We start from the raw sequence: 55,358 nt of genomic DNA, 5'->3' as shown, positions 1-55,358 counted from the left end.
TGAACACCCGGTACCGGGACTCGGCAGGCGCGTAGAACGCGCGGTCGCGCAGTTCACGGGTGTCGTCGACGCCACCGTGGCTGGCCGCGTCGAGTTCGGTGACGTCGAGGTTGCCCGACCCGCCGGGGCCGAGCGCCACGCACGAGGGGCACTGGCCGCACGGCGTCGAGGTCGGGCCCTCCACGCAGTTCAGCGATCGGGCCAGGATGCGGGCAGACGACGTCTTGCCACAGCCGCGGGGACCGGAGAACAGATACGCGTGGTTGATCCGTCCGGCGTCGAGAGCGGTGCTCAGTGGTTCGGTGACGTGCTCCTGCCCCACCACTTCGGCGAAGGATGCGGGTCGGTACTTCCGGTACAGGGCCACGCGGAAAGACTACCGGCGGTCCCCGACAGTCCGGCCCGGGTGGTCGAAGCGCCTGTTCGGCACCCGCTCGGGGCCCTACTCACAAGCAGAAATCCGGACCTGACCGGATTGCGTAACACGTTCGCAACGCATCGGCATCACCGTTGAAACGGCCCGCGGCCATCGTGAATTTCCGCACCTGGTTTCGTCCGGGTGTGTGAGGAGAATGTCGTGCCTGCAATCGACGCCGGAGCAACCGCCTGGCTTCTGATCAGTACCGCGCTGGTCCTGCTGATGACCCCGGGGCTCGCCCTGTTCTACGGCGGGATGGTCCGCTCCACCGGCGTACTGAACATGATCATGATGAGCTTCGTGTCGATCGCACTCGTCACGGTCGCCTGGCTGGTGGCCGGGTACTCCCTCATCTTCGGCGACGACATCGGCGGCGGACTGATCGGCGGGCTCGAGCACCTGGGGATGGCGGGCATCGACCCGACCACCGTCCACGGGCAGGTCCCCGAGATCCTGTTCGCCACGTTCCAGCTGACATTCGCGATCATCACCGCCGCGCTGATCAGCGGTGCGATCGCCGACCGGGCCAAGTTCTCGGCCTGGATGATCTTCGTGCCCGTCTGGGCCCTCGTCGTCTACGCGCCCGTCGCGCACTGGGTGTGGAACCCGCAGGGCTGGATCGCGCAGTTCGGCGCCCTCGACTACGCGGGCGGACTGGTCGTCGAGATCGTGTCCGGCGCGTCGGGCCTGGCGTTGGCCCTGGTCCTGGGCCCGCGGCTCGGATTCAAGTCCGAGTCGATGCGGCCCCACAACCTTCCGCTGGTGCTGCTCGGTGTCGGCCTGCTCTGGTTCGGCTGGTTCGGTTTCAACGCGGGTTCCGCTCTCGCCGCCGACGGCACGGCCGCCGCGATCTTCCTGAACACCCTCGTCGCCGGGTGCACCGGCCTGCTCGGCTGGCTCCTCGTCGAGCAGAAGCGCGACGGTCACCCCACGACGTTCGGTGCGGCGTCCGGCGTCGTCGCCGGGCTGGTCGCGATCACCCCGTCCTGCGGCACGGTGAGCATGGTCGGCGCGGTGATCGTCGGCGCAGTGGCCGGTGTGGTCTGCTCGTTCGCCGTCGGCTGGAAGTTCCGCCTCGGATACGACGACTCGCTCGACGTCGTCGGTGTCCACCTGATGGGCGGCATCGTCGGCACGATCCTGATCGGACTGCTGGCCACCGAGGTGATGACGGGCGGAGCCGAAGGCCTCCTGTACGGGGGCGGGTTCGCGCAACTCGGCAAGCAGGTGCTGGCCGTGGTGGTCGTCGCCCTGTACGCGTTCGGTGTGACGTACGGGCTGGGCAAGCTGATCGACCGGATCTTCGGGTTCCGGGTGAGCGCCGAGGACGAGTCCTCCGGCATCGACCTCGCGCTGCACGCCGAATCGGCGTACGAACACGGTGTGCTCGGCCACGGACCCCTCGGCGGCGGCCAGGGCAACAGCGTCTTTCCGTGGATGCACGAGGCCGAACGCAGGCGGCAACTCGACGCGGAACGGAAGCAGGACCGAGACGACACGGAGTAGCGGCGGCTACTTTTTGACGACACGGAGTAGCGGCGGCTACATCTTCTTCGCTGCCGCCGCCTTCTTCGCGTCTGCCTTCGCGGCCTTCTTGAACTCGCGGACCTCGTGGAGACTCTTGTCGTCGACGACGTCCGCGATCGAACGCCGGGACCCCTCGGTGCCGTAGTCGCCTGCTGCTTCGCGCCAGCCCTTCGGCTCGACTCCGATCTGCTTGCCGAGCAGCGCCAGGAAGATGCGGGCCTTCTGGTCGCCGTACCCCGGGAGCGCCTTCAACCGTTTCAGCACTTCTTTGCCGTCGGGGTCGCCGCTCGTCCACAGCGCCTCGACGCTGCCGTCGTAGTTCTCGACGAGGAACGCGCACAACGACTGGATGCGGGTGGCCATCGATCCGGGGAACCGGTGGACGGCGGGGGTCTGTGAGCAGACGGCCGCGAACGCTTCCGGATCCATCTCCGCGATGCGGTGCACTTCGAGGCCGCCGATCCGGTCGTCGAGTTTCTTGGGGCCCGCGAACGCCGTCTCCATCGGAACCTGCTGATCGAGCAGCATCCCGATGAGCAACGCCAGCGGATCACTCGCGAGGAGTGCGTCGGCGTCCGGATCCCCTACTAGGTTCAGCGTGCGTGCCATGGTTCGATCCTGCCATCCCGCGGTGGGGCGGGTGCGCCCTTCACCGCGACGCGCGGTTTATTCACAGAGTTATCCACATCACTGCATTACCGGTGCGTAACCCAGCATCGAGGCGACGCCGGCGACGAGTCCGTCACGCCAGTGCAGCGCGTCGTGACCCCCGCAGAACTCGCGGTAGCGCACGTCGTGGCCGGCGCCGGCCAGCAGGTCGCGGACTTCGCGGTTGGGTTCGACGAGCATCCATTCGAGTGTCCCGACCTCCAGGCTGAACCGACTGCGCGACGGGGCGACGGCGCGGATACGGTCCTGGAACGGGACTCCCGGCCCCGATCCGGGCCACCAGAACGACCCGGACAGGCTGACGGCGCACCCGAACACGTGCGGCACCGCCAGCGCGAGGTGGCAGGCCGTCAATCCGCCCAGGCTGCAGCCGGCCACGATCGTCGACGCCGGGTCGTCGGTGACGGCCCGGTCCCGCCGCAGCCACGGGAGCAGTTCGCCGGTGAGACCCGCGGCGAACGCGGGGCTGCAGCCCAGTTCCTCGGATCGCAGTCCGGGTCCGACGCTGTCGACCATCACGACGAGCGGAACCCGGTGACCGGCAGGTCCGAGCGCGTCGACGGCACCTGCGATCGGCAGGTCGACCGCCCACGTCCGGCCGTCGAGCAGCACCACCACCGGACGAGATCCGGCGGCGAGTCCGGGCGGTTCGTAGACCCACACCGACCGTGGTGTGCCCGATAGCGTGAACGTCGTCTCGTGGAGTTCGCCGCGGCCGGGCCGGTCCGTCCACCAGCGCTGCGCGGGCGCCGCGGGCATCACCGCCTCGGAGCAGTCGCCGGCCTGCACCGCTCGGGTGGGCAGCGGGTTGAACGGGTCGGGTCGTGCGCCGGCGAGTATGTTCCGCCACCACTGCCAGCCCGGGGTGCCGTCGCCGGGACGGGTCAGCGGTTCCGTCCGGGGAATGAAACGGTAGGCGCCACGCCAGTTCTCGGGCACCTCGATCGACAGCGACCACAGGTCGGTGCCGGGGAGCCGCGACAGCGCGGCCCGTTCCGGCCGGGATCGGTCGGTGATTCCGTTGGCGTCGAGGTAGACGTGCCGCGTGTGTGACACGCGTTCGTCGCCCTCGGGGTCCCGCCAGCAGAACGTCGCGATCACGCAGCCGCGGTCGGCCCCGTCGCGTTCGACGAGGGGGCTGCCCGCTGCGGCGAGGCGGTCCCAGAACGCGGGGACGCCGTCGGGTGCCAGGTCGTCGATCGCCCGCGTGCGCACGACGCGGCGCTCCGGTCCGGGCACCCGTTTCAGCATCCACTTCCCCATTCGAATATAGGTAACGCTACCCTAAGTCAAATTCCTTACCCGCGCGAAAGAGAGTCCCGCCGTGAAACTTCGTCGCTCACTGGCAGCCCTCGCTGTCCTCGCCGTCGGGATCGGCGCGGCCGCGTGCTCGTCCGATCCCGCTACCGAGTCCGCGACCACCGGCAACCCCGCAGCGCCCGACCAGAGCTGGCCGCGCACCGTCACCGACGAGACGGGCAGCGTCACGATCGAACACAAGCCCGAGCGGATCGTGTCGACCAGCGTCACACTCACCGGCTCGCTGCTCGCCCTCGACGCACCCCTGATCGGCACCGGCGCGCAGCGACCGAGCGACGTGACCGACGAGAACGGCCTGTTCACGCAGTGGGCGGACATCGCCGCCGAGCGTGGCGTCGACACGCTCTACCAGGGCGAACCCAACGTCGAGAAGATCACCGCCGCCGATCCGGACCTCATCTTCGTGTCCGCCACGGGCGGCGACTCGGCAGTCGATCAGGTGGACACGCTGAGGCAGATCGCGCCCGTCGTGGTGCTGCGGTACGACGACAAGTCGTGGCAGGACCTCAGCGGTCGGATCGCGGCGGCCATCGGGGCCGAGGAGCAGGCCGAAGCCCTCGTCGCGAAGTTCGACCGGCAACTCGACGACGCCAAGTCGGCACTCGGCGACAAGGTCGCCGCCGCGAACCCGGTGAACGTGCCCGCCTACAACTCGCCCGAGGAGTCGCGGATGTTCACCGCCGAATCGGCGCAGGGCATTCTGCTGGAACGCCTCGGATTCTCGCTCGCCGAGCTGCCCGCCGACATCAGCGCAGCCGACAAGAGCATCATGTCCGGCCGCAAGGACGTCGTGCCGGTCGGGCAGGAGAACCTGCCGCGGGCCGTGCCCGGCAACACCACGTTCATCGTGATCGGTGACGCGGCGGACGCCGAGCGGTTCCTCGCCGATCCGACGTTGCAGCAGACCCCGTCCGTGGAGAAGAAGCAGGTGATCGGTCTCGGGAAGGACAGCTTCCGGCTCGACTACTACAGCGCCACCAACCTGATCGACCGGGTCACGAACGCAGTGCGATAGCGCTCGGTCCGTGTCGGCGCGGCCCGTACCGGGTACCTCTACGTCAAGGGACTCCGGTCCATACACACGACACCGAAGGACATCCGATGGCCCAGGACGGAACGAATCGAGCCAGCGGGATGAGCCGTGCCGTGGACAGGGCAACCGACAGCACCACTTTCGAACGGGTCGCGCGGGCGGGCCACGTGATGAGCGGCTTCGTGCACCTGCTGATCGCGTACATCATCGTTCAGCTGGCGTTCGGCAGCGGCGGCAACGCCGATCAGTCCGGGGCCCTCGGCACGCTGGCCGCCGAGCCCGGCGGCCGGTTCGCGCTGTGGGTGGCGATGGTCGCGTTCATCGCGATGGCGCTGTGGCGGCTCGCCGAGACCGTTCTCGGCCCGCACGCCACCGAGAAGTCCGACGACGACACGTCGCTGCTCGACCGTGCGAAGGCGTTCGGTCTGGCCGTCGTCTACTTCGCGTTCGCCTTCTCGGCCTACCAGTTCGCGAGTGGCGGCGGGAAATCGAGCGGACAGCAGAACGCCGGAATGAGTGCACGCCTCATGGAGTCCGGGGGCGGCAAGTTCCTGCTCGTGGTGGTGGGTCTCGTCGCCATCGCGATCGGCGGGTACCACGTCTACAAGGGCGCGTCGAAGAACTTCCTGGACGACCTGAAGGGCACCCCGTCGAAGCTCGTCGAGCCCCTCGGAGTGATCGGCTACGTGGCCAAGGGCCTCGTCATCGCGGGCGCGGGCCTGCTGGTGATCGTGGCGGTCTTCAACGCCGATCCATCCAAGGCCACCGGCCTCGACGGCGCGGTGAAAACCCTCGGTTCGGCGCCGTTCGGGCAGTTCCTGCTGATCCTCGCCGCACTGGGTATCGCCGCGTACGGGCTGTACAGCTTCGTGATGGCGCGCTACGCCAGGATGTAGAGACACCTCCGGCCGCGCACCCGGAACAGGTGAGCGGCCGGAGGTCTGCTGCTAGGACTTCGGCAGGTCCAGGCGTGATTCGGTGGCCGCGAGCAGCACGCACGTCGCGACGCCGTTCATCGACTTGTCCAGATCGTCCATCGAGGGGAAGCTCGGCGCGAGCCGGATGTTCTTGTCTTCCGGGTCGATTCCGTACGGGAACGCCGATCCCGCGGCGGTGAGCGCGATCCCCGCGTCCTTCGCCAGGGCGATGACGCGCTTCGCGGTGCCCTCGACGACGTCCAGGCTGATGAAGTATCCGCCCTTCGGCTCCGTCCACGACGCCACCTTCGACGCCCCGAGACGGTCCTCGAGGATCTTCAGGACGAGCGCGAACTTCGGCGCCAGGATCTCGCGGTGCTTCTCCATGTGGGCGCGAACCCCGTCCGCGTCACCGAAGAACCGCAGGTGCCGCAGGTGGTTCAGCTTGTCCGGGCCGATGCTCTTCTTGCCGAGGAACTTCTGGTACCAGGCCAGGTTCGCGGTCGAGGAACCGAAGAAGCTGACGCCCGCACCGGCGAACGTGATCTTCGACGTCGACGCGAACACCAGCGGCCGGTTGGGGTGACCCGCCTCCGCTGCCATCCCGAGGATGTCCAGCGACGGCGCCGTCTCGCCGACCAGCGGATGCACCGCGTAGGCGTTGTCCCAGAACAGCCGGAAGTCGGGGGCGGCGGCCGGCACCGACGCCAGCGCCCGCGTGACCTCTTCCGAGTACACCGCGCCCGTGGGGTTGGAGTAGTTGGGAACGGCCCACAGACCCTTGATCTGCGGATCGTTCGCGACGAGCTCGGAGATGACACCGACGTCGGGGCCGTCCGGGCGCATCGGCACCGGGATCATCTCGATGCCGTAGGTCTCGGTGATCCCGAAGTGACGGTCGTAGCCGGGTGCCGGGCACAGGAACTTGACCTTCTCCTCCTGCGACCACGGGCGCGGGGAGTCGGGGGTGCCGTGCAGCAGAGCGAACACGACGTTGTCGTGCATGATCTCGAGGCTGGCGTTGTTGCCGGCGAGCAGGTTCTCGACGGGGATGCCGAGCAGTTCACCGAAGATCGCGCGCAGTTCCGGCAGACCGGTGAGCCCGCCGTAGTTGCGGGTGTCGGTGCCGTTGCCGTCGCGGAAGTCGCCGTCACCGGGCAGCGCCAGCAGCGCCGCCGACAGATCCAGTTGCTCGGGCGAAGGCTTACCGCGGGTGAGGTCGAGCGTGAGCTTCTCCGTCTTCAGCTGCGCATAGCTCGCAGTCTGGCGCTCATGCTCCGAAAGTAGTTCCTCATGGCTCATCAACCCGATCTGGGTCTGGTTGGTCATCAGGAGCGGCCTCTCACCGACATCGCGGGTCGGGTATGCGAAAGATAGGGGACCCCGCGCACCCGGCAGAGCCCGTTGACCCTTGCTGCCTTCCGGCCCTGGGGGAGTTCACAGGATGCGCGCCGCGCGGGATCCACCACAGAGTGTAGACGGCCCCGAGCCGCTACCGGGATCCACCCCGGCCCGCGCCCGACGCCGCACGTCAGACCACGTCCAGTGCTACGGTCGCCCCCGCATTCGGCCACCGTCGGCAAAGGATCGGGATGAAACTCAGAAGGACAGCACACGCAGCGGCCCTCGCCGTCGTCGTCGCAGCACTGTCGGCGTGCGGCGGGAGCAGCGAAGACGCAGCCACGTCCGATGCGGTCAGCTGGGACGCGGCCGAGCCGTGCTCGCTCGCGGACGACGCGACGCTCGCACCGCTCCTGACGGCAGGCGCCGGCGAGGGCACCGCCACCGACAGTCCGGAACGTCGCGCGTGCACGTGGGGCAAACCGGAGGCGCTGAACACTGTGACCGTCACCACCACGAGCGCGCCGGAACCGGTCGACGCCCTGCGCACGATCGACGTCGGCGGACTCGAGGGCCGGGCGCTCGCCGAGAGCAAGTACCAGTGCATCCTCGAGGTCACCACCGACGCGGGCACGCTGTCGATCGAGTCGAAATTCGGCCTGGACGCGACCGCGAACCCGGACACGTCCTGCGACCGGTCCGTGTCCCTCGCCGAGCACGCCCTCAGCCAGCTGAAGTGGGCGTAGAACCGGCAGCCACCTGGTCGTTTAACGGTGAGCCGTCGTCGTTGGGTATGCTCCTCCACGGAGGATTCGCCTAGTGGCCTATGGCGCTCGCCTGGAACGCGGGTTGGGTTAACGCCCTCAGGGGTTCAAATCCCCTATCCTCCGCCACAGGAACCCCTGTGAACCGCTGAAACGTGGTTCGCAGGGGTTTCTTGCATCTCCGGGCAAACCAGGCGGCGCCGCCCTCGGACCGCCGTTTGCAGACCCGTCCGCGCCGACAATCCCAGGCCACGACAGGCACAACCCGTTATCTCCCTGTTATCGTCTCCGGTGCAGCGTTCGCTGTGCAGTGTCTGTTACGAGATAAAAGGACATTCGGATGGCGATACGTCGCACCCGCGCGCTGATCGTGGGCCTGGTCGCAGTGTTGGCATCGGGCCTCGTGTCCGTACTGGCCGGAACCGGCATCGCGCATGCCGACTCGGCCCTGATCTCGGTGTACTCACCGTCGATGGACAAGGACATTCCCGTCAAGGTGCTCAAGGCCGCGGGTGGCGGTCCCGCGCCGACGCTGTACCTGCTCGACGGTCTGCGCGCGCCGGACGACAACAACGGCTGGCTGATCGAGACCGACGTGGAGAATTTCTTCGCCGGCAAGCACGTCAACGTGGTCATCCCGTTCGGCGGCGGCGGCACCTTCTACTCCGACTGGCTGCGTGACGACCCGAAGCTGGGCCGCGTGAAGTGGGAGACCTTCCTGACCAACGAACTGCCCCCGGTGATGGCTTCGCAGTTCGGCAGCGACGGCGTGAACAACGCGGTCGCGGGTCTGTCGATGAGCGGTACCTCCGCGTTGAACCTCGCCATTCACYGCCCCGACTTCTACAAGGCGGTCGCGTCCTACAGCGGGTACCCGACGGCCAGCTCGCCCGGCTTCGCGCAGGGCATCCAGGTTTCGGTCGCCCAGATGGGCGGCAACGCGCAGAACATGTGGGGCTTCTGGCCGTCCGCAGCCTGGATCCGCAACGATCCGCTGCTCAACGTCGGCGCACTGCGCGGCAAGTCCGTCTACATCTCGTCCGGTGCGGGTTCGGCGGCAGGCGATCCCACCGTCGACCCGGACAGCAAGTCGTTCGACCCGGTGAAGTTCTCGCAGACGGTTCCCCTCGAGACCGCCTCGGGCCTCAGCAGCAAGGTCTTCGTCCCCGCGGCGCAGCGCGCAGGCGCCAAGCTGCAGACGCACATCGCCGACGAGGGCCTGCACACGTGGAACTACTGGCAGGACCGCCTGCACGAGTCCTGGGCCAACACGCTCGCGCCCGCACTCGGCACGTCCTAGTCGAGGCGTTCGCACCTCCTGAACTCCGCCACAGCGGCCCCCGATCTCCGGATCGGGGGCCGCTGTCGTTCGCCGCGGTGTTTGATGTGTGATGTGCCGATCGACGACAGCAGGCAGATGCTCGTGCTGGCGGTGGTGCTGTCCGCGCTGGCCGGCTACGTCGACGCGCTCGGATTCATCACGCTCGGCGGGTTCTTCGTCGCGTTCATGAGCGGCAATCTCACCCGGTTCAGTGTCGGGTTCGCGGACGGGTCGTGGGCGCATGCGCTGACGGCCGCCGCGGTGATCGGCACGTTCGTCCTCGGCTGCGCCCTGGGCGCCGTGGTCGTGCACCTGTCCGATCGCAGGCGGCTGCCCGTCCGGACGACGGTGCTCGCCGTCGTGTCCGGACTTCTGATCGCAGGCGCCGTCGCCGCGACCGTCGGGGCGAGCACCGTGGCCGTCGGCGCGATGCTGCTCGCCATGGGCGCGGAGAACTCCTTCTTCCAGAAGGACGGCGAGGTCACCATCGGCCTCACCTACATGACGGGCGCCCTCGTGAAGATGGGCCACCGGCTTGCCGCGGCGCTGTTCGGCGGGCCGCGGTGGGCGTGGCTACGACATTTCGCGCTGTGGGCAGGCCTGGTGGCAGGAGCTGTGACGGGCGCTCTCTCGCACCACTGGATCGGGTTGGACGCCCTGTGGTTCGCCGCCGGACTGTCGGCGGCGCTGACCGTCACCGTCCATCTGCGGATCGACCGCGCTACTCGCCGCCCGCAGTTGTCGTGACCGGGTTGCCTGCGGAGTCGAGGGTCCACCACACGCTGCCGACCGCCTGCCCGTATGCGTCACCGGGTTCGTTGTCATCCTTGTACCGGTACACGGGTCGCCCGTTCACGGTGAGCTGATGGGTGCCGTCCGCCGCGGGGATGGTGTCGATGACGACTTCCTGCAGCCCCTGCACCGTCGGGTTCTCGGTGACGGAGGTGACCGGCGGCCACGACTGCAGGCACGTGTCGCGGCACGAACTGGCACCGGAGCCGACCTCGTCCTTGTCGTACACGTAGACCGTCATCCCGCCTTCGTCGACCATCACCTCGCCGAGCGTCGTCGGTCCCATCTTCAGGACGGGTGTTCCGGGCAAGGCCGGTGGGGACGTCGGCGTCGGGGACACCGGGGCGTTGCCGCCCGTGTCACCGGAATCCGTGCGGTCGTAGGCGCAACTCGAGAAGGTCAGGCTGACGGCGACGATCGCTGCCAGCGCCCATGTTCGTCTCATGGAGTCCTCGTTCTCTGTGACGGCGAAGTGGCGGGCCTCCTGGGGAACCTCTGCGGACCCGTACATACAGTTCACCTCGAGTTGCGTGCCGGTGCGGGCACTTCGGGCGATGTGACGGGCCCGCACGTGTCGGTATCCGTCATTAGGCTCCTGTGCATGGGCTGGTACACGCCGACCTCGCCGGCACCCGACCTCGCCGGCACGCTCGTGTGCGGGTGGTCCGCGCGCACGCAGGGCGAGCATCTGCTGGTGCCGGACGCGTGCATGGACATCCTGTGGATCCGGGGTGTGGGGATCCGGGTGTGCGGTCCCGAGACCACGGCCTGGTCGTTCACGCTGCCGCCGGGCACCGAATCCGTCGGTGTCCGTTTCCGTCCCGGCGCCGGCTCGCATCTGCTGCGGACGTCGGCGGCCGAGGTCCGCAACATCCGGGTCGGCCTCGGCGACGTACTCGGGTCCACGTGGGAACGGACACTGACCGACCGGCTCGACAACGCGTCCGGCCACGCGGAACGAATCGCCCTGTTCGAGAACGCCGTGCGCGCGTGGCGGAGCCGCGGGCCGGAGGCCGACCCGCTGATCGGCACCGTGCGGCGGGCCCTGGCCCGGCAGTCGTGGAACGTGGGCGCGCTCGCCGACGCCGCCTCCGTCACGGAGCGGCAACTGCAGCGGCGATGCAACGACGCGTTCGGATACGGTCCCGCGACGCTCCGCGGAATCCTGCGGCTGCAACGGTTCATGGCGCTCGCGCAGTCGGGGACCCGGACGGGTCTCGCCGCACTCGCCGCCACCGCCGGCTACAGCGACCAGGCGCACCTGTCGCGGGAATGCCGGCGGATCTCCTCGCTCACCCCGTCCGAGCTCCTCGCCAGCGAGGCCCCCGACTGGCACGGAAACGAATCCGTCGTCGATGTCGGAAATGTTCAAGCCGTCGGGCCCCGGACGGGGGAAGAATCGGCAGCATGACCTCGACAACCGAAACCCCCGCAGCCCACTACCGCGACCTCGCCGCGAAGTTCACGAAGCGCGTCGAATCCGTGCCCGCCGCACGCTGGGACGACGCGTCTCCGTGTGACGGCTGGACGGCCCGCGACGTCGTGCGGCACGTGATCGACACACAGCGCTACATCGTCACCGTCGTCGATCTGGAACTGCCGGAGCCGCCGTCCGTCGACGAAGACCCGGTTGCCGCGTGGGCGGCAACGCGCGACGGCATGCAGGAGATCCTGGACGATCCGGCCAAGGCGGGCCGCGAGTACGACGGGCATTTCGGCCGCACCGAACTCGGCAAGACCGTCGACAGCTTCTACTGCTTCGACCTGGTGGTGCACGGCTGGGACCTCGCGCGGGCCACCGGCCTCGACGAGACCATCCCTGCCGACGACCTGGCCTGGGTGGGTGGCGTCGCGGAGCAGCTGGGCGACAACATCCGCACGGCCGGAGTGTGCGGCCCGGCCGTGGATGTCCCCGCGGACTCCGACGAGCAGACCCGGGTCCTGGCCTTCCTCGGCCGCAAGGCCTGACGGTCCTTCCACCTCACCCCTGCCCGGCCGCGCTTGTAACCTCGAGTCATGAGCGTGCCGGGCAGGATCGCCGCGCTGACGGCGGTGTCACTGGCCGCGGCGCTGCTCGGCGGTGACGTGGTCGCGGTGGCCGATCCCGAACCCCGGGGTGCGTCCGGACTGCCCGCCCGCGGCCTGGTCACGTCGGCGCCGCTCACGTCGGCGCTGATGTTCGCCGGGACCTCCGGCGAGGCCACCCCGTCGCAGCGGGTTCCGGGTGCGGAGTCGGACGGGATGTCGGCCACCGGTCACGACTTCGGCGAATACCCGTACATGCGGTACGAGGTCCGGTTCGGTCCGGACACCGCGGGCTCGGACGTGACGTGGCATGGACGTTCGGTGAATCTCGACGACCTCGCGATGCACGTGTGGGACGAGGAAACGCAGAGTTGGGGTGAGCCGGTCGCGACAGCGCAGCCGTCCGAGCCTGGCGGCCCGGTCACGCTGACCACCCGGATCGAGGGCGAGGACGCCGCGCAGATCCTCGTCATCGACAGCCCGCGACGGGACCGGAGTTTCCGCGAGGCCAACGCGACCGCCGACCAGCAGTTCGCCGACCCGGACACGTACGACTTCGCGTTGCAGCACATCACCGACACCCAGTACGTGTCCCGGGACCGGCCCGAGGTGTATTTCGACATGACCCGCTGGACCGCGGAGAACGCCGCCGAACGCAAGATCGCGTATTCGATGCACACCGGCGACCTCGTCCAGAGCTGGATACGTCCGGGGGCGCCCGAGTCCCGCGCGCGCCCCGAGTTCGAGGTGGCGGACCGCGCGATGGCGACGCTCGAGGACGCCGGAGTCCCGTACGGGGTCCTGCCCGGCAACCACGACAACCTGTGGAACGTGGGCGGACGGCTCATTCCCGGCGAGCACGAGAAGAACCACGCCCTCTACAACGAGTTCTTCGGTCCGTGGCGGTTCCGCGACCGGCCGTACTGGGGTGAATCCGTCACGGACACGGACAATTCGGCGCACTACGACCTGCTCGACATCGCCGGCGCGAAATTCCTGATGCTCTACATCGGCTACAACCCGCCCGAGCACGTCCTGCAGTGGGCCGAGGACGTGCTGGCCGCCCACCCGGACCGCAACGTGGTGATCGGCAGCCACTATTACCTGGACGAGGACGGCTCGCTGCGGATGAGCGGGTTCGGCGACATCGGTACCAGTGCCGGACAGCAGATCTGGAATCGGCTCGTCGTCCCGTTCGACACGGTGTTCCTGGTCCTCGCGGGGCACGTCGACGGGCAGACGACGGTCACCGACCGGAAGGTGGGCGACACCGACCGGAAGGTCGTGGAGTTGCTGGCCGACTACCAGTACTTCACGGTGAACGGTCTCCGCGAGACCGGCTTCCAGCGACTGCTGCAGTTCGACGTCGACGGTGGAGCCCTCGCGGTCACGACGCACTCCCCGACCCTGGACAGCTTCCGGGTGGAGGACTTCGATCCGCAGCGCCGCTACGCGGCCGGTGACGGCGACTTCCTCACCGACGTGGAGTTGCGGGCCGACCTGCCGCGCGCCGTCATCCCCGCGCCCTGAGATGGAGTCGATCAGCTGCGCGACAACCGGCACGTCGTCCGGGCCGCGACGGACGAACTGATGCACGCCCTCATGACGCTGTCGGGCCAGGAGTACGTGGACGACTACGCGCTCAGGCGACCGGCGTAGCGACGGCGCGCGTCACCAGATCGGCGATGAGCCGCTCGGTGTCGACGCCCTCGAGCACCCCGGGCAGCGTCAGGTGCTCGACGATGAGCGCATTCATCGCGAGGTAGAGCATCAGCACGGTGCTGCGGTCGCCGGGCAGTCCCGAGCCGAGGTGAAACCCGATGTCGCGCTCCAGGTTGCCGGAGATGGTGCGCGTCAACGTGGTGCGTAACTCGGGTCGACGGACCGCTTCGAGCCGCAACTCCTGCAACGCGAGGTAGCCCGTCCGGTCGCCGGTGATCCGGCCGAACAGTCCCTGCATGTACTCGATCACGAGGTCGAGATTCTGCGGCTTACGACCGCTTTCCTCTATGACCGCGGGGTCGGGGCCCATCCGCTCGTGAATACGCTTGCCGACCTGGTCGAACAGGTCGTCGCGGCTGGCGAAGTAGTTGGAGGCCGTCCCCTTGGGCACGTTCGCCTCGACGTCGACGGCACGGAAGGTGAGGCCGCGCGCACCCTCTCGCGCAAGCACTTCGATCGCTGCGTTCACGAGTGCGGCACGTCGTTCCGGATTCTGCGCCATCGACACTCCTCGAAAAAGGACTTGCAACCACTGCAGTCATAGTACTACAACTGGAGTAATTACCGACTGCGGGAGGACTCACATGCGAAAACTCGTCTACTACGTCGCCACCACCATCGACGGATTCATCGCCGGGGCCGACGGTTCGGACCCCAGCGGCACCGTCTTCGAGCTCGAGGGTGATCACATGCCCGCGATGATCGCCGAGTACCCCGAAACGGTCCCCACCCATGTGCGGGCAGCGATGGGAATCGATGCCCCCAACCGGCATTTCGACACACTGCTCATGGGCCGCGCCAGCTACCAGCCCGGCCTCGACCTCGGCGTGACCAGCCCGTACGCGCATCTGCGACAGTACGTGTTCTCGACGACGATCACCGAGTCGCCCGACCCGGACGTTCAGATCGTCTCGGGCGATCCGATCGAGAAGGTGCGCGAACTCAAGAAGGAGGACGGCAAGGACATCTGGCTGTGCGGCGGCGGGAAGCTGGCCGCCGCGGTGCAACCCGAGGTCGACGAACTCCGGATCAAGCTCAACCCCGTGGCGATCGGCACCGGCATTCCGCTGTTCGACGGCGAATTCGACCCCCAGCGGTTCCGGCTGACCTCGACCCGCGCATTCGAGAGCGGGATGATTTTCCTGACGTACGTTCGCCGATAACCGGAGTCACACCCGCCACTTGCGGCGACACGGGCACCTGACGCATGTATTGATTCAATACGTAAGTAATGTTCGAGGCATGCGCGAACGCCGGTACTCGTCCACCAGCCCCGAACACCTGGCTGCGGCCCTGTTCGACGTCGCGGCCGAGTCGGGCCTCGAGGGCGCCAGCGTGCGCGAGGTCGCCAAGAGGGCGGGTGTGTCCATCGGCGCCGTGCAGCACCACTTCTCCACGAAGGACGAGATGTTCGCGTTCGCGCTGCGCACCCTCGTCGACACACTGCTCACCCGCCTGGCGGATATCGACCGCGGCGGCGACCCCGCCGAGGACCTGTTCGCCGCGATGTCGCAGTTGCTCCCCCTCGACGAGTCACGGTCGCGGGAAGCGCACGTCAGGGCGGCATTCGCCGTCCGGGCGGCCACCTCCCCGTCGCTCGCCGAGATCCGGCGCACCACCCTGTTCACCATCCGCACCGGACTGTCCGCGGTGCTCATCGCGATCGGCACCCCGGAAGCGGAAACCCGTGCGGCGCTTCTCCTCGCCACCGTCGACGGCCTCGCCCTCGAGGCGATCGGCAGTCCGGACCTGTACCCGGCCGAGTACCTCGAGCACGCCCTGAACGTCCAGATCGGCATGATTCTGCAGGGCGCCGACGTCGTGCCGTCGTCGTCGATCGAACTGGCCAGCTGATCCCTCGACCCAATGTCACATCCGTCTCGTCAGAGTGAACCGCTGCCCCGTCACGCGGAGGGCGCGGGACGGTTCGCGCCCAGCCCCTCCGGCGACCTGCACCTCGGCAACCTGCGGACGGCCGTGCTGGCATGGCTGTTCGCCCGGTCCACCGGCCGTCGATTCCTCCTGCGCGTCGAAGACCTGGACCGCGTCCGCGACGGCGCCCGGGACCGGCAACTGGCCGACCTCGCGGAACTCGGTCTCGACTGGGACGGCGACGTCGTGTCGCAGTCGCACCGACTGCCGCGGTACGACGCCGCCATCGCCGAACTCCACGCCGCCGGCCTCACGTACGAGTGCTTCTGCACGAGAAGAGAAATCCTGAAGGCGGCGTCGGCCCCGCACGCACCCCAGGGCGCCTACCCGGGGACCTGCCGCAACCTGACACCGGACGAGCGTGCCGACCGGCTCGCCGGCGAGCGACCACCGGCCCTGCGTCTGCGCGCCGACGTCACGTCGTTCACCATCGACGACGTCCTGCACGGAAGCTACTCCGGAATGGTGGACGACCTCGTGCTGCGCCGCGGCGACGGAACACCCGCCTACAACCTCGCGGTGGTCGTCGACGACGCCGCCCAGGGGATCGATCAGGTGGTGCGCGGCGACGACCTGCTCTCGTCGGCGCCCCGCCAGGCATACCTCGCGGGACTGCTCGGGCTCACCGCCCCCGCGTACGCACACGTCGCGCTCGCCCTCAATGAGGACGGCAAACGGCTCGCGAAACGTGACGGCGCCGTCACCCTCACCGACCTGAAAGCGTTGGGACGCACACCGAGCGACGTCCTCGGGGTGCTCGCGGCGTCGCTCGGGCTCGCGGAACCGGGCGAGGCCGTGGATCTCGGGACCCTCCTCGTCCGATTCGACCCTGCCCGCCTGCACCGCGAACCGTGGGTGGTCAGGCCCCCGACGCCGCCGCGATCAGCATGATCACGAAGAACAGGATCCACCCGACGACGTAGGCGCCGCCGATGGCGATCCCGGCGATCGCGAGCCCACGGCCTTCCTGACCGGACTGCTTGATCTGGCCCAGCGCCACGATGCCGAGGATGATGCCGACAATGGAGCCGACACCGTAGAAGCAACCTCCGACGATCGACGTGATCAGCGACGCGATCGCGAGACCGTTCGTCCCGCGCGACTGCGGGTAGGGCGCGCCGTATGGGTTCGGGGCGCCGTACTGCGGGGCGGGGCCACCGTATTGGCCCGCCGCCCCGTACTGATTGGGGGCGCCGTACTGATTCGGGGTGCCGTACTGATTCGGGGCGGCGTACGGGTTGGGCGTCCCGTACTGCTGCTGGCTGGGGACCCCGTACTGGTCGCCGCCGTATTGATTCGGCGCGGCATACGGATTCGGAGACGTCCCGTACGCGCCCGGCTGCTGATAGTCGGGGTACTTCTCGGTGGGCGCCGAATACGTGGGATAACCGGATTCGTCGACCCCGTAGCCGTCGCGCGGCAAGGGCGGAACCTCGCCGTAAGTGGGTGGTGTCTGCCCGTTGTACGGATTCGAATCGTCCGATCCCCCAGAATTAGTCACGATAACCAGCGTAAAGCATCAAAACCGCAGGAGAAGAAGCAGACCAAAGGGAGGCGGGTAAAGGATTGTCCACGTAGTGTTTATTCGCACTGTCACGCGCGAGCACTCAACTCTTGCTGAGGGGATCACATGACGACTGGTGGATACGACCCTAACGACAAACCCGAAGGTGGTGACCAGGGCGGATACCCTCCGCGGGGCAATCCTCCACCGCCGCCCGGCGGATATCCGCCGCCCCCGGGGAATTACCCACCGCCGCCGCAGGGACCGCCGCCCGGCGGATATCCGCCACCGCCTCCCGGCGGAAACTATCCCCCTCCGCCCGGTGGAAACTACCCGCCGCCCCCCGGTAATTACCCACCGCCGCCGCAAGGACCCCCGCCCGGCGGTAATTACCCGCCGCCGCAGGGAAATTACCCGCCCCCTCCGCAGGGACCGCCCGGCGGATATCCGCCGCCCCCGCCGATGTCGGATTACGGCGCCCCGGGGCAGACGCCGGGACAGTTCTCGGTGGGTGACGCGATCGGCTACGGCTGGAACAAGTTCAAGGACAACGCGCTCATCTGGATCGGCATCCTGCTGATCGCCGCCGTCATCCAGGTGGTGCTGAACCTCATCTTCGGCGGCTTCAGCACGTCGTCCGACATGAGTTCGGCGTTCTCGGTGTGGCGCATCATCGGTTCGATCGTCACCACCATCGTCGGATACCTGATCAACGCGGCGCTCGTGCGGGGCGCGCTGCACGAGGTGGACGGCAACAAGCCGGCGTTCGGGTCGTTCTTCCAGTTCACCAACGTCGGGGCGATCATCATCGCCAGCGTCATCATCGGTGTCGCCTCCATCATCGGTTTCTTCCTGCTCGTCATCCCGGGTCTGATCGTTATCTTCCTGACCTGGTGGACGCTGCAGTTCGTCATCGATCAGAACGAGGATGCGATCACCGGCATCAAGTCGAGTTTCCGCACGATCTCGCAGAACGTCGGACCGGTACTGCTGCTGGCCCTGGCCCTCGTCGGCATCAACATCGTCGGTGCAATCCTCTGCGGCGTCGGACTTCTCGTCTCGATCCCGATCACGATCATCGCGTCGACCTACGCGTACCGCGTGCTCACCGGCCGTTACGTCGCGGCCTGACCGTTCGCTCCCCACGGGTGAGCGCGCTCCCGCCCCTCGGGCAGGAAGCGCGCTCACCCGTTTTGCTACTCCCGTCACTCGAGTCACTCCCACCCCTTGCGTAAGGTGCTCAGGCGTCATCCGAGACGATTCGAGGGGGAACACATGACTACTGGCGGATTCGATCCCAACCAGGGACAGCAACCGTTCGGCGGGCAGCAGTACGGGCAACCGCACTACAACGGGGCGGGGCAGCAGTACGGGCAGCAACAGTTCGGCGCACCACCGCAGTTCGATTCGGCGCAGCAAGCCGGCACCCAGCCGTTCGCGCAGCCCGACTTCGGATTCACCCCGTCCCGGCCGGGCGAACTCCTTCCCCGCCTGGGCGCGCGGGTGATCGACGGCCTGATCGTCGGCATTCCGACGGCCGTGGTCACCATCGTCATCTCGCTGGTGCTGGGCACCTTCCTGGGCAGTGCCCTGGGCGCGATCCTCACCGCCGCCGCCGCCGTGGGCTACTTCGTGTTCTTCGAGACGACGCGGGGCCAGACCGTCGGCAAGCAGGTTCTGGGTCTGCGCGTCGAGGGCCCGGACGGCGGACTGCCCACCCAGCAGCAGTCGCTGACCAGGAACGGCTTCTACGTCCTCGCCGCGCTCGGCGGGTTCCCGTTCCTCGGGTTCCTGTTCGGACTGGTCGGGTTCGTCACGGCGATCGTCATCGCCGTGACGATCAACGGCAGCCCCACCAAGCAGGGCAAGCACGACGAACTGGCAGGCGGCACGCGCGTCGTCCAGGGTTAGCCCGGCACGGCCATCGCGCGGGTGAACGTACCTTTCAACGCCTCAGATCGGACAAAAGGTACGTTCACCCGTTCCTGATTCGCGCCTCTCCCCGTGCAAGTGCTTGGATTGCGGCGTGACAGCCTCAGATCAGCAGACCAAGCCAGACCACGCGACGTTCGCGCACGTCAGCCGGGGGTACTACCCCACGTTCGTTGCCCTCTTCACGGCGACGCTGCTGATCTCGAATATCTGCGCGACGAAAGGCGTCGCATTCTTCGCCGACTCGTCGCTCACCATCGGCCCGCTGCAGATCCTGCCGGTCATCACCGATGGCGGCTTCTTCCTGTTCCCGCTGGCCTACATCCTCGGCGACGTGCTCAGCGAGGTGTACGGGTTCAAAGCGACGCGACGCGCGATCTACCTGGGCTTCGGTGCCCTGATCCTGGCCGCGTTCTGCTTCTGGCTCCTCATCGAACTGCCGTCCGCCGACTTCTACGAGAACCAGGAGGCGCTGCGGTCCGTCGTCGGCGTCTACCCGCGACTGCTGCTCGCCGGGCTGGCCGGGTACTTCGTCGGGCAGATGCTGAACTCGGTGACGCTGGTCCTGATCAAGGAGCGGACCAAGGAGAAGCACCTGTGGGCGCGGCTCATCGGCTCCACCATCGTCGGTGAGTTCGCCGACACCCTGATCTTCTGCTCCATCGCCGCCGGCGCGATCGGCATCAGCACGTGGAGCGATTTCGTCAACTACGTGATCGTCGGATTCCTGTGGAAGACCCTGGTGGAGGTGCTGGTCATGCCGATCACGTACCGCGTCATCGCGTACGTGAAGAAGCGCGAACCCACCTACCAGCTCTGACCCGCACGTGAGTGGGAAAGCGTCCCCGGGGACGCTTTCCCACTCACGTGCGGTAGAAGCGGCCCAGCGTCTCGGCCTTGAACTCCTCGAAGTAGCCGCCCTCGATGCTGGCGCGGATCTGATCGACCAACCGCACCGTGAAGCGTTCGTTGTGGATCGTGCACAACGTGGACGCCAGCATTTCCTTCGCCTTGAACAGGTGGTGGATGTAGGCGCTGGTGTAGTTCGCGCACGTGTAGCAGTCGCAGTTCTCGTCGATCGGGGTGAAATCACGCCGGAAGCGGCTGGTGTTGATGTTGAACCGGCCGTCCGGGTGGTAGATCGCGGCGTTGCGCGCGACCCGCGACGGGTTCACACAGTCGAACGTGTCGGCGCCGTTCTCGATGGCCACGAAGACGTCGTCCGGCTCGCTGATGCCGAGCATGTGCCGCGGCTTGTGCTCGGGCAGCTCCTCGTTGCACCAGCGGACGATGGTGCCCAGGTTCTGCTTCTCGAGCGCCCCGCCGATGCCGTACCCGTCGAAGCCGCGTCCGCTCTCCCCGGTGATCGACTCCAGCCCCCGGCACGCCTGCCGCCGCAGGTCCTCGTACTGCGCGCCCTGGACGACCCCGAACAACGCCTGGTACGGGCGGTGGGCGCGTTCGGCGGTGAGCTTCTCGTGCTCGGCGATGCAGCGCACCGCCCACGCCTGCGTCCGCTCCACCGACTGCTCCTGGTAGCCGCGGGTGTTCAGCAGCGTCGTGAGCTCGTCGAACGCGAACATGATGTCGGCGCCGAGCTGATGCTGGATCTGCATCGACACCTCGGGGGTGAACCGGTGCCGCGACCCGTCCAGGTGCGATTTGAACGTGACGCCGTCGTCGTCGACGGTCGCGAGGCGTTCCTTGCCCTTCGCGATGACGTCGTCGGAGCGCACCCCAACCGCTTCCATCGCGAGGACCTTCTTGAATCCGACGCCCAGCGACATCACCTGGAATCCGCCGCTGTCGGTGAACGTCGGGCCGTCCCAGTTCATGAACTTGCCGAGCCCGCCGGCCTCGTCCACGATGTCCGGTCCCGGCTGCAGGTACAGGTGGTACGCGTTGGCGAGCAGCGACTGCGCGCCCAGGTCCTTCATGCTCTCCGGCAGCACCGCCTTGACGGTGGCCTTGGTGCCGACGGCCACGAACGACGGCGTCGCGATGTCGCCGTGCGGGGTGTGAATGGTTCCGGTTCGGCCGAGCTGTCCGTCGAGTCGGGTGCCGACGGTGAAGAACGGATCGGGCGGGGTCGGGACTACGGCATTCACGGGTGTATCCAATCACGCGCGACATTTCCGGCGACACATCACTACTTCGTTCGAAAGTGGGTACAGAGAGTGTGACGATCCCATCCCCTCGACCGGAGGAACCGCCATGAGCGACGAGAAGACCGGCCATCGGATCGACAGGCGAACGTTTCTCTCGGGTGCCGCGGTCGCGGGCGGGGTGACCGTGATGTCGGGTCTCTTCGACCGTCGAGCGGACGCGTCGGAGCAACCGCTGCGCCGCCAGCCGAACAACTACGTGCAGCCCAACATCGTGTTCATCGTCGTCGACGAGATGCGGTTTCCCCAGGTCTTTCCGGCCGGTATCACCACTCCCGATCAGTTCCTGCAACGGTTCATGCCCAACCTCTACAAGTTGTGGGCGCCCGGGGTGAAGTTCACGCAGCACTACACGGCCGGGGTGGCGTGCAGCCCCGGCCGCGCATGTTTCGTCACCGGGCTCTACCCGCTGCAGAACTGGATGCTGCAGACCCGGACCGGCAATCGGGCGTCGCCGGTTCCGTCCCCGGCCATGGGGCGGGAGTTCCCGACGTACGGCAAGCTGCTGCGGCAGGCGGGGTACGTCACACCGTACGTCGGGAAGTGGCATCTGTCGCCGTCGCCGGACGAGGATTCGGGACTCGCCCCCGGCTACCTCGAGGAGTACGGGTTCGACGGACTGACGATGCCCGACATCATCGGATTGAACGGTGAGGGCTTCGAATTCGACGGGCACATCGCCGACCAGGCCGCGGCGTGGTTGTCGACGCGCAAACCCTCCGACGGCCCGTTCTGCCTCACGGCGAGCTTCGTGAACCCGCACGACCAGCAGTTCTTCTGGGCCGGAACGGAAGCGGAACGCTACCAGTCGCTGTACGCGAACAACGTTCCCCCGCTCAGCCCCGCCCGGACGTGGTCGGTGACCACCGGTGAGAGCGACCCGCCGCGGCTGGGCTACCCGTCCGTGCCGCCCAACTGGGAACCCGAGAAGGCGCTGCAGTCGAAACCGAGCACCCAGGTGTTCGCGCGGGAGTTCCAGGCGCTGGTGTGGGGCGGCGTCACCGACGACGTCCAGAACCTGTCGAACTACTACCTCCAGCCATACGGCCAGGGCACCGATCCCGACCGGCACATCGCGTTCGCGCCGTACACGTACTGGGAACGGGCACTGGACAGTTACACCAACGTGCTGTCGATGGTCGATCACCACATCGGCACCGTGATCGATTCGCTGCCGGAAGACGTCGCGGCGAACACCGTCTTCGTCATGACGTCCGATCACGGCGAATACGCCGGGGCGCACGGCTTCGTCGCGGGCAAGCTGTCCACCGCCTACGACGAGGCGTTCCACATCCCGCTGATCGTTGCTGACCCGACCGGGCGGTTCACCGGCGACACCGACACCCCGCGCGGCCAGCTCACGTCGAGCGTCGACGTCGTGCCGCTGCTCGCGACGCTCGGCTACGGCGACCGGAACTGGATGTCCGGGGACCTGTTCGCGACGTATGCCGAGCGCGTCGACCTCCTGCCGCTGCTGCGGAGCAACGCCGCGGCAGGACGCGACCACGTCCTCCTCGCCACCAACGAGCACGCACCGCAGGGGATCAACTGGAACAACTCGCCCACCCACATCTACGTGCTGCGCACCCCCGAGGCGAAGGTCGCGGTGTATTCGAAGTGGTTGGGGCCCACCGCCTACGTCGACCCGGCGTCGTTCCAGTACGAGTTCTACGACTACGCCACCGACCGCGGTCGGGCGGAACTCGACAACACCTTCGATCACGACCCGCGCGGCCCCGCGATGGCCGCCCAGTTGATGACCCAGTATCTGCCGACTCAGCTCGCCGCGCCGCTGCCCCCGGCGTTCGCTCAGCAGAGCGCGGACGCGATGGCCCGGTACCTCACCTACATCCAGGTGATCAACCGGTACACCCCCGGCCAGATCGACCGCGAGGGCATCGACAAGCTGACCGCGTTCGGGGAGGTGTTCTGACGGATATGGCCGGGAAAATTGTTGCCGCCGTGCTGGTTCTGCTGATGTGGTCGGGTGGGGTCTCCGTCGCCTCCGCGGCCCCGCCGCCGACGGCGCAGTGCGCGTGGCAGTTCATGTCCAACTCGACGGTGCTGAATGTCGCGTTCCCCGACGCCAGCGCGACGTACTGGGTTCTGCCCTACGCGTTGGCGTCCGGCGACACCATCGAACTGAGCGGCACCTACCCGGCCGCCCGCTATTTCTCGCTCAACACGTACGGAACCAACTTCGACACGGTCGACACGTTGCGCGACAACCAGATCGGGCCCGACCCGGGCAGCGGCAACCCTTTCACCGACGCCTCAGCAGGTTCGCTGCCTGCAACGCAGAAGCGCTGGCACGCGACGGTCGTGACCGGTCCGGCCGATCACGCGCGCAACCAGATCCAGGCCCTGCCCGCCGGGGCCGGCGCGCAGTCGGTACCCGTCGGCTTCCTCATCATCCGGGTGTACGTGCCCGACGATCCGGCATCACCGTCGGGCGGAGTCCCATTGCCCGACGTGACACTGACGTCCGCGGGCCGGACGTCGCCGGTGCCGACGTGCGGATCCGAATTCGACCCGTCCGCCTACGACAACGGCCCGCTCGGACAGGTCGCGGAGGCCGGCTTCGATCAGATCATCGCCGGCGCCGCGTCCGGCGCGTTCCCCGGCAACGTGCCCGAGGCGACGTTCGTGAACCCGGCGAGCACGTCGGGCCTGTTCCCCAACGGCGACAACAAATACGTCGGAGCGGGGCTGACCTATCAGCCCGGACGCATCGTCGTCGTGCAGGGCCGGGCGCCCACGTTCCCCGACACCCGTGCGGGACAACCCGTCACGGCACCCGGCCGCCAGGTGCGGTACTGGTCGATGTGCCAGAACGACCAGCTGACGCCCTACCCGGTCGTCGCGTGCGCCGCCGACTTCCAGACCCGCACCGACGGCGACGGCAACTACACGTACGTCGTCGCCGCACCTCAGGACGTCCCCGCCCGCGCCGCAGCCGACCCGACCGTCACCGTCATCCCCTGGGGCTCCACCGACGTCGCGAAGAAGGTGCTGTTCCTGCGGTACATGCTGCCGTCCGACGCCTTCTACCCGCAGTCGGTGCAGGCGTCGCAGAGCAATCACACCGACCCCGCCACCACGATGGGTCCGTACTATCCGCGCTCCGCCTACTGCGACACCGCCACCTTCGAGGCCGGCGGAAGCACTGCGTGCCTGTGAGTACTTGTTAACCGCCCGTGGTTAATAAGTACTCACAGGCGTTTACGCACTGACGAACTGGCTGTTGTAGAGACGGTAGTACGCGCCGCGGGTGAGGAGCAGGTCTTCGTGACTGCCCTGCTCGACGATGCGACCGTCCTCCATGACGACGATGAGGTCTGCGTCGCGGATGGTCGACAGCCGGTGGGCGATCACGAAACTCGTGCGATCGCTGCGCAGGACTGCCGTCGCATGCTGGACGAGCAGTTCGGTGCGGGTGTCGACGGAACTGGTTGCCTCGTCCAGGATCAGGATCGACGGTTGAGAGATGAAGGCCCGGGCGATGGTGATCAGCTGCTTCTCACCGGCGCTGATGTTGCTGCCTTCTTCGTCGATGACGGTGTCGTAGCCGTCGGGCAGCGAGTGGACGAACCGGTCGACGTAGCTGATCCGGGCGGCCGCCTGGATCTCTTCCTCGGTGGCGCCGGGACGTCCGTACGCGATGTTGTCGCGGATGGTGCCGCCGAACAGCCACGCGTCCTGCAGGACCATGCCGATGCGGGACCGCAGGTCGTCTCGCGACATCTCGGCGATGTCGACGCCGTCGAGGAGAATTCTGCCGCCGTCGAGTTCGTAGAACCGCAGGATCAGGTTGACGAGGGTGGTCTTGCCTGCGCCGGTGGGTCCGACGATGGCCACCATCTGGCCGGGTTCGGCGACCAGCGACAGGTTCTCGATCAGCGGCTTCTCCGGCGTGTAGCCGAACGAGACGTCCGAGAACTCCACCCGGCCCGAGACCTCGGCCGGGTTGGGTGCGTCGGCCGGGTCCGGGTTTTCCTCGTCCTCGTCGAGGATGGCGAACACCCGCTCGGCGGACGCCACACCCGACTGCATGAGGTTGACCATGGCCCCGATCTGGGTGAGGGGCTGGGTGAACTGGCGCGAGTACTGGATGAAGGCCTGCACGTCGCCGAGGCTCATGGTGCCGGACGCCACCCGCATGCCACCGAGGACGGCGATGGCCACGAAGTTGAGGTTTCCGAGGAACATGATCGCGGGCATGATCAGGCCCGAGATGAACTGGGCCCGGTAGCTGGCCTGGTAGAGCGCCTCGTTCTGCTCCTCGAACCGTGCCTCCACCTCACGGCCGCGGCCGAACACGGTGACCAGTTCGTGGCCCGTGTACGCCTCTTCCACGTGCGAGTTGAGCTCGCCGGTCGACTTCCACTGCGACACGAAGTGCGTCTTGGACCGTTTCGCGATCTGCGCCGTCACCAGGATCGACAGCGGCACCGTCAGCACGGCGATCAGCGCGAGCAGCGGCGAGATGACGATCATCATCACGAGGATGCCGATCACCGTCATCGCCGACACGATCAGCTGGCTCATCGTCTGCTGCAGCGACTGCGAGACGTTGTCGATGTCGTTGGTGACCCGGCTGAGCAGGTCGCCGCGGGAGTGGGAGTCGAAGTACCGCAGCGGAAGTCGGTGGATTTTCCGTTCGACCTCGGCGCGCAGGTTCTTCACGACGCCCTGCACGACGATGTTCAGCAGGAAACCCGACAGCCACATGAACACCGACGACCCCAGGTACAGGGCCAGCACGATCGCCAGCACCCGGCCGAGTGCCGTGAAGTCGATACCGACCCCGGGGACGACGGCCATGCCGGACACCATGTCGGCGAACGTGTTCTGACCGTCGGCCCGCAGCGCGGCGACGGCCTGATCCTTCGACATTCCGGCGGGCAACTGCGCGCCGATGATGCCGTCGAAGATCAGGTTCGTGCCCTGGCCGAGCATGCGCGGCGCGATCGACGTGAGCACCACCGACACGGCGGCGACGAGGAAAACGACGCCGACGGCGATCCGGTGGGGACGCAGCCGACGCAGCAGCCGCTTGGTGGACGGCCACAGATCGTGCGGCTTGGACCCCGGGGCTCCCGGAGCGACCGGTCCCGGAATACGCGGGCCGACGGGCCTTTCGGCGGTGGTGGTGGTTGCGCGATCGCTCATAGTGCTTCCTGGACCGATCGTTGGGATTCGACGATCTCGACGTAACACGGACACGTCTCGAGCAGTTCGTCGTGGGTTCCGATTCCGACCACCGCGCCGTCCTCGAGGACCACGATCTGCTCGGCCTCCACGATCGTCGAGACCCGCTGGGCGACGACGATGACGCACGCGTCCGAGGTCTCGGGTTTGAGTGCGGCACGCAGCCGGGCGTCGGTGGTGAGGTCGAGGGCGGAGAACGAGTCGTCGAACAGGTAGATCGACGGACGACGCACCAGCGCCCGCGCGATGGCGAGCCGCTGCCGCTGACCGCCGGAGACGGTCGTGCCGCCCTGCGCGACCGGGGTGTCGAGGCCCTCGGGCATGGCGCGCACGAAATCGGCGGCCTGCGCGATCTCCAGCGCCCGCCACAGTTCCTCGTCGGTGGCGTCGGGTTTGCCGTACCGGAGATTGGTGGCGACGGTGCCCGAGAACAGGTACGGCCGCTGCGGGACCAGTCCGATGCCGGCCCGCAGGACGTCCAGGTCGATGCGGCGCACATCCGTGTCGGACACGGTGACCGCGCCCGACGTGGCGTCGATGAGGCGCGGGATCAGCGACAGCAGCGTCGTCTTACCGGAGCCGGTGCCGCCGATGATCGCGGTGGTCTTGCCGGGTTCGGCGCGGAAACTGATGTCGCGCAACACGGGCTCGTCGGCGCCGGGGAACTTGAACTGGGCGTCGCGCAGTTCCACCACCCCGGGGTTCTGCAGCACGGTGACCGGATCGACCGGCGGCACCACGGTGGAGTCCGTGCCGAGCACCTCGCCGATGCGTTCGGCGCACACGGTGGCGCGGGGCGCCATCATCGCGATGAACGAGGCCATCATCACCGACATCAGAATCTGCATGATGTAGCTGAGCATCGCGGTCAGCGAGCCGACCTGCATGGTGCCGCTGTTGATCTCGTGACCGCCGAACCAGATGACGGCGACGCTGGTGACGTTCGCGATCACCATCACGAGCGGGAACATCACCGCCGTCAGCCTGCCGACCCGCAGGGCGGTCTGGGTGAGCTGCTCGTTGGCGTCGCCGAACCGCTGCATCTCGGAGCGCTCGCGGACGAACGCCCGCACCACGCGGATGCCGGTGATCTGCTCACGCAGCACCCGGTTGACCCCGTCGATGCGGGTCTGCATCTCCCGGAACGCGGGCACCATCCGCGAGATCACGAAACCCATGGACAGCGCGAGCACCGGCACGGTGACCGCCAGGATCCAGGCCAGTCCGGCGTCCTGCCGGATCGACATCACGACGCCGCCGACGCACATGATCGGGGCCATCACGAGAATCGTGCAGCTCATCACGACGAGCATCTGCACCTGCTGCACGTCGTTCGTGTTGCGGGTGATCAGCGACGGCGCGCCGAAACGGCCGAACTCCCGGGACGAGAAACTCCCGACCTGATGCATGACGGCGCGGCGCACATCGCGCCCGAAACCCATTGCGGCACGGGCACCGAAGAACACCGAACCGATCGAGCAGATGATCTGCACGACGGTGACGAGCAGCATCATGACGCCCGTGGACAGGATGTAGGCCGTGTCGCCCTTGGTGACGCCGTTGTCGATGAGATCGGCGTTAAGACTGGGCAGGTAGAGCGCGGCCGCGGTCGCGACCAGCTGGAACAAGACGACCGCCGTGAGCTCCCGCTTGTACGGGCGGAGGTACGTGGTGAGCAGGGCATTCAACATGGGCAGCAGCGATCCTGGCGGGTCATCATTATGTCCGAAGGTTACCAACAGAAACGACCGCAGGCCCGCGGATTTTCGGGCCTGCGGCCTTGTGCGCCTTTCTGGTAGCGGGAACTACCAAAAAGGCGCACGGGCGCGGAGCGCCTACCGGACGGGCTGCAGCGATTCGTCCGCGTCGTGCAGCACCTTCTTCAGCTTCTCGCCTTCGATGTCGACGTTGGGCAGGATCTTGTCCAGCCACTTCGGCAGCCACCAGGCCTTGTCGCCGAGCAGTGCCATCACCGACGGGATGATCACCATGCGCACGATGAAGGCGTCGAAGAACACGGCGGCCGCGAGGGCGAAGCCGATCGACTTGATGAACGAGTTCGGCTCGGCGATGAAGGCCGCGAACACCGAGATCATGATGACCGCGGCGGCGCTGACCACCCGGGCACCGTGGTTGAAGCCGACGGTGACGGCCTGTTTCGAGGTCGCGCCGTGCACGTATTCCTCCCGCATCCGGGTCACCAGGAACACCTGGTAGTCCATCGCGAGTCCGAACACGACACCGATCAGGAAGATCGGCATGAAGCTGACGATCGGCTGCGGGTTGGAGATGATGCCGCCCCAGCCTTCCTGGAACACCGCGACGGTGGCACCGAATGTGGCCGCGACGCTGAGGAGGAAGCCGAGCGTGGCGGTCAGCGGCACCAGCAGCGAGCGGAACACGAGCAGCAGCAGGAGGAAGGCCAGGCCCACGACCACCGCGAGGTACGGGATCAGCGCGTCCTGCAGCGTGTCGGACACGTCGCCTTCGAGCGCGGTCTGTCCGGTGACGCCGTAGTTGACGCCGATCGAGTCGTGCAGATCTGCCTCCGCCCCGCGGATGTTGCTCACCAGGTCCATCGTGGCCGGATCGCTGGGGGCACTGCTCGGCGTGACCAGGATCTGCGCGGTGTCGCCGGCCTTGTTGACGCCGACGACCTGCGCGTTGGACACGTCGTCCTGCGCGGTGATGGTCTTCACGACCTCACCGAACGCCTCCGACGGTGTGCCGGTGGTGACGTCCTTGGCGTCGACGACGACGAGCAGCGGACCGTTCTTGCCGGGGCCGAAGCCCTCGCTGACGAGGTCGTAGGCCTGCCGGGAGCTGGTGGCGGGGTCGCCGGTGCCTTCGCCGGGCAGGGCCAGGCTCAGGCCGGTCGCGGGGATGGCGAGCGCCCCGAGCACCACGACGCCGGCGATCAGCGGAATCGCGGGCCTGCGGACGACGGCGCTGATGTACCGCAGGGCGAGGCTCGGCTTGCCCTCGTCGTCCTCGAGGTCGCGACTGCTGAGGAACGGGATCTTGCCTGCGAACGCCTTCTTCCCGAACAGCCCGAGGATCGCGGGCAGGAGTGTCAGGGCGATCGAGACGGCGATGAACACCGTGAACGCGGCCGCGGCACCCATGTCGGAGAGGAACGGGATCCCGACGACGCGCAGCGCGATCAGGGCGATGATCACCGTGAGACCGGCGAACACCACGGCGGAGCCGGCGGTGCCGACGGCCCGTCCGGCCGCCTCCGAGCGGTCGTCCGTGAGGGTGAGTTCGTGCCGGAACCGGGACACGATGAACAGCGAGTAGTCGATGGCGACGGCGAGGCCGATCATGATGGCCAGCGTGGGTGTCATCGAGCTGAGGTCGGTGAATCCGGTGGCGACGGTGATGCCGAGGCTGCCGATCATGATGCCGATGATCGCGGTGATCAACGGCAGACCCGCGGCCACTAGAGAACCGAACGTCAGCGCGAGCACGACCGCGGCCACGCCGATGCCGACGAGTTCGGTGGAGCCGCCGGGCGGCTCGGCTTCGTTGGCGGCGGACCCGCTGATCTCGACGGTCAGTCCGGCGTTGCGGCCGGCGTCGGCAGCGGCCGAGATCTGGTCGCGCAGGGCCTGGTCGACGTCGCCCATGCCGCCCTTGAACGGCACCTCGACGTAGCCGACGGTCTTGTCGGCGTTCAGCGGCGACAGCGCCTGCGCGTTCGCGACGGCGTCCGCTTCGCTGATTCCCTTGTCGGCCGCCGTCGATTTCGCCATCTCGACGAGCTGATCGTTCGCCGTGACGGGGTTGACCAGCGCCTTCGCGGCGTCGGCGCCCGAAGCACTGGCGGGATCGACCTTGGCGGCGTCCTGGACCTGTTCGATGCCGCGCACCTTGGCGAGCACGGCGTCCATCGCCTGCTGACTCTGCTCGCTCTCGAGGGTCTGCCCCTCGGGTGCGGCGAACACGTAGCGCGCGCTGACGGCGTTCATCGGATCGCTGCCCGCGGCCTCGGGGAAGCGTTCGGCCATCAGGTCCTGCGCCTGCTGCGCAGGGGTGCCCGGGATGGAGAACGAGTCCTTCGTGGGCCCGGACAGCGTGGCCGCCCCGACGCCCATGAGCACCAGGATCACCAACCAGACGCTGAGGACCGCGCCTTTTCGCCGATAGGCGAATCTGCCGATCCGATAGAGATAGGTGGCCACGGGAGGCTCCTTGTGAGTCGGTGGAAAGAAGGGTGGTTCGGGGCAGCCGGTTACGGCTGCGGGATTCCCTGACGGAGTTGACGCATGGCGTCGCGGACGAGTTCTTCGGGTCCGCTGGCGCCGGTCTTGCCGCTGCGCCACAGGTCGATCGACGCCTTGCACGCCGATCCGACCGCCATGTGCAGCAGGTTGGGGTAGAGGTCGGTGTCGATGTTCGTGCCGGTGCGTTCGGCGATCACTTCGCCGATGAGGCGCGTGACCCGGAGATGCACTTCGAGCTTCTTCGCGAGCAGCGCGGGGCTGGACTCGACGAGGTCCATCATCACGGCGGTCTCTTCGAGCGGCTTCCCGGGAGCGGTGACGATCTGGACCACCACGTGCTCGAGGGAATCCCAGATCGGCTCGTCCTCGGGGCGGGCGCGGAGCAGGTCCACCCAGTCGTGGACGGACTGCTCGAAGTGCGCGAGGACCGCCTCTTCCTTGCTGGAGAAGTAGTTGTGGAACGTCCGGGTAGAGACTCCCGCCTCGGACGCGATGGCGTCAGCGGTGACGCATTCGATGCCCAGCGCCCGGGCCAGGCGTGCGGCGGCGCCGCTGAGGGCTGCGCGGGTGGCGGCCTTCTTGCGGTCCCGCAGTCCGATTTCCGAAATCACTACACCGACGGTACAGAACTTGCGCAGCTCTGCAAATTTGCGTGAGTGTGCAATTTTTATGTCCTTGCCCACAGTTCCCGCGACACTGTGTCGGGGGTCACCGCGGCGTTACGGTGGACCCATGTCCGATCCGACGGCACCGCTGTCGTTCCGGGCGGACGAGATCGACCGCGCCGCCCTGGACCAACTCGCGTCCGTTCTCGACGTCCAGGCCGCGCGCCCGGGAATCCGGCGACTGCGCGAGTGGTCGTTCGCCGCCCTGCACGTGCAGCCGGGCGAGAGCGCGCTCGACATCGGCTCGGGCACCGGATCGGAGACCCGAGCACTCGCGGGCGCGGTCACCGCGGCGGGCCGGGCGATCGGGCTCGATCCCAATCCCGGCATGGCCCTCCTCGCCCGGGAGCGGACCGAGGAGGAGGGCTCGACCGCGCAATTCGTGATCGGCGACGCATACTCGCTGCCGTTCCCCGACAACCGCCTCGACGTCGTGCGCAGCGAGCGGGTCTTCCAGCACCTGAGCGAACCGGACCGCGCGGTGGCGGAAGTGGTCCGCGTTCTGCGGCCCGGTGGGCGCGGCGTGATCGTCGACAGCGACTGGGGCACGGCGATCATGCACCCCGGCGATCCCCTGGTCCTGCAGAAGATCATGGACGTGATGCTGGCGCACACCGCCAACCCGCACTCCGGGCGACTGCTCCCGGGTCAGCTCACCGCCGCCGGACTCGTCGTCGAGGACGTCGGCTCGGAGGCGTTGATCCAGGATCCGGACGACGTGACCGGCCCTCTCGTCCAGATGATGACCGCCGCCGCGATCGCCGAGGGAGCGATCACCGCCGCACAAAGCGACGAACTGCTGGACCAGTTGACCGCCGCCGCCCGCAGCGGCGACTTCCACATGTCGGTGACGATGTTCGCGTACCTCGTCCGCAAGCCCTGACGAAACCCTTCCGGCATTCGGAAACCGAGTGTGGTGGATCACCTCCGGTGCCGCACAGTGGTGGGGACGACGCTGCCGCCTCTTCGAGTCCGGCGTCACGAATCACACAGCAGCCCAGCATATTCCGGAGGCACTCATGTCCACGATCGCCCGCAACCAGTGGTACGTCGCAGCCTACGGCCGCGAGGTCGGACGCGAACTGTTCTCGCGCACCATCTGCGAGGAGCCGATCCTGTTCTGGCGCACCGAGGCCGGGGAGGCCGTCGCGATGAGCGACCGCTGCGTGCACCGCCGCTACCCGCTGTCCGAGGCGCCGAGCCGGCTCGACGGCGACAGTGTGGTCTGCGGCTACCACGGTTTCACCTACGGCAGCGACGGCGGCTGCGTGTTCGTCCCCGGCCAGGCCCGCGTTCCCCGCACGGCCCGGCTGCGCTCGTACCAGGTGGTCGAGCAGGACTCGTTCGTGTGGGTGTGGATCGCCGACCCGGACAACCCCGAGCAGGGCGATCCCACCCGCATCCCCCGCGCACCGTGGATGGACTCCCCCGACTACACCGTCGTGTCCGGCATGGAGCCGATCGACTGCAACTACGGCCTGCTCGTCGACAACCTGATGGATCTCTCGCACGAGACGTACCTGCACGGCGGCTACATCGGCACCCCCGAGGTGGCGGAAACCCCGATCACCACGGAGATCGACGAGGACCGGAACGTCATCTACGTATCGCGGCACATGGACGACGCGGAGTGCCCGCCGTTCTACTCCGAGTCCACGGGCATCGAGGGTCGCATCACCCGCTGGCAGGACATCGAGTACACGCCGCCGTGCCTGTACCTGCTGCACAGCCGCATCGCCCCGGTCGGCGCACCGCTGCCCGGCGACGACGGCTCCGACCCGCACGCGTTCCACAGCGAGATCGTCTACGCGATCACCCCGTCGACGGAGAACTCCACCCTCGACTTCTGGGCCGTGGCCCGCGACTTCGCGATCGGCGACGACGCCGTCACGACGTTCCTGGCCGAGAACAACCGCACCGTCGTCATGCAGGACGTCGTGGCGCTGAACATCCTGCAGCAGGCGCTCGGCACCGAGAAAGACGGCTACCAGGAGTTGTCGATCAACATCGACGCCGGCGGACTCGGCGCTCGCCGCCTCCTGAAGAAGCTGGCCGGCGCGTCGCAGGCCGTCACCGCCGCGGCGGGCTGACCGGTGGAACCGACGAGGATGCTCCGCGGGACCCGCGTGATGCGCATCGTGTGGCTGCCAGGTTCGGACCTGCTCGAGGGCGAGTGCCACTGCGGCGCCCGCCACGTGGCCGAGGAACCCGCCGCCCTGTGGGAGTGGTTGCTCGCCTGCCCCGACGGCCACCACCCCGCCGACCCGCCGGTGCCCGCGGTGCCGCTGCCCGCCGCGCCGGCATCCACCCCCGTCCCCGCCTGACCTCCCGGAAGAGACCGCCATGCCTACCCCACCCGAACCCGTGCTCGAACTGGAGCTGACCACCCGGACCCTCGGCGCCGACGGCGTCGTCGTGCTGGAATTCCGCGACCCTGCAGGCGCCGACCTGCCCGCGTGGACGCCGGGTGCGCACGTCGACCTGATCCTGACACCCGAGCTCACCCGCCAGTACTCGCTGTGCGGCGACCCGGCCGACACCGGCACCTGGCGCGTCGCCGTGCTGCGGGAGGCGATGGGCCGCGGCGGTTCGCAGTTCGTGCACGACAAGCTGAGCGAGGGCGACCGCGTCACGGTCCGGGGTCCGCGCAACCATTTCGAGCTCGAGCCGTCACCGCGGTACGTGTTCGTCGCCGGCGGCATCGGGATCACCCCGATCCTCACGATGGCGCAGGCCGCGGAGACCGCGGGCGCCGACTGGACCCTCGTCTACGGCGGACGCAGCCGCAGTTCGATGGCGTTCGCCGACGTCCTCGCCGAGCGGTTCGGCGAGCGGGTGGTGATCCACCCCCAGGACGAGCACGGGTTCATCGACCTGCCGGGGCTGCTCGGCGACGTCCGGGAGAACACCCTCGTCTACTGCTGCGGGCCCGCGCCGCTGCTCGACGCCGTCACCGCTCACTGCGACCGCTGGCCGTCCGGCACGCTGCACCTCGAGCGGTTCGCGGCCAAGGACCTCGACGAACCGGTCCGGGCCGAGGGGTTCGAGGTGGAGCTGACGCTGAGCGGCAAGACCGTCATCGTGCCGCCCGAGCAGTCGATCCTGCAGGCCGTCACCGCCGCAGGCGTCCAGGTGCTGTCATCCTGCGAGGAGGGGACGTGCGGAACCTGCGAGACGACCGTGCTCGGCGGTACTGTCGATCACCGGGATTCCCTGCTCACAGCGGACGAGCAGGCCGAGGGCGACACCATGATGATCTGCGTCTCGCGTGCGAGCTGTCCACGCCTGACGCTGGAACTGTGAGACGGAGACCGAGTAATGGCGATCACCGGTTCGGTGACCATTCGCTCGTTGCGGCTCCTCGAACTGTTCACCCCCGCGTCGCCGCGGCTGACCCTCAGCGACCTGTCGCGCAAGTCCGGGTACCCGCTGAGCACCGTGCACCGGCTGACCAGCGACCTCATCGAATGGGGCGCCCTCGAACGTGACAGCAGCGGTCGCTTCACGGTTGGGCTGAAGCTGTGGGAGATCGCGTCGCTCGCACCGCGCGGCACGATGCTCCGCGAACTGGCGATGCCGGTGATGGAGGACCTGTCGCAGATCACGCGGGAGAACGTGCAGCTCGGCATCGCGGAGGGCACCGAGGTCGTGTTCGTCGAACGCATCGCCGGACAGAAGGCGGTGCCCGTCCAGACCCGCGTCGGCGGCAGGTTCCCGCTGACGGCGTCCGGCATCGGGCTGGCCCTGCTCGCGTACATGCCGACCGACGTGCAGGAGCAGGTGCTGGCCGGGCCGATCGAGAAGTTCACCGAACGGACCGTCACCGACCCCGTCGTGCTGCGAAGGACCCTCGCCGAGATCCGCCGGTCCGAGGTCGCGATCAGTGATCGTCAGGTGACCATGGACGCCGTCTCCGTCGCGGCCCCGATCTTCGAACGTCCCGGAACGGCGGTCGCGGCCGTGTCGCTGGTGGTGTCGGCGGAGGGGGCGTCGCTCAACGCGCTGGTCCCACTGGTGCGCGCGGCAGGCCGGACGATCAGCCGCGCGCTGCGCCCTCGTCAGCCGACGTAGCCGGCCGGGTGCGACGCTCCCAGGCGCCGGGGTCGGACGTCAACGTGGTGAGGAATCCCGGTAGTTGCCCGTTCGCCACGTCCGCGAGGCTCACGTTCTCGAGCACGGCGCGCAGGTTCACTCGCACCGCGATCCACACGTCCTGCAGTTTCGCGGCCGGTCCGCCGTAGTCGACGTCTTCGGGGCGTTCACCGCGCACCGACGCCAGCGGACCCTCGACGGTCCGGATCACGTCGGCGATCGTGATGTCCTCGGCGGGCCGCGCCAGCCAGTAGCCGCCGTCGGGTCCGCGCCGGCTGTTGACCAGTCCGCCGCGGCGGAGGTCGGCGAGCACGGCCTCGAGGAACTTGTGCGGAATGGTCTGCGACTGTGCCAGGAACTCGGCCTTGGACGGGGACGGCCCGGCCGCAGCGAGTTCGATCAGCGTCCGCACGGCGTAGTCCACCTTTGCGGTGATGTGCACACCGAATTCCTACCATCCAAGTATGAAAACCGGCAACTCACGTTTAGTGATGCGTGTCACTCCGAGGTACATTGAACTGGACGATCGTCTTGTATGGAGGAAAGCAGCATGTGGGACACCGTGACGTCGGCATGGAATTCGGCGCTGCTGACACCCCTGCACGAGCCGGTGACACTGGCCATCCCCGCGTTCGTGCTGTTCCTCGCCCTCGAATGGTTCGCGGCCCGGCACCTCGAGGACGCCGCGATCGACCCCGACGGCCGATCCCGCCCGGTCCGCGGCGGCTACGAGCGCCGCGACGCCCGGGCGAGCATCTCGATGGGTGCCGTGTCCATCCTGACGACGACGTTCTGGAAGGTGCTGGCCCTGATCGGGTACTCCGCGATCTGGGTGTACCTCGCACCGTGGCACCTGCCCGCGGACGCCTGGTACACGTGGGTGATCCTCATCCTCGGCGTCGACGTGCTGTTCTACACGTATCACCGGATGTCACACCGCATCCGCCTGATCTGGGCCACCCACCAGGCGCACCATTCGAGCGAGTACTTCAACTTCTCCACCGCACTCCGCCAGAAGTGGAACAACAGCGCCGAGATCCTGATGTGGATTCCGTTGCCGCTGATCGGCATTCCGCCGTGGATGGTGTTCATCGGATTCTCCGTGAACCTCGTCTACCAATTCTGGGTCCACACCGAGCGCATCGACAAGTTGCCCCGGCCCGTCGAGTTCGTGTTCAACACCCCGTCACACCATCGCGTCCACCACGGCTGCGACCCCGAATACCTCGACCGGAACTACGCCGGCATCCTCATCGTGTGGGACCGGATGTTCGGCACGTTCCAACCCGAAACGCATCGCCCCACCTACGGACTCACCAAACCGGTGGGCACCTACAACATCTGGAAGCTGCAGACCCACGAATACGCCGCCATCGGCCGGGACTGGCGCCGGGCGTCGTCGTGGCGCGACAAGCTCGGCTACGTGTTCGGCCCGCCCGGCTGGACGCCGTCAGGAACGGGCGAAGCTGACCAGGAAGTCGACCGTGCCGTTGCCGTCCACGGTCACGAAACCCAGTGACGGCGGCGTCACACCGAAGTCCGTCCAGGTGACCGGGATGCTGCCCGACGCGATGAGGTCGTCGCCGGAACGCAGCACGTCGACGTCGACGGTCACCGGACGCGACTGCCCCTTCAGCGTCAGCGTGCCCTGCGCGGACACCGTACCCACGGAACCGTCCGCGGGCAGCCCCGACAGATCGACCGGGGAGTCGAGCGTGAACGTGGCCGTCGGGAACGTCGCGGTGTCCATCACGTTGCCGCGGAACTGGCCGTCGCGCCGGGACTGATCGGTCGCGATCGTCGCCACCTGCACGGTCACGTCGCCGGCGGTGAGTTTCTCGCCCTCGACGGTCGCGTTGCCGGTCACGTCGCCGGTCGACCCGACCACGGTGACACTGGCGCCGTTGAGGATCTCGTGGACGGTGTACCCGGCCGCCGTCTCGTTGGAGCCCTGCCCGGGTGTGACGGTCCACTGCCCGTCGACCGATCCGGTGGCCGCCTCCGCGCCCTCGGTCGACACCGACGCCGCCGGTGCGTCGTCCTCTGCGATGAATTGGCCGTAGAACCACGGTCCCACCAGGAGCGCGAGTACGACAACGACCACTGCGCCGACCAACCACCACAGCTTTTTCATGAGCTCAGGCTAGTTGCAGCTTCAAGGGATGTCACCCGGAACGACCTGCGAAAGTGCTGTGAACGAGCGTCACGGGACCGACACACAAAAAAAGCTCCCCACCTGCATGCGCAGGTGGGGAGCTTTGGCGGTGGCGGAGGGATTTGAACCCTCGGACGGGGGTTACCCGTCACACGCTTTCGAGGCGTGCTCCTTAGGCCGCTCGGACACGCCACCGCCGGTGACTTTACCGGATGTGGCGCCCGAGCCTGAAATCGCCAGGTGAAGCCGCTTTACGTGAGCTTGTCCTTGAGGTTCTTCGCGGCGTCCTTGACCTTCTCGCCGGCATCCTTCACCGCCGAGGAAGCCTGGTCGGCCTTGCCCTCGTCGCGAAGGTCCGGGTCGCCGGTCGCTTTGCCCGTGGCTTCCTTCGCCTGGCCCTTGAGGTCTTCCGCCTTGTTCGAAGCTTTGTCTGCGATTCCCACGAGATACCTCCGTGAATCCGATTTCGAACCCGGTGACGGGTCCGGCGGCGCCTCGTCAGCGCCTGTCTCCAGAGAAGCACGGGTCATGTGGACCCGGCCACAATGTGTCGAGTACCCCACGAAAGCGTTTAAAACCGGTCAGCGCCGCTCACGGAAGAAGTCTTCGAGGATGCCGGCGCACTCGTCCTCGAGAACACCACCCCTGACCTGCGGGCGGTGCGTGAGGCGCCGATCGCGGACGACATCCCACAGCGAGCCGACGGCACCGGTCTTCGGCTCCCACGCTCCGAACACGACCCGGGAGATCCGGGCCAGCACGAGCGCGCCCGCGCACATCGTGCACGGCTCCAGCGTCACCGCGAGCGTCGCCCCCTCGAGGCGCCACCCGTCTCCGTACACCCGCGCCGCGGCCCGCAACGCGATGATCTCCGCGTGGGCCGTCGGATCCGACATCGCCTCCCGCGAGTTCACGGCCCGCGACACCTCGACGCCGTCCGCGTCGAACACCACCGCACCCACGGGCACGTCGGCGTCGGTGGCGGCGCGGGCCGCCTCGATCGCCGCGCGGATCATCCGCTCGTCGTCCTGAAGAGTCACGGCGTGCGGGACTACCGGGGAAGCTTGTCGAGGACCCCGGTCAGCTCCGTGGTGAATCCGAGCCGCTGCGCGATCATCCCGAGCTGCTCGTCGGGGTAGAGATCCGTCTCGGACGTGATGACCGCCAGAACGGGTTCGGGCAGCCCGAGGTCGGCGAGCAGCGACAGGTCGCCCTCCTCCCACGGCTCGATGTCGTCGAGGTCGTCCGGATCGATGTCCGGAACCTCGACGTTGAGCGCCTCGAGGACGTCGGCGGCGATGTCGTAGTCGATGGCGGCGGTGGCGTCGGACAGCAGCAGACGCGTTCCCGACGGCGCCGGACGGAGCACGATGAAGAACTCGTCGTCCACGTCCAGCAGACCGAAGAACGCGCCCGCGCTACGGAGGGCCCGAAGCTCCTCCTCCGCGACGCTCAGACTGGTCAGAGCAGCCGAAGTGAGGGCCTTCACCTTCCACCGGCCGTCCTCGTGTACTACTGCGACACCGAAGCCCTCCAGATCCTCTGCCCGATCCGTGGAGGCGCTGTTGTTTTCCGCGCGCTGTGCAGCCATGAGCGCAACGGTAGCCCGCTGGGTGCCGGTAAATGAAGTCCGCCGTCGAATGTGCCAACCTGTTCGGGTGTCTGAAACCCCTTCCACACCTCCGGTGTGCGTGCTCGGCCTGGGATTGATCGGCGGTTCGCTGCTGCGTGCGGCAGTGCGCGCGGGCCGCGAAGCGTGGGGTCACAACCGGTCCGCACCGTCCGTCGACGCCGCCCGCGCGGACGGATTCGACGCCGACACCGATCTGGTCGCGGTGCTGCAGCGTGCGTCCGCCGAATCCGCGCTGATCGTGATCGCGGTCCCAGTGCCCGCCGTCGCCGCCACCCTCACCGCGATCGCCCTGTACGCATCGAACTGCCCGATCACCGACGTCGTCAGCGTCAAGGCCGAGGTCGCGGCGGCCGCGGCCCGCCAGGGACTCGCCGGCCGGTATGTGGGCGGGCATCCGATGGCGGGAACGTCGGCGTCCGGGTGGAGCGTCGGCAGCCCCGACCTGTTCCGGGAGGCCGTGTGGGTGGTCGGCACGGACGACGGCGTCGACCCGGGCATCTGGACGCAGGTCGCGCAGCTCGCATTGGACTGCGGTTCCGTCGTCGTGCCCGCCGAGTCTGCCGAGCACGACCGGGCGGTCGCGCGCATCTCGCACCTGCCGCACCTGCTGGCCGAGACCCTCGCGATCACCGGAGCCCGCGGCGGACCGCTGGCGCTGGGCCTGGCGGCCGGCTCGTTCCGCGACGGCACCCGGGTGGCGGGCAGCGCGCCCGGGCTCGTCCGGGCCATGTGCGAGGGCAACCGGGACGCCCTGCTGATCGCACTGGACGAGGCGTTGGTGCTACTGCAGGACGCGCGGACCGAACTGGCGGAACAGTCGTCGACGGCGGGACTCGTCGAAGACGGTCACGGCGCGCGCCAGACGTACGACAACCAGGAGACCTGGGAGATCACCGGCATCGTTCCCGGCCACGAAGGCTGGATCGAGGAGATGCGTGACGCCGGCCGGCGCGGGGGGCGGCTCCGCCGCCTGTGAGTGCCCGGCGAGTGCAGGGACTCGTTAACCGCGCACGGGCGCGAAGCGCCTAAATCCGTTCCGCCAGGCCCGGGTAGTCGATGATGAACCCGTCGCGGTCGACCGTCACCGAGGAACTCGACACCGGCGACAGGACGTGGATGCCGTCCGGACCGCTGCTGTAGGTGAGGATCGCGCCCTCGACCCGCAGGTCCAGGAGGTTCACGTAGACGACGGGGACCTCGACGTCCTCGGACCCGAGGTGCAGTCCGTACCGCCGAATGGGCAGGGCGTTGAAGAAGGGGCTGAGCACCATGTCGACGTCGAGGGCTCCCTCGAACGTGGACCGCTGGTGGTTGGCGCCGTGCTCCACCATCCACGTGCCCTCTTCGTCCCGGCTGATCGACATCTGCCGCTCACCGGCCGCGACGGACGTCCGCAACGACAGCCGGCGGGTGACGCCGCTCTCGTCGGTGACGAGGTCGTAGGACGCGCTGAACGCGGGATGCTCGGGGCACTCGCCGCCGATGATCCGGCCTGCAGCCTTGATGCGGTCGCCATTGAGCTGGACGCGCACCGATTCCATTCGGGGTGCGTTGTCCGCCCGCCACGTCAGTACTGCGGGCCAGGTCGAGGCACCGGAGGCTTGGATGCTCACCTGTCTACGGTAAGCGACGACGGCTCCCGGGGTGGCAACGGGCCGAGTTTCGTTGCAGCAGAGTTGTCGAGAGTCAGTGCCCGGGCTCGTTCCGTGACCGCGATGCGCGACGAGAAGACGACGAGGGCGCCGAGTCCGACCGCGACGTTCAGCAGTGCCCCGAATTCCTGTGCGACGAAATCGAACACCTCGGTGAGGAGCACCGTGACCAGTGCTGCCGCCCGCAGGAACTGCAGCGGCCACAGTTTGCCGTTCCGCAGTCGCACGACGGCCGACCAGCACAGGACGAACGCGATCGCGGATCCGGTGAGCTGGCCGATCGTCGTGATGTCGGTTCCCTCGTCGCCGCGGAGGTCGTCGTCGAGGGTGATCACGGCGCTGAGCAGTCCCAGGGTGGAGAACAGGGTGAGGAGCACGGCCGCGGTCCAGAGCATGCCGGGGCCCTTCGCGAAGGCGGGGGTCGCGCGGCGGGCCAGCTCCCTGGCCGTCGGCACGGTCCGGCCGTTCCGGTCCGGGCAGTGGTCGAGCAGATCCCGCACCGACGTCAGTGTCGCCTCGTCCGCCCCGGCGGCGGCCGCCCGGCGCAACTGTGCCAGCGCCTGTAGCCGGCGCGCCCGGTCCAGACCGCGGTCCAGGCCGCCGAGCGCGATGGCGGCGGCGTTGGCGACGTCCTCCGTCGGGGTCGGCGGGCGCACGTCGTGCAGCGACCGGTTGACCAGCAGTAACACGACGATCACCACGTACATGATCGCGACGGACGGCCGGTAGAAGTAGTCGTTGGTCTTGGTGACGAACTTGCCGATCTCGTCGAGGAACAGCCCGAATCCGATGCCGCCGATCACGACACCCAGGACCCGCGGTTTCATCCCGAGGAACGAGAACACGGTCACGAGCGCCACGACCATGCCGAGCCCGCCCCACAGGACGTGCGCGATGTGTAGCGACGATCCTCCGACCTGTGGATAACCGGTGAGGTGGAGGTAGGCGCGGGTGAGCAGGATCGTGCAGATCCCGATGATGACGAACGCTTCGACGAGGCCGCTGCCCTGGGCGTCACGCACGAGGTGCGACCGGTTCCGGAAACCCGAGATCATGCCGCCTCCCTGTGTTCCCACCTACAGGAAGTCTAGGACTCTCAGTGGTGGAAAGTCTGCGTGTTGCTCGCCGAGGACAGCCGGTCCAGACGCTCGAGTACGCGGTCGACGACGTGCGGGTCCTGCCCCTTTTCGTTGCGGGCCCGCAGCACTTCGGCCTGCGCCGCGGTCAGCGCCCCGCGCTGCAGCGCCCGCAGTTCGTCGCGGCGGGTCTTGAGTTGTTCGATGCGCTGCGAGTATTCGGGCGAGTGGGTGCCGGGTGCGGAGTCCTCCTCGAGGCGGTCGTAGAGGGCCTTGAGCCGGGCCACCGATTCGGGAGGCAGCGTGGTGGGCGCGGAGGTCACGACCTCGAGAGCCGCGTGCCGGGCCCGCTCGACCAGCGCCCGCTCCTCGGCGTCCTCCGCGTCCGCGACCCCGGCGACGCCGAGCGCCTTCACCAGCCACGGCAGCGTGAATCCCGGAATGACCATGCTCATCACCAACACGACGGCCGCGATGACGACGGCTTCGGACCGCCACGGGAAGTCGTCGACCGGCAGACTCAGCGCCAACGCCAGGGTGACGAGCCCCCGCATCCCGCACCACGTCATGACCACGGCTTCGGCGGGCGTGCGGGGCGCGGACGACGCGTTGTCCTCGTAGCCGCGGATGTACAGCCAGGTGACCCCCATCCACAGCGCGCGGACCACCACCAGCACCACCCCGATGACGACGCCGTGCCACACCATCGTCCACAGGTCACTGCCTGCGTCGACGACGATCTGGCGGAATTCGAGACCCATCAGACCGAACGCGATGCCGGTGACCAGCAGTTCGGCGACGTGCCAGAAGGAGGCACTGGCCAGGCGGTCCTCGGCGTCCACCTCGGAGTCGGCGGCGCTCATCTGCACCGCGGCGACCACCACGGCGATGACGCCGGATGCGTGGATCTCCTCGGCCAGCAAGTACACGACGAACGGGATGACCAGGGTCAGTCCGCTGCGACCCGGGACGTCCACGATCCGCACCACCAGCCACGAACCCACCCAGCCGGAGGCCAGACCGATCAGCACCGCGGCCACCACGGTGTACAGAAAGTGCAGCACCTCGAACCCGAAGTGCAGGTCCTCGCCGGCAATCGTCGCGGCGAGCGCCGCCTGGAACGCGACCAGCGCGGCGGCGTCGTTGAACAGGCCCTCCGTCTGCAGGACTCCGACGAGCCGACGCGGAATCCCGACGGGTTCGGCGACGGCCTCGACCGCCACCGGGTCGGGTGGGGCCGTCATCGCGCCGATCGCGATGGCGGCCGCCAGTGTGATGCCGGGCACCAGCGCCCAGGCCGTCCACGCGACCGCGGCCGTCGTGACGATGACGAGGCCGACGGAGTGGACGACGATGGTCTTCCAGCGGTCGACGAACATCGCCCACGACGTCCGGCGGGCCAGCGCCCACAGCAGCGGCGGCAGGAACAGCGGCAGGATCAGTTCGGGTTCGAGTTCGACGTGCGGAATGCCGGGGACGAACGCGGCGCCTGCGGTGACGATCGTGAGCAGCACCGGCCAGGGTGCGTGGAATCGGTCACCAAGTCCGACGATCAGGACTGTGACGAGCATGAGCCCGATCACCACGATCAGCTGATCCACGCTGGGACGCCTCCTCGGCTCGTTATCATGTGTGGCTGCGCCACCCGTGAGTACTTGTTAACCGCCCGAGGTTAATAAGTACTCACGGGTCGTTGGTCAAAGCGGCCACAGATCTCGAGTAACGTTCTCGGGTGACTGGTTCGTGAGGAAGGGTGCCGTGACGTCAACCGGGAGCATGGTGGGCCTGTTCGCCGGTATCGGCGGGCTCGAGTTGGGTCTGAGGGAGCACGGCTGGAACACCGAACTGCTCTGTGAGATCGACCCGGGCGCCCAGGCGGTTCTGCGTACCCGATTCGCGGACGTCCCAGTGCATTCCGACGTCACCAAGCTGCGTTCCCTCCCCCAGGACATCGAACTCGTCGCCGCCGGATTCCCCTGCCAGGACCTCTCCCAGGCCGGCCGGACCGCAGGCATCACCGGTGCACGCTCCGGTCTCGTCGACGAAGTGTTCCGGTTGGTGAAGCGGAAGAAGGGCCCGCGCTGGCTCCTCATCGAGAACGTGCCGTTCATGCTGCAGCTGGGTCGCGGGGCCGCTATGAGGCACATCACGGACGCCCTCGAGGACCTCGGCTACACGTGGGCGTACCGGGTGGTCGACGCGCGCGCTTTCGGACTCCCCCAGCGCCGGCAGCGGGTCCTGATGCTCGCCTCCCGCACCGAGGATCCCCGCGCGGTCCTGTTCGGTGAGGACGCCGGGGAACGCCCCGTCGACGACCCCACCGACTTCCCGTGCGGTTTCTACTGGACCGAGGGCACCCGCGGCCTCGGGTGGGCGGTCAACGCGGTGCCCACCCTCAAGGGCGGTTCGTCCGTCGGGATCGCGAGCCCGCCCGCCGTGCGACTGCCGTCGGGCGAGATCGTCACCCCGGGTCTCGTGGACGCCGAACGCCTGCAGGGCTTCGACCCCGACTGGACGGCGCCCGCCGCGCTGGTCCCGGGTCTGCGGAACAGCCATCGGTGGAAGCTCGTCGGCAACGCGGTGAGTGTGCGGATGGCGTCGTGGGTCGGGCGGCGGCTGCTCGAGCCGGCCGAGTACGAGCGGGGCATCGAGACGCCGATGAAACCCGGCGACGCGTGGCCGGTCGCGGCGTGGGGCAGCAACCGTCAGGCCTTCCGCGTGCACACGTCGACGTGGCCGGTGCAGGAGCCGTACGAGGATCTCAGTGGCTTCCTCGAGGACACCCGGCTGCTGTCGGCGCGCGCGACCGCCGGGTTCCTGAAGCGGGCCCGGATGGGCAATCTGCGTTTCGTGCCCGGGTTCATCGACGACGTCGAGAGCCACCTCGACCGCATGGGCGGCTTCCCCGAGGCCGCCGCGTAGCCGGACGGACCTGCGATGCCGGCGACCGACCCCGCGACCAGCGCCCGGATGCGGGCGCAGCGGCGGCGCGACACGGCACCCGAACTCGCGTTGCGCCGCGAACTGCACCGCCGCGGGGCCCGGTACTACGTGGACCGGGCGCCGATGAAGGGTGTCCGGCGGCGCGCCGACCTGGTGTTTCCGCGACGCAAGGTGGCCGTGTATGTGGACGGGTGTTTCTGGCACAGCTGCCCGCAGCACGCCACGTTCCCGAAGAACAACGCGCAGTGGTGGGCCGAGAAACTCGCTGGAAACGTCACCCGCGACCGGGACACCGACGCGGCGCTCACCGACGCCGGGTGGACGGTGGTGCGGATCTGGGAGCACGAGAATCCGGTGGTCGCCGCGGATCGGGTTCAGGCCGCGCTGCGTCGCTGACGGTGAAGGTGTTGCACTTCCCACCCCTTGGGGGTCTGGTCGCCGACGCCGGATCGGTGCAGGATGGTGTCATCAGCAACCGTTCGAACCACATTCGGAGGCGCATGATGATCCGCCGTATCGTCGCGGCGGCCTCCATTGCGATTGCAGCAGCGGCCGTCCCACTCGTCGGTCCGGGGGCCTATGCGATGGCTGCCCCCGGCGACACGTACATCAGCAATCCCCCGGCCAACCCTGCGGATCAGGGCTTCTGCGAGGACCAGGCCGCCCTCGCCAACAATCTCGCCGCCAAGGGCGACTTCGCGCGTGCCGACGGCGTCGTGTCGGCTGCGAACATGAGCGGTTGCCGGATCTACACGTTCTCCAGCCCGTAATCGCTTGCCGTTCCGGCAACGGAATTCCCGGTTGGACGGCTCCGCGCGGCACAGTGGGGGCATGACCCACGAGCACACACCGGACACGACCGATTTCCTCAGCCAGGAGTTCTGGGACGAGCGGTACCGTTCGACCACCGCGGTGTGGAGCGGCAACCCCAACCCGCGCCTCGTCGAGCAGATCGCGGACGTCACCCCCGGCGGCGCCCTCGACGTCGGCAGCGGCGAGGGTGCCGACGCGATCTGGCTGGCTACCCGCGGGTGGAACGTCACCGGAGTGGACGTGTCCACGGTGGCATTGGAACGCGCCGCCGCACGAGCCGCCGAGGCCGGTTCCGAAATCGCGGACCGGACGACGTGGGAGCAGGCCGACATTGTGTCGTGGGAGCCGCCTGTCCGCCGATTCGACCTGGTGTCGGCGCATTTCATGCATCTGCCCGGACCCGCCCGCGAGTCCCTGCACCGGCGTCTGGCGGGAGCGGTCCGCCCCGGCGGGCGCCTGCTCGTCGTCGGACACCATCCGTCCGATCTGGAGACGTCCGTCGGGCGGCCCAATGTTCCCGACATGTTGTTCACCCCGGAGCAGGTCGCGGCGGTGCTGGACCCCGCGGAATGGGAGATTCTCGTGTCGGCGGTCCCGTCCCGTGAGGCGCTCGACCCCGACGGTCGGCCCGTCACGATTCACGACGCCGTTCTGCACGCGGTTCGCCGGGCCTGACGACGGTCTACCCTGTGGGCACGATCTCTTCCGATGCCGAGACGAGGACGCCGTGGCCGACCTGTTCGTGAAAACCCTTCAGCTGCACCAGTTCGTCTACGAACACAGCGGCGGCTGGGTGGGGCATCGGTTGTTGTTCGGGATGCCGACCCTACTGCTGCGCAGCGTCGGCCGGAAGTCCGGGCAGCCGCGCACCTCGGCGTTGACCTACGGCCGCGACGGCGCGAGTTATCTGGTCGTCGCGTCGAAGGGCGGTGCGCCGACGTCGCCGGCCTGGATGCACAACGTGCTGGCCGCCCCGACCTGCGAGATCCAGGTGGGCCGCGAACACATCACCGTGGCGGCGCGGAAAGTGCTTCCGGGCGAACCGGATTACGACCGGATGTGGGCGACGATGAACGAGATCAACCACGGCCGGTACCGCGACTATCAGAAGAAGACGGACCGCCCGATTCCCGTCATCGCGCTCACCCCGAACCGCTGAACTCGGCGGCGTGCGCCGACGCCCACTGCGCGAACGTGGTCGCCGGGCGCCCGGTGAGTTGCTCGACGAGGCGGTTCGCCTGCTGCGGGGCGTCGACCAGGCTCGCCATCCCGTCCAGGTACCAGCGGGCGTACTCCCCCATCGCCGGTGTCAGGACGTCCACCGCCTCGTCCAGCGGCACCTGCCGGTACTCGAGGTTCCGGCCGAGGGCGGCGCCCAGTTCCCGGACGAGGTCCGCGCGGGTGATCGTCTCGGGACCGGTCAGTGCGTACGACTTGCCGACGTGCCCGTCGTCGAGGAGGGCGACGGCCGCGACCTCCGCGATGTCGTCCATGGCTATCGGCGCGTTCGCCGCGGCCGGGTACGGCTCACGGACGGTGTCGCCGGCGGCGATCTGCGGTGCCAGGATTCCCGCGTTCTCCATGAATTCGCCGGGCCACAGGTGGGTCCATTCGATGCCGGACGCCTCGACGGCGCGTGCGACGACGCCCCAATGGCCGTCGTGGGGGCCGGAGAGGTCGACGACGTGCCGGACTCCGGCCTGCTTCGCCAGGCGCAGCGCGTCCGGAGCGGTGTCGGGAGTCGGTGCGAGGTAGAGGGAATCGACGCCGTCGAACGCCACGGGCAGGCTGTCGAGTCTGCGCAGGTATCCCTCGACGACGGTGACCGAGTCCGGAAGTTGCGCCTTGTCAGGATGATTCGTGAGGGCACGGACGTCCGTCGCACCCCGCGCGAGCAGGTGGTCGACGAGCATTCGGCCGATGTTCCCGGTTGCCCCCGTCACGAGAATCGTCATGTCTGCACGCTACTACCGCGCCCGGGCACGTGAGTGGCAAAGTGTGCCCGGGCACGCTTTGCCACTCACGTCGGGGGTCAGCTGGTCGGCGGGGCGGGCGTCGTGGACGACGCCGGGGTCTCCGACGGCGTCGGCGTGGCCGGGGACGACGCGTCCGGATTCTGCACCCCGGGCCTGAGCCGGTAGACGTGTTCGGGCGAGATGATCTCGGTCACGGCTCCCGCCAGCGCCGTGCTCGGTTCGCTGTCCTCGTAGGGGACGTCGGTGTTGAGCATGATCGCGACCGTGGTCTCCTTCTCGGGAAGGTAGATGCACACGGTCTGGTAGCCGGGGAGGCTGCCGTTGTGCCCGATCCAGCCCGCGATGTCGAAGATGCCCAGGCCGTAGCCGACATCGGACGCCAGCCCCGGCGCGGTCACCGTCTCGAGCCGCTGTGCCTGCGTGGCAGGCTGCAGCAGTGTTCCGGTGGCCAGCGCGGGCGCCCAGATGCGCAGGTCGTCGAGGGTGGAGATCATGGCGCCTGCCGCCCATCCCCAGGACGGATTCCAGTCGGTGGCGACGGCTTCCTTCTCGTCCAGGGTCTGCTCGGTGTAGCCCTGCGCGTGCGGTTCGGGGAACGCGTTGGTGGTCGGGAAACTGGTGTCCGCCATCTTCAACGGCTGGAGAATCTTCTGCGAGACGTACTCCGGGAGCGGTATTCCGCTGACCTTCTCGACGACGAGCCCCAGCAGGACCGTGTTCGTGTTCGAATACTCGAAACCCTGACCGGGTGGGAAGGACGCGGGCTGCGTGAACGCGTAACCCAGCAGTTCCTGCGGCGTGAATGCCCGCATCGGGTCGGAGAGCAACGCCTGCTGGAAGTCCTTGTTTGCCGTGTAGTTGGGCAGCCCACTTTGCATCCGGGCGAGCTGGCGCAGCGTGATCTGGTCGCCCGCAGGCACGCCCTCCACGAATTTCGAGATCGGGTCGTCGAGGGCCACCTTGTCTTCGTCGACCAGCTGCAGCAGACCCGTGACCGTGAATGTCTTTGTTACACTGCCGATCCGGTGATAGAAGTCGGTCTCCATCGGCGCGCCCGTCGACTTGTCGGCGACGCCGAACGCCTTCACGTAGTCACCGTCCGGCCCCCACACGCCGACGATCGCGCCGGGAATCGCCGCCATCGACATCGTCTTCTCGATCGCCTCGTCGAGTCGGTCCGCGACACCGGGGTCGATCTGGGCGGCGCCCGCCTCGGCACCCGGCGATCCCCCCTGCGTCGTCGTCGAGGTCGCGGAGGTGCCCGTGGAGGAGGAGTCATCGGAGCACGCAGCCGTCACCACCAGCAGCAATGCTGCCGCGACCGCCGCGAGGCCCCGTCGCCGATTCGTCTTGGTCACGACCTGAGCTGTCATCGTGCGGTCCCGTCGTCGAGGTGCCTCTCTCGGGAATTTACCCCGCGACCGCCGGGCGAATGTACCTTTCGGCGCTTCCGAGGCGACCGACGGTACGTTCGCCCTACTGCGCACTCTCGGTCGCGTATTCGGCCAGCAGCCGCTTCTCCTCGTCGCGGCGGGGGAAGAAGAAGAACACCACCAGCGCCCCGGCGCACACCACCAGGATCGCGGCGAGGTACGCGCGGTCGTCGCCGTCCAGGAAGGCGCTACGGGCGGCCGCGATGATCTGCTCGGCGTACTGCGGATAGCGTTCCGCGAGCACCTCGGCGCTGGAGTACGACTTCGTGAGCGCCGCTTGGGTTTCCGCGTTGATCTGGCCGGCGTCCGGCGACGAGGCGATCGTGGCGGACAGCGACTTCGCGTAACCGGCGGTGAGCACCGCGCCGAGGATCGACTGCATGATCGCGCCACCGAGGTCGCGTTGCAGGTCGGACGTGCCCGACGCCATACCCGCCCGCGACACCGGCACCGAACCGGTCAGCGACCGCGACGCCGGGGTTCCCGCGAACCCGACCCCGATGCCGACGAACGCGTAGGCCAGCGCCACCCACCAGAACGTCGCGTTCTCGTCCCACCACACCAGCGCGACGACCAGTCCGAGGACGACGAACAGGTAACCCAGGAGCAGGGTGAACCGGGAGCCGTGCGATTCGATGAGTTTCGCGGAGCGGGGTGCGACGACGACCATCGCGACGGCGGCCGGGATGATCGCGGATCCGGCGGCGAGCGTGGAGTACTCGAGCACGTTCTGGAGGAACTGCTGCCCGATGAACATCGCTCCCATCAAGGCGCCGAACACGATCACCCCGCCGACAGCGGCCACCCAGAACGTCGGGCGGGCGGCGACGTGCAGATCGAACAGTGGGTGCGCCGCCCGCCGTTGCTGCAGGAAGAACGCGGCACCCGCGGCGAGAGCGATCAGGCCGAGACCGACGGCGAGTGCCCCGGAGCCGTCCACGGGCGCGAAATTGATCGCGAGGATGAGGGCGGCGATGAAGACGACGGAGATGATGCCGCCGAGATTGTCGACGGGATCGGTCGTTTCGTTGACGTGGGCGGGCACCCACAGGATGGCGCTGACGAGGGCGAGACCGGCGAGCGGAAGGGTCACGAGGAACACCGAGCCCCAATGGAACTGCTCGAGGAGCGCCCCCGACACGATCGGTCCGAGCGAGGAGATCGCGCCACCGAGAGCCGACCACAGTGCGATCGCCTTGGTGCGCGGCGGTCCCGACCACAACGCGGTGATGATCGCGAGGGTGGTGGGGAACGCGAGCCCGGCGGAGACGCCGCCGAGAACTCGTGCGAGAAACAGTATTTCGAAGTTTCCGGCGAAACCCGCGATCGCCGACGCCGGCAGCGACAGCGCCATGCCGAGCACCAGCATCTGCTTGCGCCCGTAGCGGTCGCCGAGCGCCCCGAGGTAGAGGACCGACGCGGCCAGCCCGAGGGAGTAGGCCACGGCGATGAGGTTCAGCTGCGTCTGACTCGCGTCGAACGCGCGGCCGATGTCGGGGAGCGCGACGTTCGCGACGGACAGGTTCAGGTTGGCGACGGCGGCGACGAGGATGAGGGTCGCGAGGGTCAGCGTCGCCCGGGCCGGGGCCTGCGTCGATTCGGTTCGAGTCACGGTCTGCTCCCGGGGTTCTGGTCTCCTCGTGCGCCCGGGCCGGTCGAGTCGGCCACCGGTTCCGGCGCCGACGCGAGCAACGATGCCGCGAGCGGGAAGAGGAGGACGGTGATCGCACCCGCCGCGACGAGCACGGAGGCATTGGCGGACGTCATGTCGCCCGAGTCGACGGCCACTCCGGTGACGGCGACGATCAGCGGCAGACCGGTTCCCGCGTACAGCGCCAGCTGGGTGCGTTCGCGGACGGTGAAGGGCGGGTCCGTACCGTCGGCGCCGCGGTCGAATCTTCCGGCGACGTAGACCGGTCCCGACCGCACCAGCAGAATCAGCAGGACGAACGCGATCAGGACGCCGGGTTCGGACGCCACCGCGGCGACGTCGATGGCCATGCCCGACGTCACGAAGAAGATCGGGATCAGGAAACCGAACGCGAGGCCGTCGAGTTTGGTTTCGAGTGTCTCGTCGCCTTCGGGGGTGGCACCCCGCAGGATGAATCCCGCCGCGAATGCTCCGAGGATGGTGTCGAGGCCGAACTCCGCCGCGAGCACGGTGAGTGCGACGAGGAGCAGCATCGTCAGCCGGACCGTGGTCTGCGACGTCGTCTCCGACCCCGACCGGATGATCGCGGTGATCCGGGAGCCCTCGCGCCGCACGCGGGCGGGAATGAATGCGACCAGCACCGCCGCGGCCGTGAACAGTCCGAGGACCACGATGGACGCCACCGACCCCCGGGACCCGAGCAGGACCGCCATCGCGACGACGGGTCCGAGTTCGCCGAACGCGCCGTGATCGAGGATCGTCCGGCCCAGCCGGGTGTCGAGTCCGCCCGCGTCCCGGAGGATCGGCAGGAGCGTGCCGAGCGCGGTCGACGTCATGGCGATGGCCACCGCCGTTCCCGCGTCGACCACGTGGGACAGGCTCAGCAGCGACACCACCGTGAACGCCAGCGCCAGCGAGATCAGCCACGTCAACAGTGCCCGCCTGCCGCCACGACCGGTGATCTCGGCCGTGTCGATCTCGTAGCCGGCCAGCAGGAACAGCAGTCCCAGCCCCAGTTCGCGCAGCAGGTCGATCTCGCTGCCCGCGACCGCAAGGTCGAAGACGTGCGGGCCGATGACGATCCCGGCTACGAGCAGCAGCACGACCTCGGGCACCAGCTTGCGGGGGAACAGCCCGGCGAGCAGCGGGGCGATCACGGCGCAGGCCACGATCCAGAAAAGCGAGGCTCCCACGGAAAGCATGCATCACCCGTCTCTCGAACCACCCGGCAACGGCACTGGGCTCGAGCCTCACAGAACCCGGACCCCGGGGCATCATCCGTCAGGGATGAACGGCGGCGCGCGGAATCACCCGTCGCGGATGATGCGCATCCACCGGCCGGTGGCGATCATCGACACCAGGGCACCCCAGCGCAGGGAGAGAAGATGTCGATTTCAGCTGAAGATGTCGGTCCGGTCGCGTTCCTGTTTCTCACCTTTCCGGGTGAGCGGGCCGATCCCGCGGTGATCGACACGTTCCGCGAGGTGGTCGCCCAGGGTGTGGTCACCATCCTCGATCTCGTGTTCGTCTCCAAGGGAACCGACGGCACGCTGCGCCAGGTGGAGGTGGACGAGGACCTCGACAGCATCGGACTCGCCGCCCTGTCCCTCGAAGCCAAGGCGCTGATCAGCGACGAGGACCTCGAGGTGGTGCGCGAATCACTGGAGCCGGGCACGTCGGCGGTGGCGATCGTGTACGAGCAGACGTGGGCGCGCAAGCTCGCGGCCGCGTCCCGCCACGCCGGCGGCGAGGTGGCTCTCCACCTGCACATCCCGCGCGAGGTGGTCGAGGCGGCCATCGCCGCCGCGGTCTGACGGTCACGAACGGAAACGGAGCAACGACATGGTTTTCAGGGGTCCACGCCGCATGGGACGTCCCGGGCTGCTCGGCACGGTGGCCCGGACAGCGGTCATCACCGGCACCGCACGGGCGACGTCGAACGCGATGAACCGGCGCGCCGCCAACAAGGACGCGGAGCAGCAGGCTCGGATCGACGAGGCGGCGCAGCAGCAGTATGCGGAACAGCAAGCAGCACAACAGCAGGCACCTCCGCCGCCGGCACCCGCGGGCGGCGACGACCTGGTGTCCCGCCTCCAGGAACTCGCCCGCCTGAAGGAGGCCGGCGTGCTCACGGACGAGGAGTTCGCGGCGGCGAAGGCGAAACTACTCGGGTCCTGACGGGGCCACGACGATCCGCCCGCCGGACGCGCCGTCGTGGCTCCGGATCGTCAGTAGAACTCGACGGTGTCGACGCGGTTGATCAGTTCCTCGCCGTCGAGGAACCGGGTGGCGTTGCGCGCGAACAGTTCCGCGATGAGGCGGTCCTCCGCGGGATTCAACGCCGCGGTGTGCGGGCTGACCAGCACGTTCGGATGAGTCCACAGCGGGCTGTCGGATGCCAGCGGCTCGGACGCGAACACGTCCAGCGCGGCGAAGCCGACCCGCCCGTCCTCGATGGCCGCGGTCATGGCGACCTCGTCGACGACGCTGCCCCGGCCCACGCTCACCATCGTCACTCCGGGCTTGACGGCACCGAATACCTTTGCGCTGACCAGGCCTTCGGTGGCGCTGGTTCCGGGGAGCGTCACGACGATGCCGTCCGCGTCGCCGACCACGTCGGCCAGCCGGTCGGGGTGCACGATCTCGTCGACCCCCTCGACCGCGGTGTCGCGCCTGCTCGTTCCCACGACCGTCGCGCCGAGGGCCTTCAGCTTCAGTGCCGTCGCCCGGCCGATGCCGCCCAGTCCGACGATGACGATGCCCGGCCGCCTTCACCTGGGCCCCGCCGCCGGCCGGCATCGTGTGCACCCAGCGGAGGCCGGGGTTGACGCGCGCCGTTCTCGTCAGTGCCGCGGGGGTTTCGTCGGGCACGCCGTACAGGGCCTGCGCCGAATCGACCAGGTCGTCGAAGGCTTTCTGCTGCTCCGCGGTCCGGGTGAACGACGGATCGCCGGAGTGATCGCCCGGGAATCGGGACGGCGGCAGCAGATCCTGCTCGCGGACGAAGTCGATGCGCGGTTCCGCCCGGGTGACGAGACCGATGAGTTCCTCGCTGACGGGGGCAGATCGATCGTGAACTGCTCCTCGCCTGGGTGTGGCGGGTGCTGTTCCTGGCCTCCATCTTCCTCATCGCCGTCACCGTGTTCATCCGCTCCGCATGCAGGCATGCAGGAGAGCCCCACGTTTATGGAGAAGCAGGACCAGTTGACGTCCTCTCGGCCGTGAACGATCGAGATTCCCCTCGGGACTCGCGTCYCGAGGTTCCTGTTTCACCGACAGTCGCCRCCCCACACGTTATGTGCGAGGTGGTCTCACACCRTCTCCGCAGGCTGCCACCGCCAGTCCGACGGCCAAAATATTYCTCGCCGCRTTCACATCCCGATCATGGACGRCGCCGCACCGGCACGYCCACYCCCGCACRKYCAGCGGCATCGTCGACGCGACCTCCCCGCACACCGAGCAGGTCTTCGACGACGGATGAAACCGGTCGATCGCCACCACCCGCCGCCCGTACCAGTCGGCCTTGTATTCGAGCATCGACCGGAACTCGGACCAACTCGCATCCGAGATCGCCCGAGACAACGACCGATTCTTGACCATGTTCCGCACACTCAGATCCTCGATGGCGATCACTTGATTTTCGCGCACCAGCCGAGTGGAAAGTTTGTGCAGATAATCGCGCCGCCGATCGGCGATCCGACCATGAATCTTCACGACCTTCAGTCGGGCCTTGGCCCGGTTCCGGGATCCCTTCTGCTTCCTGGCCAGCACCCGCTGCGCCGTCGCCAGCCGCGCACGATCCCTGCGCTCGTGGCGCGGGTTGGTGATCTTCTCCCCCGTCGACAGCGTGTACAGGCTGGTGATCCCGGCATCGAGCCCGACCACCCGATCGGTCGGCTCGAGTTCGCTGATGGTGTCCTCGACGAGGATCGAGATGTGGTACTGACCACGAGCATTGCGCGACACCGTCACCTGCGACGGCGCGGCCCCGTCCGGGAGCGGCCTCGACCACCGAATATCCAGCGGTTCGGACTGCTTGGCCAACCGGACTTGCCCATCCCTGAAAATGAAGCAGTTCGAGTAGTAGGTCGCCGAATCCTTCGACCGCCCCTTCCTCTTGAACTGCGGGTAGCCAGTCTGCGTGCGCCAGAACTTCTCGAACGCACCCTGCAACTGCCGCAGCGACTCCTGCAGCGGCCCCTTCGACGGCTCCGCCAACCACGCGGTTCCCGCGTCCCGCTTCCATCCGGTGAGCATCTTCGAGGTGTCCGCATAGGTGACCCGCCGCTGCTCCTGCGACCACGCCCGCGTCCGCTCGGCCAACGCCCGGTTGTAGACATACCGGGTGCACCCGAACGTCCGAGCAAGCTGTTCCGCCTGCACCGCAGTCGGATAGAAACGGTACTTGAACGCCCGCTTCACCACCCTCCCCGCCATGACCCAGACACTA

General features: G+C 68.1%; 56 protein-coding genes, 2 tRNA genes, 1 other RNA gene and 2 pseudogenes (1 of these 61 running past the window's edge). 33 read left to right on the top strand and 28 right to left on the bottom strand.

Annotation, left to right across the window (positions count from 1 at the left end; translation table 11 throughout):
• Positions 1-367 carry part of the coding region annotated (locus AC1DWT_RS24295) for a DNA polymerase III subunit gamma and tau (RefSeq protein WP_477922516.1) on the bottom strand (this coding region is incomplete at its 3' end). 880 nt of the annotated region lie to the left of the window's left edge, so 367 of the 1,247 annotated nt are shown.
• Between the two features lie 210 nt (positions 368-577).
• On the opposite strand from AC1DWT_RS24295, the gene AC1DWT_RS24290 reads away from it, so the two are divergent.
• The gene (locus tag AC1DWT_RS24290) at positions 578-1,924 is read left to right on the top strand and encodes an ammonium transporter (protein ID WP_072938252.1); all 1,347 of its coding nucleotides are present in this window, start codon (positions 578-580) and stop codon (positions 1,922-1,924) included.
• A gap of 36 nt (positions 1,925-1,960) precedes the next feature.
• Here the strand turns inward: AC1DWT_RS24290 and AC1DWT_RS24285 are convergent, their stop codons facing one another.
• Complete coding sequence (locus tag AC1DWT_RS24285; protein WP_072938255.1) at positions 1,961-2,554, bottom strand: HhH-GPD-type base excision DNA repair protein; 594 nt, start codon at positions 2,552-2,554, stop codon at positions 1,961-1,963.
• Between the two features lie 78 nt (positions 2,555-2,632).
• Positions 2,633-3,865 (bottom strand): enterochelin esterase, encoded by a 1,233-nt coding sequence (fes, locus tag AC1DWT_RS24280; RefSeq protein WP_387494872.1) that lies wholly within the window; start codon positions 3,863-3,865, stop codon positions 2,633-2,635.
• A 73-nt stretch (positions 3,866-3,938) separates the two neighbouring features.
• Here fes and fepB point away from each other — a divergent pair, with 73 nt between their 5' ends.
• Both fepB and AC1DWT_RS24270 read left to right on the top strand, forming a co-directional pair.
• The gene (gene fepB, locus AC1DWT_RS24275; RefSeq protein ID WP_387494862.1) at positions 3,939-4,949 is read left to right on the top strand and encodes a Fe2+-enterobactin ABC transporter substrate-binding protein; all 1,011 of its coding nucleotides are present in this window, start codon (positions 3,939-3,941) and stop codon (positions 4,947-4,949) included.
• 86 nt (positions 4,950-5,035) lie between these two features.
• Positions 5,036-5,863 carry a DUF1206 domain-containing protein gene (locus AC1DWT_RS24270; protein ID WP_387494864.1) on the top strand — a complete coding sequence of 276 codons (828 nt, stop codon included), beginning with the start codon at positions 5,036-5,038 and terminating at the stop codon, positions 5,861-5,863.
• 51 nt (positions 5,864-5,914) lie between these two features.
• Here AC1DWT_RS24270 and AC1DWT_RS24265 read toward each other — a convergent pair whose 3' ends face one another.
• Positions 5,915-7,213: an aspartate aminotransferase type Ic gene (locus tag AC1DWT_RS24265; protein ID WP_477922512.1), complete on the bottom strand. Its 1,299-nt coding sequence runs from the start codon at positions 7,211-7,213 to the stop codon at positions 5,915-5,917.
• A 43-nt stretch (positions 7,214-7,256) separates the two neighbouring features.
• Positions 7,257-7,351: signal recognition particle sRNA small type (ffs, locus tag AC1DWT_RS24260), an RNA gene on the bottom strand.
• A gap of 125 nt (positions 7,352-7,476) precedes the next feature.
• On the opposite strand from ffs, the gene AC1DWT_RS24255 reads away from it, so the two are divergent.
• The 4 genes from AC1DWT_RS24255 (at position 7,477) to AC1DWT_RS24240 (ending at position 10,057) form a co-directional block, all read left to right on the top strand.
• Complete coding sequence (locus AC1DWT_RS24255) at positions 7,477-7,971, top strand: DUF3558 family protein (RefSeq protein ID WP_095862901.1); 495 nt, start codon at positions 7,477-7,479, stop codon at positions 7,969-7,971.
• Positions 7,972-8,030: 59 nt separating this feature from the next.
• Positions 8,031-8,118 (top strand) — tRNA-Ser (locus AC1DWT_RS24250).
• Positions 8,119-8,329: 211 nt separating this feature from the next.
• The gene (locus tag AC1DWT_RS24245; protein ID WP_477922511.1) at positions 8,330-9,289 is read left to right on the top strand and encodes an alpha/beta hydrolase; all 960 of its coding nucleotides are present in this window, start codon (positions 8,330-8,332) and stop codon (positions 9,287-9,289) included.
• Between the two features lie 84 nt (positions 9,290-9,373).
• The gene (locus AC1DWT_RS24240; RefSeq protein WP_095862899.1) at positions 9,374-10,057 is read left to right on the top strand and encodes a YoaK family protein; all 684 of its coding nucleotides are present in this window, start codon (positions 9,374-9,376) and stop codon (positions 10,055-10,057) included.
• Here AC1DWT_RS24240 and AC1DWT_RS24235 read toward each other — a convergent pair.
• Complete coding sequence (locus AC1DWT_RS24235; protein WP_244163655.1) at positions 10,032-10,613, bottom strand: COG4315 family predicted lipoprotein; 582 nt, start codon at positions 10,611-10,613, stop codon at positions 10,032-10,034. The two genes, AC1DWT_RS24240 and AC1DWT_RS24235, sit on opposite strands and share 26 nt — an antisense overlap.
• Before the next feature lie 90 nt (positions 10,614-10,703).
• Between AC1DWT_RS24235 and AC1DWT_RS24230 the strand changes: the two genes are divergently transcribed.
• Genes AC1DWT_RS24230 through AC1DWT_RS24220 form a run of 3 tightly spaced genes read left to right on the top strand, consistent with a single transcriptional unit; the run spans position 10,704 to position 13,657 of the window.
• Positions 10,704-11,513, top strand: a complete 810-nt coding sequence (locus AC1DWT_RS24230) for a helix-turn-helix domain-containing protein (protein WP_072938474.1) — start codon at positions 10,704-10,706, stop codon at positions 11,511-11,513.
• Positions 11,510-12,070 carry a TIGR03086 family metal-binding protein gene (locus AC1DWT_RS24225; protein WP_095862898.1) on the top strand — a complete coding sequence of 187 codons (561 nt, stop codon included), beginning with the start codon at positions 11,510-11,512 and terminating at the stop codon, positions 12,068-12,070. The genes AC1DWT_RS24230 and AC1DWT_RS24225 overlap by 4 nt, the downstream gene beginning before the upstream one ends.
• Positions 12,071-12,118: 48 nt before the next feature.
• Entirely contained in the window at positions 12,119-13,657 is a 1,539-nt protein-coding gene (locus AC1DWT_RS24220; protein WP_095862897.1) for a metallophosphoesterase, read from the top strand.
• A 112-nt stretch (positions 13,658-13,769) separates the two neighbouring features.
• Here the strand turns inward: AC1DWT_RS24220 and AC1DWT_RS24215 are convergent, their stop codons facing one another.
• Complete coding sequence (locus AC1DWT_RS24215) at positions 13,770-14,351, bottom strand: TetR/AcrR family transcriptional regulator (protein ID WP_072938280.1); 582 nt, start codon at positions 14,349-14,351, stop codon at positions 13,770-13,772.
• An 82-nt stretch (positions 14,352-14,433) separates the two neighbouring features.
• Here AC1DWT_RS24215 and AC1DWT_RS24210 point away from each other — a divergent pair, with 82 nt between their 5' ends.
• The 3 genes from AC1DWT_RS24210 (at position 14,434) to gluQRS (ending at position 16,672) form a co-directional block, all read left to right on the top strand.
• On the top strand, positions 14,434-15,012 hold the full coding sequence (locus AC1DWT_RS24210) for a dihydrofolate reductase family protein (protein WP_095862896.1): 579 nt from the start codon (positions 14,434-14,436) through the stop codon (positions 15,010-15,012).
• A 79-nt stretch (positions 15,013-15,091) separates the two neighbouring features.
• Positions 15,092-15,703 carry a TetR/AcrR family transcriptional regulator gene (locus AC1DWT_RS24205; RefSeq protein ID WP_206014426.1) on the top strand — a complete coding sequence of 204 codons (612 nt, stop codon included), beginning with the start codon at positions 15,092-15,094 and terminating at the stop codon, positions 15,701-15,703.
• Between the two features lie 12 nt (positions 15,704-15,715).
• The gene (gene gluQRS / locus AC1DWT_RS24200) at positions 15,716-16,672 is read left to right on the top strand and encodes a tRNA glutamyl-Q(34) synthetase GluQRS (RefSeq protein ID WP_095862894.1); all 957 of its coding nucleotides are present in this window, start codon (positions 15,716-15,718) and stop codon (positions 16,670-16,672) included.
• Here the strand turns inward: gluQRS and AC1DWT_RS24195 are convergent.
• Positions 16,641-17,204 carry a DUF4190 domain-containing protein gene (locus tag AC1DWT_RS24195; protein WP_072938289.1) on the bottom strand — a complete coding sequence of 188 codons (564 nt, stop codon included), beginning with the start codon at positions 17,202-17,204 and terminating at the stop codon, positions 16,641-16,643. The two genes, gluQRS and AC1DWT_RS24195, sit on opposite strands and share 32 nt — an antisense overlap.
• Positions 17,205-17,411: 207 nt before the next feature.
• On the opposite strand from AC1DWT_RS24195, the gene AC1DWT_RS24190 reads away from it, so the two are divergent.
• The 3 genes from AC1DWT_RS24190 to AC1DWT_RS24180 all read left to right on the top strand — a co-directional run bounded on the left by AC1DWT_RS24190 (position 17,412) and on the right by AC1DWT_RS24180 (position 20,037).
• Positions 17,412-18,416, top strand: coding sequence for a DUF2189 domain-containing protein (locus AC1DWT_RS24190; RefSeq protein WP_241031442.1), 1,005 nt, complete (start codon positions 17,412-17,414; stop codon positions 18,414-18,416).
• A 144-nt stretch (positions 18,417-18,560) separates the two neighbouring features.
• Positions 18,561-19,196 (top strand): RDD family protein, encoded by a 636-nt coding sequence (locus AC1DWT_RS24185; protein WP_072938295.1) that lies wholly within the window; start codon positions 18,561-18,563, stop codon positions 19,194-19,196.
• 115 nt (positions 19,197-19,311) lie between these two features.
• The gene (locus AC1DWT_RS24180; RefSeq protein WP_095862892.1) at positions 19,312-20,037 is read left to right on the top strand and encodes a queuosine precursor transporter; all 726 of its coding nucleotides are present in this window, start codon (positions 19,312-19,314) and stop codon (positions 20,035-20,037) included.
• A 43-nt stretch (positions 20,038-20,080) separates the two neighbouring features.
• Here the strand turns inward: AC1DWT_RS24180 and tgt are convergent, their stop codons facing one another.
• A complete protein-coding gene (gene tgt / locus AC1DWT_RS24175; RefSeq protein ID WP_206014423.1) occupies positions 20,081-21,325 on the bottom strand; it encodes a tRNA guanosine(34) transglycosylase Tgt in 1,245 nt (414 codons plus the stop codon).
• Between the two features lie 106 nt (positions 21,326-21,431).
• Here tgt and AC1DWT_RS24170 point away from each other — a divergent pair, with 106 nt between their 5' ends.
• Both AC1DWT_RS24170 and AC1DWT_RS24165 read left to right on the top strand, forming a co-directional pair.
• A complete protein-coding gene (locus AC1DWT_RS24170) occupies positions 21,432-23,315 on the top strand; it encodes a sulfatase-like hydrolase/transferase (protein WP_206014422.1) in 1,884 nt (627 codons plus the stop codon).
• A gap of 5 nt (positions 23,316-23,320) precedes the next feature.
• Positions 23,321-24,562 (top strand): hypothetical protein, encoded by a 1,242-nt coding sequence (locus AC1DWT_RS24165; protein WP_206014421.1) that lies wholly within the window; start codon positions 23,321-23,323, stop codon positions 24,560-24,562.
• Between the two features lie 42 nt (positions 24,563-24,604).
• Here AC1DWT_RS24165 and AC1DWT_RS24160 read toward each other — a convergent pair whose 3' ends face one another.
• From AC1DWT_RS24160 to AC1DWT_RS24145, 4 genes are all read right to left on the bottom strand, one after another.
• On the bottom strand, positions 24,605-26,554 hold the full coding sequence (locus AC1DWT_RS24160; protein ID WP_072938308.1) for an ABC transporter ATP-binding protein: 1,950 nt from the start codon (positions 26,552-26,554) through the stop codon (positions 24,605-24,607).
• The gene (locus tag AC1DWT_RS24155) at positions 26,551-28,284 is read right to left on the bottom strand and encodes an ABC transporter ATP-binding protein (RefSeq protein ID WP_095862889.1); all 1,734 of its coding nucleotides are present in this window, start codon (positions 28,282-28,284) and stop codon (positions 26,551-26,553) included. The genes AC1DWT_RS24160 and AC1DWT_RS24155 overlap by 4 nt, the downstream gene beginning before the upstream one ends.
• A gap of 144 nt (positions 28,285-28,428) precedes the next feature.
• Positions 28,429-30,777: an MMPL family transporter gene (locus tag AC1DWT_RS24150; protein WP_095862888.1), complete on the bottom strand. Its 2,349-nt coding sequence runs from the start codon at positions 30,775-30,777 to the stop codon at positions 28,429-28,431.
• Positions 30,778-30,827: 50 nt separating this feature from the next.
• The gene (locus AC1DWT_RS24145) at positions 30,828-31,430 is read right to left on the bottom strand and encodes a TetR/AcrR family transcriptional regulator (protein WP_072938316.1); all 603 of its coding nucleotides are present in this window, start codon (positions 31,428-31,430) and stop codon (positions 30,828-30,830) included.
• Positions 31,431-31,551: 121 nt separating this feature from the next.
• On the opposite strand from AC1DWT_RS24145, the gene AC1DWT_RS24140 reads away from it, so the two are divergent.
• From AC1DWT_RS24140 to AC1DWT_RS24120, 5 genes are all read left to right on the top strand, one after another.
• The gene (locus tag AC1DWT_RS24140) at positions 31,552-32,367 is read left to right on the top strand and encodes a class I SAM-dependent methyltransferase (protein WP_206014418.1); all 816 of its coding nucleotides are present in this window, start codon (positions 31,552-31,554) and stop codon (positions 32,365-32,367) included.
• Between the two features lie 136 nt (positions 32,368-32,503).
• Positions 32,504-33,574: an aromatic ring-hydroxylating oxygenase subunit alpha gene (locus AC1DWT_RS24135; RefSeq protein WP_072938477.1), complete on the top strand. Its 1,071-nt coding sequence runs from the start codon at positions 32,504-32,506 to the stop codon at positions 33,572-33,574.
• Positions 33,575-33,592: 18 nt separating this feature from the next.
• Positions 33,593-33,808: a hypothetical protein gene (locus tag AC1DWT_RS24130; RefSeq protein WP_072938321.1), complete on the top strand. Its 216-nt coding sequence runs from the start codon at positions 33,593-33,595 to the stop codon at positions 33,806-33,808.
• 19 nt (positions 33,809-33,827) lie between these two features.
• Positions 33,828-34,787 (top strand): PDR/VanB family oxidoreductase, encoded by a 960-nt coding sequence (locus AC1DWT_RS24125; protein ID WP_072938324.1) that lies wholly within the window; start codon positions 33,828-33,830, stop codon positions 34,785-34,787.
• A gap of 15 nt (positions 34,788-34,802) precedes the next feature.
• Positions 34,803-35,555 (top strand): IclR family transcriptional regulator, encoded by a 753-nt coding sequence (locus tag AC1DWT_RS24120; RefSeq protein ID WP_072938327.1) that lies wholly within the window; start codon positions 34,803-34,805, stop codon positions 35,553-35,555.
• Here AC1DWT_RS24120 and AC1DWT_RS24115 read toward each other — a convergent pair.
• Positions 35,521-36,018: an RrF2 family transcriptional regulator gene (locus AC1DWT_RS24115; RefSeq protein ID WP_206014416.1), complete on the bottom strand. Its 498-nt coding sequence runs from the start codon at positions 36,016-36,018 to the stop codon at positions 35,521-35,523. The genes AC1DWT_RS24120 and AC1DWT_RS24115 overlap by 35 nt on opposite strands.
• A 108-nt stretch (positions 36,019-36,126) precedes the next feature.
• Here AC1DWT_RS24115 and AC1DWT_RS24110 point away from each other — a divergent pair, with 108 nt between their 5' ends.
• Positions 36,127-37,095, top strand: a complete 969-nt coding sequence (locus tag AC1DWT_RS24110; protein ID WP_206014415.1) for a sterol desaturase family protein — start codon at positions 36,127-36,129, stop codon at positions 37,093-37,095.
• On the opposite strand, the gene AC1DWT_RS24105 is transcribed toward AC1DWT_RS24110, so the two are convergent.
• The 5 genes from AC1DWT_RS24105 to AC1DWT_RS24085 form a co-directional block, all read right to left on the bottom strand.
• A complete protein-coding gene (locus AC1DWT_RS24105; RefSeq protein WP_072938333.1) occupies positions 37,027-37,710 on the bottom strand; it encodes a YceI family protein in 684 nt (227 codons plus the stop codon). The genes AC1DWT_RS24110 and AC1DWT_RS24105 overlap by 69 nt on opposite strands.
• Before the next feature lie 125 nt (positions 37,711-37,835).
• Positions 37,836-37,926, bottom strand: a tRNA-Ser gene (locus AC1DWT_RS24100).
• Positions 37,927-37,982: 56 nt separating this feature from the next.
• Entirely contained in the window at positions 37,983-38,174 is a 192-nt protein-coding gene (locus AC1DWT_RS24095; protein WP_009477222.1) for a CsbD family protein, read from the bottom strand.
• Positions 38,175-38,312: 138 nt separating this feature from the next.
• Positions 38,313-38,771 carry a nucleoside deaminase gene (locus AC1DWT_RS24090; RefSeq protein WP_005561213.1) on the bottom strand — a complete coding sequence of 153 codons (459 nt, stop codon included), beginning with the start codon at positions 38,769-38,771 and terminating at the stop codon, positions 38,313-38,315.
• Between the two features lie 11 nt (positions 38,772-38,782).
• The gene (locus AC1DWT_RS24085) at positions 38,783-39,322 is read right to left on the bottom strand and encodes a tRNA adenosine deaminase-associated protein (RefSeq protein ID WP_095862882.1); all 540 of its coding nucleotides are present in this window, start codon (positions 39,320-39,322) and stop codon (positions 38,783-38,785) included.
• Positions 39,323-39,371: 49 nt separating this feature from the next.
• On the opposite strand from AC1DWT_RS24085, the gene AC1DWT_RS24080 reads away from it, so the two are divergent.
• Entirely contained in the window at positions 39,372-40,340 is a 969-nt protein-coding gene (locus AC1DWT_RS24080) for a prephenate dehydrogenase (protein WP_072938338.1), read from the top strand.
• A gap of 49 nt (positions 40,341-40,389) precedes the next feature.
• Here AC1DWT_RS24080 and AC1DWT_RS24075 read toward each other — a convergent pair whose 3' ends face one another.
• The 3 genes from AC1DWT_RS24075 to AC1DWT_RS24065 are packed head-to-tail and all read right to left on the bottom strand — an operon-like array spanning position 40,390 to position 43,693.
• Positions 40,390-40,977, bottom strand: coding sequence for a putative glycolipid-binding domain-containing protein (locus tag AC1DWT_RS24075; RefSeq protein ID WP_072938341.1), 588 nt, complete (start codon positions 40,975-40,977; stop codon positions 40,390-40,392).
• Positions 40,974-42,071 carry a hypothetical protein gene (locus AC1DWT_RS24070; protein WP_072938344.1) on the bottom strand — a complete coding sequence of 366 codons (1,098 nt, stop codon included), beginning with the start codon at positions 42,069-42,071 and terminating at the stop codon, positions 40,974-40,976. Before AC1DWT_RS24070 ends, AC1DWT_RS24075 begins: the two co-directional genes overlap by 4 nt.
• Before the next feature lie 41 nt (positions 42,072-42,112).
• The gene (locus AC1DWT_RS24065) at positions 42,113-43,693 is read right to left on the bottom strand and encodes a cation:proton antiporter (RefSeq protein ID WP_072938347.1); all 1,581 of its coding nucleotides are present in this window, start codon (positions 43,691-43,693) and stop codon (positions 42,113-42,115) included.
• A gap of 175 nt (positions 43,694-43,868) precedes the next feature.
• Between AC1DWT_RS24065 and AC1DWT_RS24060 the strand changes: the two genes are divergently transcribed.
• From AC1DWT_RS24060 to AC1DWT_RS24040, 5 genes are all read left to right on the top strand, one after another.
• On the top strand, positions 43,869-45,014 hold the full coding sequence (locus tag AC1DWT_RS24060; RefSeq protein ID WP_072938350.1) for a DNA cytosine methyltransferase: 1,146 nt from the start codon (positions 43,869-43,871) through the stop codon (positions 45,012-45,014).
• 15 nt (positions 45,015-45,029) lie between these two features.
• Positions 45,030-45,431: a very short patch repair endonuclease gene (locus AC1DWT_RS24055; protein WP_072938353.1), complete on the top strand. Its 402-nt coding sequence runs from the start codon at positions 45,030-45,032 to the stop codon at positions 45,429-45,431.
• 104 nt (positions 45,432-45,535) lie between these two features.
• Complete coding sequence (locus tag AC1DWT_RS24050; protein ID WP_095863575.1) at positions 45,536-45,805, top strand: hypothetical protein; 270 nt, start codon at positions 45,536-45,538, stop codon at positions 45,803-45,805.
• 61 nt (positions 45,806-45,866) lie between these two features.
• Complete coding sequence (locus AC1DWT_RS24045) at positions 45,867-46,523, top strand: class I SAM-dependent methyltransferase (protein WP_477922506.1); 657 nt, start codon at positions 45,867-45,869, stop codon at positions 46,521-46,523.
• Between the two features lie 52 nt (positions 46,524-46,575).
• Entirely contained in the window at positions 46,576-47,007 is a 432-nt protein-coding gene (locus tag AC1DWT_RS24040; RefSeq protein ID WP_072938359.1) for a nitroreductase family deazaflavin-dependent oxidoreductase, read from the top strand.
• Here the strand turns inward: AC1DWT_RS24040 and AC1DWT_RS24035 are convergent.
• The 4 genes from AC1DWT_RS24035 to AC1DWT_RS24020 form a co-directional block, all read right to left on the bottom strand.
• Positions 46,991-47,803, bottom strand: a complete 813-nt coding sequence (locus AC1DWT_RS24035; RefSeq protein WP_477922504.1) for an NmrA family NAD(P)-binding protein — start codon at positions 47,801-47,803, stop codon at positions 46,991-46,993. The genes AC1DWT_RS24040 and AC1DWT_RS24035 overlap by 17 nt on opposite strands.
• A gap of 77 nt (positions 47,804-47,880) precedes the next feature.
• Positions 47,881-49,197, bottom strand: coding sequence for a serine hydrolase domain-containing protein (locus AC1DWT_RS24030; protein ID WP_477922502.1), 1,317 nt, complete (start codon positions 49,195-49,197; stop codon positions 47,881-47,883).
• Positions 49,198-49,300: 103 nt separating this feature from the next.
• On the bottom strand, positions 49,301-50,869 hold the full coding sequence (locus AC1DWT_RS24025) for an MFS transporter (protein WP_072938366.1): 1,569 nt from the start codon (positions 50,867-50,869) through the stop codon (positions 49,301-49,303).
• Complete coding sequence (locus tag AC1DWT_RS24020; RefSeq protein WP_477922500.1) at positions 50,866-52,110, bottom strand: cation:proton antiporter; 1,245 nt, start codon at positions 52,108-52,110, stop codon at positions 50,866-50,868. Before AC1DWT_RS24020 ends, AC1DWT_RS24025 begins: the two co-directional genes overlap by 4 nt.
• 183 nt (positions 52,111-52,293) lie before the next feature.
• On the opposite strand from AC1DWT_RS24020, the gene AC1DWT_RS24015 reads away from it, so the two are divergent.
• Both AC1DWT_RS24015 and AC1DWT_RS24010 read left to right on the top strand, forming a co-directional pair.
• Entirely contained in the window at positions 52,294-52,722 is a 429-nt protein-coding gene (locus AC1DWT_RS24015; protein ID WP_072938371.1) for a DUF6325 family protein, read from the top strand.
• A 28-nt stretch (positions 52,723-52,750) separates the two neighbouring features.
• On the top strand, positions 52,751-53,086 hold the full coding sequence (locus tag AC1DWT_RS24010) for an SHOCT domain-containing protein (RefSeq protein WP_095862875.1): 336 nt from the start codon (positions 52,751-52,753) through the stop codon (positions 53,084-53,086).
• 50 nt (positions 53,087-53,136) lie between these two features.
• On the opposite strand, the pseudogene AC1DWT_RS24005 reads toward AC1DWT_RS24010, so the two are convergent.
• Positions 53,137-53,950 (bottom strand): annotated as a pseudogene (locus AC1DWT_RS24005) (NAD(P)-dependent oxidoreductase).
• Between the two features lie 17 nt (positions 53,951-53,967).
• Between AC1DWT_RS24005 and AC1DWT_RS24000 the strand changes: the two are divergent.
• Positions 53,968-54,124: pseudogene (locus tag AC1DWT_RS24000) on the top strand (MFS transporter); the annotation flags it as partial.
• Positions 54,125-54,202: 78 nt separating this feature from the next.
• Here the strand turns inward: AC1DWT_RS24000 and AC1DWT_RS23995 are convergent.
• The gene (locus tag AC1DWT_RS23995; protein WP_477922518.1) at positions 54,203-55,345 is read right to left on the bottom strand and encodes an RNA-guided endonuclease InsQ/TnpB family protein; all 1,143 of its coding nucleotides are present in this window, start codon (positions 55,343-55,345) and stop codon (positions 54,203-54,205) included.
• Positions 55,346-55,358: the final 13 nt, after the last annotated feature.

It is taken from the genome of Rhodococcus sp. P4_B6 (genome assembly GCF_056402215.1).
Note: the sequence above shows the minus strand (reverse complement) of the source record. Positions and strands in the feature narration are given on the sequence as shown.

Excerpts from the sequence above, each read along its gene's own strand:
- AC1DWT_RS24205 (WP_206014426.1), top strand. The coding sequence starts at position 15,092 with ATGCGCGAACGCCGGTACTCGTCCACCAGCCCCGAACACCTGGCTGCG.
- AC1DWT_RS24060 (WP_072938350.1), top strand. The coding sequence starts at position 43,869 with ATGGTGGGCCTGTTCGCCGGTATCGGCGGGCTCGAGTTGGGTCTGAGG.
- AC1DWT_RS24140 (WP_206014418.1), top strand. The coding sequence starts at position 31,552 with ATGTCCGATCCGACGGCACCGCTGTCGTTCCGGGCGGACGAGATCGAC.
- AC1DWT_RS24165 (WP_206014421.1), top strand. The coding sequence starts at position 23,321 with ATGGCCGGGAAAATTGTTGCCGCCGTGCTGGTTCTGCTGATGTGGTCG.
- AC1DWT_RS24255 (WP_095862901.1), top strand. The coding sequence starts at position 7,477 with ATGAAACTCAGAAGGACAGCACACGCAGCGGCCCTCGCCGTCGTCGTC.
- AC1DWT_RS24035 (WP_477922504.1), bottom strand. The coding sequence starts at position 47,803 with ATGACGATTCTCGTGACGGGGGCAACCGGGAACATCGGCCGAATGCTC.
- AC1DWT_RS24030 (WP_477922502.1), bottom strand. The coding sequence starts at position 49,197 with ATGACAGCTCAGGTCGTGACCAAGACGAATCGGCGACGGGGCCTCGCG.
- AC1DWT_RS24120 (WP_072938327.1), top strand. The coding sequence starts at position 34,803 with ATGGCGATCACCGGTTCGGTGACCATTCGCTCGTTGCGGCTCCTCGAA.
- AC1DWT_RS24160 (WP_072938308.1), bottom strand. The coding sequence starts at position 26,554 with ATGAGCGATCGCGCAACCACCACCACCGCCGAAAGGCCCGTCGGCCCG.
- fes (WP_387494872.1), bottom strand. The coding sequence starts at position 3,865 with ATGCTGAAACGGGTGCCCGGACCGGAGCGCCGCGTCGTGCGCACGCGG.
- AC1DWT_RS24185 (WP_072938295.1), top strand. The coding sequence starts at position 18,561 with ATGACTACTGGCGGATTCGATCCCAACCAGGGACAGCAACCGTTCGGC.
- AC1DWT_RS24190 (WP_241031442.1), top strand. The coding sequence starts at position 17,412 with ATGACGACTGGTGGATACGACCCTAACGACAAACCCGAAGGTGGTGAC.
- AC1DWT_RS24230 (WP_072938474.1), top strand. The coding sequence starts at position 10,704 with ATGGGCTGGTACACGCCGACCTCGCCGGCACCCGACCTCGCCGGCACG.
- AC1DWT_RS24085 (WP_095862882.1), bottom strand. The coding sequence starts at position 39,322 with ATGGCTGCACAGCGCGCGGAAAACAACAGCGCCTCCACGGATCGGGCA.
- AC1DWT_RS24050 (WP_095863575.1), top strand. The coding sequence starts at position 45,536 with ATGATGATCCGCCGTATCGTCGCGGCGGCCTCCATTGCGATTGCAGCA.
- AC1DWT_RS24105 (WP_072938333.1), bottom strand. The coding sequence starts at position 37,710 with ATGAAAAAGCTGTGGTGGTTGGTCGGCGCAGTGGTCGTTGTCGTACTC.
- AC1DWT_RS24215 (WP_072938280.1), bottom strand. The coding sequence starts at position 14,351 with ATGGCGCAGAATCCGGAACGACGTGCCGCACTCGTGAACGCAGCGATC.
- AC1DWT_RS24070 (WP_072938344.1), bottom strand. The coding sequence starts at position 42,071 with ATGATCTCGGGTTTCCGGAACCGGTCGCACCTCGTGCGTGACGCCCAG.
- AC1DWT_RS24210 (WP_095862896.1), top strand. The coding sequence starts at position 14,434 with ATGCGAAAACTCGTCTACTACGTCGCCACCACCATCGACGGATTCATC.
- AC1DWT_RS24045 (WP_477922506.1), top strand. The coding sequence starts at position 45,867 with ATGACCCACGAGCACACACCGGACACGACCGATTTCCTCAGCCAGGAG.
- AC1DWT_RS24080 (WP_072938338.1), top strand. The coding sequence starts at position 39,372 with ATGTGCCAACCTGTTCGGGTGTCTGAAACCCCTTCCACACCTCCGGTG.
- AC1DWT_RS24270 (WP_387494864.1), top strand. The coding sequence starts at position 5,036 with ATGGCCCAGGACGGAACGAATCGAGCCAGCGGGATGAGCCGTGCCGTG.
- AC1DWT_RS24125 (WP_072938324.1), top strand. The coding sequence starts at position 33,828 with ATGCCTACCCCACCCGAACCCGTGCTCGAACTGGAGCTGACCACCCGG.
- AC1DWT_RS24020 (WP_477922500.1), bottom strand. The coding sequence starts at position 52,110 with ATGCTTTCCGTGGGAGCCTCGCTTTTCTGGATCGTGGCCTGCGCCGTG.
- AC1DWT_RS24055 (WP_072938353.1), top strand. The coding sequence starts at position 45,030 with ATGCCGGCGACCGACCCCGCGACCAGCGCCCGGATGCGGGCGCAGCGG.
- AC1DWT_RS24265 (WP_477922512.1), bottom strand. The coding sequence starts at position 7,213 with ATGACCAACCAGACCCAGATCGGGTTGATGAGCCATGAGGAACTACTT.
- AC1DWT_RS24240 (WP_095862899.1), top strand. The coding sequence starts at position 9,374 with ATGTGTGATGTGCCGATCGACGACAGCAGGCAGATGCTCGTGCTGGCG.
- AC1DWT_RS24130 (WP_072938321.1), top strand. The coding sequence starts at position 33,593 with ATGCTCCGCGGGACCCGCGTGATGCGCATCGTGTGGCTGCCAGGTTCG.
- AC1DWT_RS24235 (WP_244163655.1), bottom strand. The coding sequence starts at position 10,613 with ATGTACGGGTCCGCAGAGGTTCCCCAGGAGGCCCGCCACTTCGCCGTC.
- AC1DWT_RS24110 (WP_206014415.1), top strand. The coding sequence starts at position 36,127 with ATGTGGGACACCGTGACGTCGGCATGGAATTCGGCGCTGCTGACACCC.
- gluQRS (WP_095862894.1), top strand. The coding sequence starts at position 15,716 with ATGTCACATCCGTCTCGTCAGAGTGAACCGCTGCCCCGTCACGCGGAG.
- AC1DWT_RS24155 (WP_095862889.1), bottom strand. The coding sequence starts at position 28,284 with ATGTTGAATGCCCTGCTCACCACGTACCTCCGCCCGTACAAGCGGGAG.
- AC1DWT_RS24220 (WP_095862897.1), top strand. The coding sequence starts at position 12,119 with ATGAGCGTGCCGGGCAGGATCGCCGCGCTGACGGCGGTGTCACTGGCC.
- AC1DWT_RS24225 (WP_095862898.1), top strand. The coding sequence starts at position 11,510 with ATGACCTCGACAACCGAAACCCCCGCAGCCCACTACCGCGACCTCGCC.
- AC1DWT_RS24135 (WP_072938477.1), top strand. The coding sequence starts at position 32,504 with ATGTCCACGATCGCCCGCAACCAGTGGTACGTCGCAGCCTACGGCCGC.
- AC1DWT_RS24285 (WP_072938255.1), bottom strand. The coding sequence starts at position 2,554 with ATGGCACGCACGCTGAACCTAGTAGGGGATCCGGACGCCGACGCACTC.
- AC1DWT_RS24170 (WP_206014422.1), top strand. The coding sequence starts at position 21,432 with ATGAGCGACGAGAAGACCGGCCATCGGATCGACAGGCGAACGTTTCTC.
- AC1DWT_RS24015 (WP_072938371.1), top strand. The coding sequence starts at position 52,294 with ATGTCGATTTCAGCTGAAGATGTCGGTCCGGTCGCGTTCCTGTTTCTC.
- AC1DWT_RS24010 (WP_095862875.1), top strand. The coding sequence starts at position 52,751 with ATGGTTTTCAGGGGTCCACGCCGCATGGGACGTCCCGGGCTGCTCGGC.